Genomic DNA, 42,631 nt, shown 5'->3' with positions numbered 1-42,631 from the left:
AATCGTTGGCGGAGCGGACGGGGCTCGAACCCGCGACCCCCGGCGTGACAGGCCGATATATGAACCTAGCAAATACGCGGGTTTCGAGGCGTTTTCAATTCCAAAACCACGCATTTATGCCGCCAGTTTATGCGGGTTTCCACGTTTCAATTCCAAAAAAATGATGTAAATTAGCAGCAGCTAATTAGCATGAGCTATTGACTTATCATTAGTCATGGCTAACAATCCTCTCGAAGCGTTGCCTAATTTCAGGCCGCCCAACACGAGAGGAACCTATGTCAATCATCGGCATCGCCACCGGCAAGCACTACGACAAGAAATGGAAACGCGTCGACGAAGACGGCAATGTCCTGTCCCCGTCGACGTCCTTTTTTGACGAACACCCGATTTTTTCGGGCATCGCCGAAGAAGAGATCAACGGCCAGGCCATGGTCCGTATCCCCGCGTTCTACTACCGCAACGGCGTCATCACGGATGGCCCCCTGGAGGGCAAGAAGGCGCTGTGGATCAGTCCGACCCCCGCCAACGGATTCGACCGCCATCCGGCATTCATGCACCACGGCGCGCCCATCGATCAGATCTGGATCGGGAAATATCAGGCGACGCCCGATGGCGATCTGATGGGGTCCCGCGCCGGCATGAAGCCCCTGGCGAACATCGACTTCCCGACCATGAAGGAGCGCGCCAGTCGACGCGGCGACGACTGGATGCTCTGGAGCGTCTACCAGCTCGCCGCCGTCCAGATCCTGGCCCTTGTCGAACATGGCACACCTGACTTGGCCTCCATTGTCGGAGCCGGTTACGTCGACGGTGACGGCGTCCGTCCGGTCGACGATGAGTTGGTCGCCCAGGCGGCATATCGCGGGATTGTCGGCCTGTGGGGCAATGTGTGGCAAATGCTGCAGGGCCTGCAAACGACCGGCGACCGCGAGTGGCGGATCTGGGACAAAGCGGGCCGCCAGGAGTTGATCGACACCGGCATCCATGCTCCCGAGAACGGCTGGCTTCATCGTCGGCAGCGCAAGTCAGGCGCGGACTTCGACCTGGGCGCACTGTTCCTGCCCAAGAAAACCCGCGACGCCCAGGGCGACTCCGGTTTCGGCGATCACGTCTGGGCCTGGTCGGATGGCGAGGTCGCCTACCACGGCGGGGGTTGGAACAGCGGCGCGATCTGCGGGCTGTTCTGCTTGTACGTCGACAACGCCGCGTCGGGCTCCGGCACGGCCTTCGGCGGCCGCCTCGCAAAGGTGTAACGGGTCACGTCCCAGGTGTCATGCAACCGAGCGGCCCGCCGAGCGGGCTGCTCACGAAAAGGAGCCGCCATGTCCGCCACCCCCATCATCCCCGGCCGCCTGTACCGCGTGCGCGCCAGAGGCTTGGACGTCGCCGTAATCGCCCGCGACGCTTTCGCGGCGATCATCATCATGCTGCCGAGGGTTATGCCATGCGAAGCCTGATGACCCGCGCCCGGGTGACGCTCAATCTTCGCCGCGACCGCGCCCTGCGCCTGTCCTGGCGGGCCAGTTGGCGCATCGCGGGAGAAATGCTGTGAGCCCGGCGCACAGCATGGCCCATGTCGAGCTTTTCCTCGGCGACGATGAGTTGATCGCATTCAATGCGCTGCTGGAAAAACTGATCGTGGCGAACTACGGCGGCCGGCCCGACCTCTTTCTGACCATGGCCGACGGCGATCAGACGCTGGCGTCGGACATGCTCTCGGGTGCATGCCTGTTCCACATGGCCGCCAGGCGCGTCATGCGTGCCCGCAACATGCCGGAGGCGGCATGAAGAAAGCCGCCGCCCAACCCATCACCGACGCGCAGCTAGAGCAAGCCCTGTCCGCCGCAGGCCTGGACATCCCATTGGGCGACGCCATGCGCTCCCCGGCCCTTGCCCGGTGCCTGGAGATCACGGCGGAGGCGCTGCTGGTTGAGCGGGATCACGATGGCAGCAACCCGCAGCCCTCGCGTGGCCCCCGGCGACTCGTCGGACCCCATGAATCGCTACCGCCTCGCGTCGACGTGAAGCGCGCGGCGGCTGGCGACAGGGACGAATGATGAAAGCAAAACGCCGGACACCTCGCGCGGTGCGCATCCCCGTCACACGCGTTCTGCGAGACGAATTCGCCATGCTGCTCTACACGTCCCTGCGGAGCCTGGAGCACGCTCCCGGCGCCGGCCCGTTCGACAACCTCGCCGGGGTTTTCAACGTGCTGCAGCTCGCCCTCGAGCATGACGCGAAGCACAGCCATGAGGCGCGCCTCATCACAGGCGGCGCCACCGCTTTGAATCAGGCGATGCACAGGATCGTCGCCGGCACGCCGCCGGCCGACCACGAAATGGCGCCCATCCGCGTGGGCGTCGAAACCATAGACACGCTGCTCGGCCGCCTGGACGTCTCCGTCCTGCATGCCGCCATGCTGCGGCTGCGCTCGCTGCGCGCATCAACCGAAAAAACAGAACCATGACGAATCACAGCCAGATGGCCCTGCCGTTCCCGGGAGAGCTGATCATCGACAATTTCGCGGGCGGCGGCGGCACGTCCACCGGCCTGGAGGCCGCTTTCGGGCGGCCAGTGGACATCGCCATCAACCATGATCCCGAGGCGCTGGCGATGCACGCCCTCAACCACCCTTACACGAAACACCTCTGCGAGAGCGTCTGGGACATCGACCCCATCGAGGTGACGGCGAACCGCCCGGTCGGCCTGGTGTGGCTGTCGCCGGATTGCAAGCACTTCAGCAAGGCCAAGGGCGGCACGCCGGTTTCCAAACATATCCGTGGTCTGGCATGGGTGGGAATGCGCTGGGTGGCGCTCACGAAGCCGCGCGTGCTCATGCTTGAGAACGTCGAAGAATTCCAGACCTGGGGGCCGGTCATCGCCGGCGCCGATGGTAGTCTCTACCCCGATCCGAAGCGCAAAGGAAAGACCTTTGAGAGCTTCGTCAGGCAGTTGCGCCAGCACGGCTACAAGGTGGACTGGCGTGAGCTGCGCGCGTGCGACAACGGCGCACCGACAATCCGCAAGCGCCTGTTCCTGGCCGCGCGCCGCGACGGGCTACCAGTCGTTTGGCCGGAGGCGACGCACGGCGACCCGGCCTCGCGCGAGGTGCTGGCCGGGATGCTGGCCCCCTACAGGACGGCGGCCGAGTGCATCGATTTCGACCTGCCGGCCGTCAGCATCTTCGACCGCCACAAGCCGCTCGCGGCGAACACCCAGCGGCGTGTTGCCAAAGGCCTGTGGCGCCACGTCTTGAGCAGCGCGAAACCCTACATCGTGACGAACACCACCGGCCACCCTGGCGTCGCCATTGACCAGCCCATGCCGACCGTCACCACCGGCAACCATCACATGCTGGGCCAGCCCGTGATGACGCCGTTCCTGACCGAACACGCGAACGCCAGCAACCAGCGCACCATGCCGGCGGATGCACCGCTGCGCACCCTCTGCGCCCAGGTGAAGGGCGGACACTTCAGTGTCGTGGCACCGACCCTGGCCCCGCTGCGCGGCACCAGTCACGGACACATGGGCGGCCACAGCATCAAGAAGCCGCTTTCCACCGTATCCGCTGGCGGGACACATCACGCGCTTGTTGGCGCCGAGATAGTGGCGGCCCATATTCAGCGAGACATGAGCCAAAGCGTCGGACATGCAGCCGATGTCCCATTGGGAACCGTGACAGCCGGCGGCGGCGGGAAGTCGTCCCTTATCTGTACCCACCTTATCACCGTCGGCTACGGCGAACGAGAGGGCCAGCAGCCGCGCGTGCATGACATCGCGGCGCCGCTGGGCACTGTCGTCGCCGGCGGCGTTAAGCAGGCCCTGGTGACGGCCTACCTCGTCCAGTATTACAGCGAGGGCGGCCAGGATTCGGGCTGCGCCAAGCCAATGCCCACGGTGACAACCAAGGCTCGCATGGGCCTGGTGGAATCGGTTCAGGTTCCCGCCGACTCGCTTTCTCCCGCGCTTCGCGCAAAGGCTCGAGCGTGCGCAGCCCTGCTGCACGAGTATCTGCCAGACCTGTTCCCGGCGCCGGCCGAGCTGGTGCTGATGAACTACGGCAGCACATGGTGGACGCTGGCCGACATCACGCTGCGAATGCTCAAGGCGCGCGAACTGTACCGCGCCCAGTCGTTTCCCGACGACTACATCATCCACGAAATCCCTGACCCAAAGCTGCTGTTCAAGGACGGCATCCAGGTGCCAGGCGACCCGCGCCTGATTCCCCGCATTCCGCTGACGATCACGGCCCAGGTCCGCATGTGCGGAAATAGTGTCTCGCCGGCCCAGGCCGAAGCCCTGGTGCGCGCTAATTTTCGCCACGAATCCCTTTTCATGGACCGCGTTGCTTGACGCCCGCTACCGCGATCCGTTTTATTGCAGGAGAAATCACCATGTCGCTCGAAGACCTCATTGATACAGGCCGCGCGCCGCGCCAGACCCTCATTCCGGAAATGTCGCGCATGATCGGCAGCGCCGACCGCCTGGCGCGCGCCGCCACCCGCATGGTCGCCACACTGGACGACCTGATCGCAGAGCACGGTGACATGCCCATCCGCCGCGACCTGGCGGATCGCCTCGTCGAGAGCATCAACACATTGGAGTCTGCGGCCAGCGAAGTGTCGGCTACCACCCAGGGGGTCACGCGCCATGCCTGAAACCGGAATTTTGCTGACCCGCACCCAGCTCGAAGAGTTGACGGGCACGAAACAACCTGCCCGCATGGCCGCATGGCTGGACCAGCGGCATTGGGTGTATGAGCCTCCAGCCAGGCGCGGCGAGATCCCCAGGGTATCGCGGCAGCACTTCGAGGCCCGCATGTCTGGCAAGTCCACCGCGCCGCGCCGCAACGGCCCGCGCCTTGACTTTCTCGCAGCCCGATGAGCCGCCAGCGCGCCCGCCAGGACGGCCTGCCGTATCGCGTCTACGAGCGCAAGGGCAAGCTCACCTATTCCATCGGCTACAAGCTACCGAACGGCCGCTGGGCGTTCCGCTTGAAGTGTCCCGTAGCCGACCGTGCCAAAGTGGCGGAGACCCGCGCGGAGGCGATCCGCCGCGCCGGCGAGATCGGCCTGGGCCGTCCCGCCGACGACTCCGTCGATGCGCTGATCACGGCATGGCTGGACTGGCAGGAGGCCCTACCCGTTGCCAGCCCGCTGCGCCGCGCCGATTCCACCCTCGCAGAGAACAAGAACGAGATCGTCAAGCTGCGCAAAGCGTTCGGACACATGGCCGTGCGCGATCTGACGAAGACGGACGCCTATGCCTACCTGGATGCATGCGTCAAGGCCAGCCGCGCCGCCAAGGGGAACAAGGAGGTGTCCCTCATGAGGGTCATCCTGGAGTACGGGGTGCGACTGGGCCTGATCACGGCCAATCCGTTCGACGGCGTCAAGAAAAACAAGACTGCCGAGTACGACCGCCTGGTGACCAGCGAGGAAATCGCCCTGGCCGAACGGGTGGGCCGTGAAATGGGCGGCCCGCAGTTGATCGTCGCCCTGGCCCTGAAGACAGCCTGGCTGTGCCTGAAGCGATCAGTCGAGGTGCGCGCGCTCACCCGGCCACAGATCACGGATGCCGGCATTGAATGGGTGGCAGCGAAGCGCCGACGCGGAGCGGTGCCCAGGGTGGGCATCATCGAATGGAGCCCCGAGTTGCGCGCCACGATTGACGATGCACTGGAGATCAAGCGCTACGACCTCGCGGGCGAGTGGTATGTGTTCGGAAACCTAAGCGGCGAGCGGTATACGAAGGGTGGATGGAAGGCCACGCTGGCGCGCCTCATGGGCCGGTGCGTCGAGGTGGCCACGAAAGAAGGGATCCAGTTCGAGCCATTCAGCCTTCAGGACTGCCGCCCGAAGGGCGTGTCAGACAAGCTGGCGCGGGGCGACGCGGACGTCATGGAGGCCACACTGCACACCTCGGAGAGGATGATCCGCAAGACTTACGACCGCCGCCGTGTGCGCCGGGCCAAGCCTGCAGAGTAATGGCTACGCGCCGTGGCCCATGCCGACAATGAAGCCCGAGACCACCTTGTCGAGGGCTTTTTTCTCGGCCGTCGACAGCTTGCAGTATGCCTCGTAGGGGGCAGAGAAAGGCCATCCCTGCGCACGCTCCTGGATGTGCGGCTGGTGGCCATCCACCTCACCATCCTTCAGGTATTTCGGCCCCTCGCCGGTCGCCAGCCACCACGTGTGGACACCGAAAAACGCGGCGGCCCGGATGGCGTTCGACGCCTCCATCTGTCTGGTTTTTCCGGTCAGCCAGCCGCTCACCGACGGCGGTTTCACGCCACAGACACGCGCGAGATCGACGGGCCGGGCTTCCGGCCGGTCCGCAAAGAGTTCGGCAAATCGTTCTGTGAGCGTAGACATATTAGCTAATCCTAAATGTTTTATTGATAGGCATGGCTTGTTTTTTATCGTTAGTTGTGGCTAAATATGCACTGCTAAGGATTTGGAGCCAGCCGTGAAACGCATCGCTGAACACCCCGACGCCGCCGTCATAGAACGCCTCGATGGCACCGTAGCCGTCGCCCGACTCTGCAAAATCTCCGCCGCATCTGTTTCGCGGTGGAAGAAAAAAGGCATCCCGCAAGCGCGCGAGATGTACCTGCGCTTGCTGCGTCCGGATGTGTTCCAGTCGCCCTCTGATCGCAGCAGCGCGAGCGACTCGCAGCCGTCGGGGAAGTGATGATGATCGCCTCATATCCCGCCTCCCTTTCTTTGGTGTGGCCCCATTGTGCAAGTCAAGAGGGGGCCAGTCATGCGTAGCCTGTCGCAGACCCTGATCGGCATCCTCCGCGAGGAGATCGACGACCATCGCCGAATCCATCGGCTGTCCCGCGAGACCGTGACCAGGTCTATCGTCGAGGCCCATGAGGCCCTGGGCGCTGATGCGTCGACCGGAATCCGGTTCGAGCCCAAGACGCTCGACACCTTTGAGCGCACAAAGGTCAACGCCGACCGCGTCTTTCGCTGGCTGGACGACAGCACCAAGGACAACAACCTGCTGCCGGCCAACTTCCTGGTGTCGCTGCTGGCCGGCCTGCCCGACGAAGTTCGTCGCCGGATCCTGGACCGCATCCTGCTGCCGCTCGGGTTCGCGGCGCGCGCGCTGGGCGGTGCGGCACCTGGCGCGCCGATCTCTCCCGCCGAGGTCGCCGATCTGGTCCGAGAGCAAGGCGAGGCCAGCGCCGCATTCACCGGCCTGCTGGATGGGTATGACCGCCCGGAACTGCTCAACACCAGGCAGCAGATGGCCGAAGCCGTCGAAGTGGCGCAGCGGGCCTTGGCCCGCATCGATGCCAAGATCGCCGAGGGCCAGGAAGCATGAAGACCCCAGCACCGACCACCCGCCGCCCGACCTCTGGTCAGGGCAGTATGCAGCAGCCCATCAAGGCTGCACCCAAACCAGCACAGCACAAGCCCAGCCAGGATCCGTACCGCATGCCGTGCGGCCGCCTCGCTGTTGGCCCGGGGGACATCTGATGGCAGACGAATTCGACCGCGCCAGCGAGCGTGAACAGCAGGCCCGCGATGCCGCGCTGGCCGCCACCCGCCGCGCCGCTGCTGCAATGCCGAAGGGTGAACCGGGCGAATGCGACCGCTGTGGTGAGTACTTCGTCCGCTTGGTCGGCGGCCTGTGCGGCTTCTGCCGCGACGGTAGGGCGCGCCCATGATGCGGCAGCCGGATTCCCGCCTGCTTTTTTTCACGCTCGCACGTTCGGGCGTGATCCCCGTTCCCCCAGGAAGGGCAGCAGGCCGCGTGGTTGCGTTGCGGCTGGGGTTGCGCTCCGACCTGGGCTGTTGTTTTTCAGCAACCAAGGCGGGGACCCTGGCGGATTCCTGGTCTTGCGGGGGCGCGCACCCGCGAAAAACCGCTAGGGTGCGGCTCTGCAACATAGGCAACCCCCTGGGGGGCGCCGTATGAGCTGGAAGAACTACGACGACGTGCTTTCGCAGCTTCGGGCCGCAGGCCTGGATGTGGATATGCGAAAGTTCGACGTCGACACGCCCAAGCCGATCCGCTGCCGCGAACTGAACGGCGATCTTGAAAAGCGCGGGTGGTACTGGCTGAACGAGATCCTGCTCGACGAGTATGACGACGAAGGCAAGCCCACGAAGGGCTGCTACATCGTCGGCAGTTACGGGATATATCGCGGCAAGGAATCGGGCAAGCAGAAGATCCGGCTGTCGCGTAACGGCGCTGCCTTGAGCGCCCAGCAGGCCGCCGCCATGAAGGCCCGGCACGCCGAGAACGTGCGCCGCGCCAAGGCCATACGCGCCGCCGAACAGGAGCGCGCCGCCCAGGCCGCTGCCGCAGGCTGGGCCAAGTATCAGCCCGTCAGCGCCACACCCTCGGATTACCTCGCCCGCAAGGGCGTCGGCGGTCACGGCGTGCGCTACTCACCCTCGGGTAACGGCACCATCGCCATCCCGATCTGCGACGACACCGGCAAGGTCTGGGGCCTGCAGATCGTGCGCGGGCGCAATCGCGGCGGCAAGCTGGAGAAACAGTACTGGCCGGCAGGCATTCTCAAGGCCGGCCACTACCACATGCTGGGCGCGCCTGGCGCCGTGGTCCTGCTGGCCGAGGGCTACGCCACCGCCGCGTCGCTGTTCGAGGCGACGGGCTTATGCACGGTCGTGGCGTTCGACGCCAACAACCTGATGCCGGTCGCGCTGGCGCTGCACAAGTCGTACCCTCGGACGCATATCCTGGTGTGCGCCGATGACGACTACCTGACGAAGGACGGGTCCGGCAACGCCTGGAACCCTGGCGTCGAGGCCGCGCAGAACGCGGCGACCGCCGTGCGCGGGTCGTGGGTCAAGCCGGAATTTCCCGGCGACCGCGAAGGCAAGAAGCTGACCGACTTCAATGACCTGCAGCACTTCCCGCACGGCGGCCAGGCCCTGGTCCGCGCCCAGATCGAGATGGCCCTCACTGCCGCCGGGCATGATCTGGCCGCCGCCGCGCGCCCCGGCCTTCGGCTGGTGGCCTCGGCCAGCCTGGAACCCAACCAGGGGGAAGGGGAAAGAGGCAAGCGCCGCGCCGAAGCCGTCATGCAGCTCGATGACCTGGTCGAGCGTTTCGTGCCGGTTGACGACGGCACGGGCGACACCGTGTTCGACCTCTGGACCAACCGCATCGCGCGCAAGGCGCAGATGATCGCGCTGCTGCCCGCCGGCGTGCGCGCCGACGACATCAAGCGCCACCCGCTGTGGGTCGAGCGCGGCGCCTACTTCATCGATCAGATCGGGTTCGATCCGGCCGGCACAGACAAGGATGTTGCGCTCAACACCTGGCGCGGCTGGCCGATGGAGCCGCGCGACGGCTCATGCCGCGAGCTGCTCGACCTGCTGCGCTATCTGTGCAGCGGCGAGAGCAATGCCGACGACGTGTACGAGTGGATGCTGCGCTGGATGGCATACCCGCTGCAGAACCCGGGCGCCAAGATGGGCAGCGCGATCATCATGCACGGCCCCCAAGGCACCGGCAAATCCACTGTGTTCCAGACCCTGGCGAAGATCTACGGCGACTATGCCACGGTGCTGAACCAGCGCGGGCTGGAGGATCGGTTCAACGCCGATTGGGTGGACAGCAAGCTGTTCCTGCTGGCCGAGGAAGTCGTCACCCGCGCCGAAATGTGGCACATCAAGAACGAGTTGAAGGAGCTTGTCACCGGCGAGTGGATCCGCGTCAACCCGAAAAACGTGGCGGCCTACCGTCAGCGCAACCACGTCAACATCGTGTACCTGTCGAACGAGGGCCAGCCGCTGCCCATCGACAACGATGACCGACGGCACCTGGTGGTCTACACGCCGCCGGCCCTGGCTGAGTCGGTCTATGACGCCGTCCAGATTGAACTCGAGCGCGGCGGCGTCGAGGCGTTCTATCACTACCTGATGGCCCTGGATCTGGACGATTTCCACCCGAAGAAGCGCCCGCCCATGACCGAGTCGAAGCAGAAGCTGATCGACTTGTCGCTGCCGTCGGAGGCCGTGTTCGTGCGCGAGTGGCAGGCCGGGCAGCTCGAGATCGACGAGAGCAAGGGTCCGATGCCGTTCTGCCCATGCCTGGGCCGGCACCTGTATACCGCCTACAAGAAATGGTGCGGCCTGACGGGCGTGGTGCGCCCGCGCGACGAAACGCAGTTCATCGGATACGTGGGCCGCCTGCCCGACTGGCAGGCCGGAAAGCCCGTGTCCACGCTGGAGAACCTGAACAGCACGGCCTACAAGAGCCGCAAGATGGTCATCCCCAGCCCGGCGGCCGTCGCCGACGCGCAGGCCGCCGGCGCGAAGACCATCGGTGACGGCGATGGGGCGAAGACACGCGGGCGCTGGCTGACTGAATGTTTTTTCGCGTTCAGCAACGCGATGGGAGGCGGCCTGTGATAGTACGCCTTGTTACCCGTTATTACCCCATCAAAATCGCGGCAGGCGGGGATATGACTATTAGTACGCCTATGACCCCGTTTGCGCGCACGCGTAACGTGGAAAAAGAATGCGGCGCGTACATGATCGCCCCGCATGAGGCGCGAAACCCCGTAATAGGCGTAACAATAGTATTAGTCTCGCTTGAAAAGATTTTAGGAGTAATAAGGTCGGTAATAAGTGGGGTAATAAGGTTTGAGGCCGTCGATTTCGGCGAGGTTCTGTCATGACCCTGGAATCGAAAGCCGCCTTTGCCCGCCGCCTCGGCGTCAATAAATCCACGATCACCCGCGCCGCCCAGGCCGGTCGCCTGGTCATGGAAGGCGGCGAGGTAAACATCGAGGCCAGCCTCTCGCGCTGGCACGCCACCGCCGGCGGACGCGCCGACGTCGCTGAACGCCACGCCGCCCAGCGCGGTCAGGCCATCCCGGATGCATCCACCCCCTACCGCGCCGAAGAAAACGCCACGGCGGGCGATTCTGGCCCGTTGCATGGCGGGTTGCATGAGCAACCCCAGGCGCAACCCGGCGCAACGACCGACGCCGGCAGCGCCGACCGCACCCATTACAAGGCCCTGACGCTGCGTTTCGAGAACGAGACGATCAAGCTGGAGATGGCCCTGCGCCGGCACATGCGCTATCCGCTGCCGTCCGTGCGCCGCGAGGCCTACGGCCTGGGCCTGGCCCTGCGGGCGTCGGTCGAGCGCATGGTCGACCAGACCGCACCGCGCCTGGCCGCCGCCCAGACGCCGGAGCGCCGGGCGCTGCTGGTGGCCGAGTGCCACGCGCTGGCCCGCGCCATGCACACTGAATTCGTGCGCGCCCTACGGCGCCTGCGCCAGTCGGAGAAAAAATTGTGACGCCGCGCGGACTTCTGATTTCCACCCTCCGGGCCTATAATGGCCGTGCGCTGGTAGACAGCCAGCGCACGGGTTTGGAAGCCCGGAATCCGAAGGCGCGCAGCCGCCTGGAAACCGTTCACGCGGCTTTTTCATCCTCTGCGCGCAGCATGGCACCCCTATGGGCGGGCCATGCAGGAGGGCTTCGGCCCTGCCGGTTCCTTCGGTCCGGTCTTCCAACCTGCATGTGTCCGCCCACCCCGTTTGGAAGCGGGGCGGCGGTTCGTAACCGTACCGAAGGAGTCATGCCATGACTGGTAAGCCTATGAGCGCGCCCGCGCCCGCCATCGGCCATATATCGGCCACCACCACCCAAGACACCCCATTCTGCCTGGCGGACGCCAGCGGCCAGCCCCTGTTCGCGGTGCGCCCCGGCGTTCGCGCCGATACAGCGCTGTCCCAGGCGGCCAGCATGCTGCACACGGCACACGGCCTGCTGGTCAATTCCAGCGAGCTGGGCGACGACGATCAATACGCCGCCGGCCTGTTCCTGCTGGAAACCGCCGCAGCCCTGGTGGACGCCATCAACGGGGGCCAGCCATGAACAGCCTGATCCCCTTCGATTTCGATCAGCATCCCGTCCGCGCCTTCGCCGATGAGGATGGCAGCGCCTGGTTCGTGGGCCGCGACGTGGCCGAGGCCCTGGGCTATGAACGCCCGAGCGATGCGCTGCAGCAGCATTGCAAGGGGGCGGTGAAACGCCGCCCCCTTCCGACCGCCGGCGGCATCCAGGACGTCCGCCTGATCTCCGAGCCGGATCTGTACCGCCTGGTGGTGAGCAGTCGCCTGCCCGCCGCTGAACGCTTCGAGCGTTGGGTGTTCGAGGAAGTCCTGCCCACCATCCGGCGCACCGGCAGCTACTTCGCCCAGCCTGCCGCCGCCGACATGCGCGGCGTGAACACCGCGTTCTGGCTGATCCCGCCCGCCGTGCGCGCGGGCCGCGCCCTGGGCCTGCCGCGTGAAGCCGCCATCGTCGCAGCGAACCGCACGGTCGCCAGCCTCACGGGCGTGGACGCCATGCAGTTGCTGGGCATCGAGGCCCCGGCGCCCGAGGCGCTGGCCGCGCCCAGGCCCGAGGCCGAGTTCCTGCTGGCGTGGCAGCACGGCGCCGTGGCGCTGGCCGACGACGCCGAGCCGCTGCCCTTCGTGCCCTGCACTGGGCGGCAGTTGCACACCGCGTACACGCTGTGGTGGCGCCGTGAAGGTCGCCTGGGCCAGCCCCAGGGCGTCACGCAGTTTGTCGGCTTCGTTGGGCGCCAGCCCGGCTGGGTGGCGGGCCGCCCGCAGACAACCTACCGCGCCCGCGCGGGCGCCGAATGGATGTCTCGCAAGATGGTCATCCCGGCCACCGCTGTGCAGCCCATGAGCCAGACCCGCGCGGAATGGCTCACCGAAGGCTATTTCAACTTCCAGGCCGCGCTCGACGCGGCGCAATCCCAGAAGGCCTGACCCATGATCACCATCCGCACCTATGAATGCTGGATCCCCGAATACGGGGAGACCCGAGACGACGCCGTCCAGTTCGAGGCGGTCGACCATGAGGACGCCGCGTGCCAGTGCGTGTCCCGCCGCGAGCAGCGAGCGGTGGAATATCCCGTCGCCTCCGGTGAGTCCAGCCTGGTCGTGGCGGTGGCCTTTCCCGGCCAGGCGCCCGTGCCGCACACGGTCATGGGCCACGTCATGCCGCACTACTACGCGACCCCCGTTCGGGATCTCGATGGAGACCAGAAATGAACCACGACGAACTCACATATGCCCTGGCAAAGCAGTTGTCCAGCGCCCACACCCTCGAAGGCAGCTACGGCGCCATCGACCTCGACGAAGAGCTGCGCGCCGCCGTGGATGCCGCCGTGCGTCCGATTCTGGAGCGGCGCCTGGGCATTTCCACCCACACCAGCTCGCGGGCAGACCATGTTCGTGGCGCCACGCAAATGGTCCCCGTCGAGCTGCTGAATCGCATTGACGATGCCCTTGGCCGCTTCTGCGGCGACGAGGGCTGGACGGCAGATGATATGCAGACGCTCGACGACCTGGCCGCCACCATGCTTTCCGCCACACCCATCGGAGACAGCGCGCATGCAGATTGAAAGCCTGCCGCTCGACCGGCTTGTCCCGTATGCCCGCAACAGCCGCACGCACAGCGACGCCCAGGTGTCGCAGATCATGGCGTCGATCCGGGAGTTCGGCTTCACGAATCCGATCCTGATCGACGCCGACGGCGGCGTCATCGCGGGCCATGGCCGCATCCTGGCCGCGACCCGCTTGGGCATGAAAGAAGTTCCGTGCCTGCGCCTGGGCCATCTGACTGAAGCCCAGAAGCGCGCCTATGTGATCGCCGACAACAAGCTGGCCCTGAACGCCGGCTGGGACGAGACGATGCTCGCCGCCGAGTTGCGGGATCTGGCGGACATGGACTACGACCTGGGCCTGACCGGCTTCGCCGACGATGAGATCAAGGTGCTGCTGGCCGAACTGGACGCCGCGCCCACGGGCGCCACCGATCCCAACGCCGTGCCGCCCGTGCCCGATGTGCCGGTGAGCCGCCCGGGCGACGTCTGGGTGCTGGGGCGCCACCGCGTCATGTGCGGTTCGAGCACCGACCCGGCGGCCTGGGCCAGGCTCATGCGCGATGACCGCGCCGACATTTGCGTCACCGACCCGCCGTACAACGTGGCCTACGAGGGCAAGACCAAGGATCGCCTGACGATCCAGAACGACTCCATGTCGGCGGGCGACTTCCGCCAGTTCCTGCTCGAGTTCTACCGGGCCGTGTTCGACGTCATGAAGCCGGGCGCCCCGATCTATGTCTACCACGCCGATACGGAGGGCCTGAATTTCCGCAGCGCCTTCATCGAGGCAGGCTTCAAGCTATCCGGATGCCTGGTCTGGCGCAAGAACACCATGGTGCTGGGCCGCTCCGATTACCAGTGGATGCATGAGCCCATTCTGTACGGCTGGAAGCCCGGCGCCGCGCACCGCTGGTATGGCGGACGCAAGCTCACCACGATCATCGAGCACGGCGAAGGCGGCGCAGTCCGCCGCCTGGACGATGGTCGCTGGGCCGTCCAGGCGGGCGATGACCTGCTGATCGTCGACGCCAGCGCCACCCTCGAGCAACACCTGGGATCGGTCATCTACCACGACAAACCGGCGCGCAACGGGGAACACCCGACCATGAAGCCAGTCAGCCTGATCGAGCGCAACCTGCGCGCATCGTCGCGGGCCGGCGACATCGCCATCGACGGCTTCGGCGGGTCCGGCAGCACGCTGATGGCAGCGGATCGCCTGGGCCAGTCAGCCCGGCTGATGGAGCTTGATGGCGGGTACGTCGACGTGATCGTGCGCCGTTGGCAGGACTATAGCGGGGGGGGGGCGCACCTGGAGGGGGATGGGGCCTCTTTCGACGAGGTGGCGGAACGTCGCGGTGCGGACGCCGCTGTGGAACGCCTCGGCCGGAATGTTCCAGCGCGTTCCACCACCGTTCCACCTTCGGCGGCAGTGTGAGGGCGGGATAGATGGCGACCTTATCCGACCTGCAGACCGAACGCGAAAAGCTGCGCGCCCTGGACGCCAAGGCGACCTATGACGCGGCGCTGGCCGATACGACGAGCCACAAGGACGTGGTGGCCGCCGCCACCGCCATGCGCACCGCCCTGGATGCCGCCATGCGAGGCCTGCCGCGTGTGCTCGCCATGGCTATCGACGGCGAGACCGACGAAACCCGCGTCCATTACCTGCTGTCGGACGCCATCCACACCGCGCTCACGGGCATCGGCGCCGACGTCAGCCAGGCCTGCACGGCCCTGCCACCTGCCGGCGACCAGTTCAAACGCGGAGCGCAGCCGCGCGACCTGCTGACCGTCAGCCAGTGGGCGGACCGCCACCGCTGGCTGCGCTCCGGCACGAACGCGCCCGGGCGCTGGAACACCGCGCTGACGCCGTACCTGCGCGAGATCATGGACGCGCTCTCGGAGCACAGCCCCGTGCAGTCCGTGACGTTCAAGAAATCGTCCGGCGTGGGCGGCTCCGAGGTCATGATGAACTGGGTGGGCTATGTGATGCACCACCTGCAGAACAAAGACATGCTGATCGTCATGCCGACCCTGGAGTTGCGCGACCGATCCTTCAACCCCCGCATGTCCAAGATGATCGAGGAAACCGAGGTTCTGGCGGGCCTGGTGTCGCGCTCGAGCCGCGACAAGGCCAACCGCGCCGACGTCGTCGAATACGGTGCGCACGCCCGCATCATCCGCAGCGGCGCGAACAGCCCCGATTCCCTGCGGTCCGATCACCTACCCTACGTCATCACCGACGAAGTCAGCGCGTTCCCATGGGACGTCGGCGGCGAGGGGGACCCGATGACGCTGATCGAGAACCGGCAGCGCACCTACAGCCGCCGGAAGTCGTACTTCATCAGCACCCCGACCATCGCGGGCCGCTGCCGCATCAGCCTGCAGTATTCGCGCAGCGACCAGCGCCGCTACCATGTACCCTGCCCGTCCTGCGGCACCTTCCAGCATCTGGAATTCGACCGCAGTGGTGTGGCCGACCACGGGCTGAAATGGCGTACAGCGCCGCCCGTCGATGAAGAGACTGGTGAAGTGCTGCGCCCCCGTGTGCTGTCGGCCTGGTACGTCTGCAAGAGCTGCCATGCCGAGATCCCCGAGGCCAGCAAGACCGCCATGCTGGCCCACGGCAAATGGATTGCCGGGCGGCCCAGCATCAAGCGCCATCGCGGCTATCACATCAACGCCCTGTACGCGCCGGTGGGCCTGGGCCTGTCCTGGCGCGACATCGCCCAGAAATGGCTGGACTGCCAGGGCGACACTTCGGAAATGAAGGCGTTCGTCAACACCTATCTGGGCGAAGCATGGACCGAACAGGGCGACAGCATCGAGGACATCTCGCTGATCTCCCGCCTGGAGAATTACGACCCGCTGGCGCTGCCGTACCGCCTGATCACCGCCGGCGTCGACGTCCAGAAAAACCGCCTCGAAGTCAGCTATGTCGGCTGGGGTGAGCAAGAGGAAGCCTGGCTGATCGATCATGTGATCCTGCCGGGCGACACGGCGCAGCCGGAAGTGTGGGCCGCCCTGGGCGATTCCCTGGTCGAGCACAAGGTGCGCCAGGCCGTGGTGGACTCTGGCTACAACACCAGCATGGTGTACCAGTTCTGCGCCACCCGGCGCTGGGCCGTGCCCGGCAAGGGCCTGGCAGGCACGGCCCGTCCGCTGGTCGAGGATGAAAAGCGACGCATCGCGCGCCTGCGCCGCCGCGTCAAGCATCAGCACGCCGTCGAGCCCATCGGCGTCGACCAGGGCAAGGCCCTAATCTACGCCCGCCTCAAGATGGAAAAGGTCGGCCCCGGCTACATCCATTTCCCGCGCGAGGCAGCGTTCGACGATGAGTACTTCGCGCAGCTCGGCGCGGAGAAGCTCGTCACGAAGGTGCGCGGAACCCGCCCGTTTTCAGAATGGGTACAGACCCGCGCCCGTAATGAAGCCCTGGACTGCCTTGTGTACGCCACCGCCGCGATGCGGCTGTCGCGCGTGAACCTGGACCAGCCGCCACCTCCGCCACCAGACCCCCACCCGCAGGCCGCACCAGCGCCTGCCCGCCGCCGGCGCGCCGTCAGCCGCGCCCTGTCACGATAATCAGACCAGAAGGACATAGCCATGAACAACAAGATCGCCGCCAGCCAGAGAAACACCGTCCTGGACGACATCGCCGCCGAGATCGGTCTGCGAGCCACCATCCTGCTGGCCGCCTGGTGGGGCGGCAGCAACATCGTCGTGCCGGACACCCGGCCCGAGCGCAGCGTCATTGCCAAGGTGATCGGCGAGGACGCCGCCTGCCGGTTGAGCGCGGTCTGGCCCGGCGCCCAGATCTTCGTGCCGCGCCTGACCTGGTTCGAGGAAATCCGCAAGGCCCGGCAGGTGCACAACCTGCGCGCGCGTGGCCTGGACTGGGATGACATTGCGAAGGTCATGGTGATGACCCGCCGCGAAGTCGAGGACATGGGTGAAATCGGCCGGTTCGCTGCCGAGGCGGTCGCCCAGGAAAAGACCGGCCGCATCGCGTCGCCGCTGTTCGAGCTGGAGCGCCCGCAGGTGCGCGGCGGTCGGGGCGGTCAGGCGGCCAAGAAGAGCACTCGCATCAGGGAATCCAACCAGCAGAACGCCCAAAAAACAGGAGAATCGCAATGACCCCCACGACGGAAGACGTACTGTCCACGCACGAGGTGCAGACCATCATCGAGACCGCAGCCATGCGTCTCTCTACCTATGAGGCGTTCGCGCGCGATGTCGAGTCGGCGGTGCTGCAGAAGCTGCAGCGTCACGACATCGAGGGCCTGATCGACCGCGCCTACATCGAGTTCGACGCCATGCGCAGCGGCACGGGCGAGTTCCAGGGGCAGGCCTGGGACGAGTGCGATGCCTTCAAGGCCCACATGCGCCGTTTCGCCTATGCGCGTTACCATGAGTTGATCGGGCAAGTTCTGAAAGCCAACCGAGGGACATCGTCATGAGCGCCTTTCCGCCTGTGCCGAAGGGGCACGCTTTCTTCGCCTGCGAACTGCACCCCACAGAAGGGCTCCGCTACCTGGCCGCCGTGCCCGCCACGCCCGTCCGCCGCAAGGTGAAGATGCGTGCCAAGGTGCAGCCGCTGCGTCGCACGCGCGGCGCTTGGCGCCTTGTCATCTATTGCCTGCCGTGCCCGGACTCGCGGCCATCCACGCTGCGTTCGCTGGGCGCCGAGATCCTGGCCCACCACGCGGCATTGTGTGCCAGCCCGACTGTCGGCGGCAGCGCGTGGTATGAACCAAGCCCGCGCAGCGCGGTGGATTTGATCCCTCATTTCGTCGTGACATACCAGCCGACCACCCTGCGCGTCACTGGGGACTCTTGAGCAAGATCCCGGGAAATGCGGCAGGCTTCCTTGTAGGTAACATATACAAGGATATAGATAATGAATGTTTCAAATACTCGTGAAGTTTCTTTCCACGGCTGCGGCCTTTCTGATCATCTGCTGGCCGTGCGGCCGGGCGTCCCTCGGGACGAGGCCCTGCACTGCGCCGCCGACTTCCTGGCAACCACGCACGACTTGCTGCTGGTAGCGGAAGAGGTCGACAGCGCGGCGGCGCGCGCCGCCGCGATCCTGCTCGTCGAGGCGGCGACGGCGGTCATCAATGCCGCCGGCGGTGCCGATTGACCGCTGGCATCTGATGCTATCATCGGTCGGTGAGTTTTTGTAACTGCCACCGACTGATGGTCAGAAAAGGGAATCAACGATGGGCATGGCACTTTTATTTTTCATACTGGCTTTTATCTGTTTGGTCTTGTGGATTTTTGGCGCAATCAAGCCCACAAAGGTTTTTCTTGGCGCTAACAGCACACGCAAGAAGGTGACCCAGGTTTATGGGTTTGGGCTTGTCGCATCACTTTTTGCTTTTACTTTTTTTGCTGTATCCAACTCGCCCGCCCCCGGTCCGACCTATCCAGAAGGCGCGACACAAGAGCAGAAAGCGACGATATTGCGCCTCTGGAATATACAGAAAATTGATAAGGACTTTGTCTCGACGGAGGAAGAGTGGGACGATCAGCGTCTAGTCGTCAAGTATCAGCCGAAGGCCGTTTTGACGGAGTCGAGCTGGATGCGGCAGTCTTTCTCTGCGGCCAAGAGCACGATGCAGACCCTTAGTAAGACAGCGCCTGATCATGCTTACAAGCAGGTGGTGTTCGACGTCTGGATGCCGACGACGGACAAGCTGGGTAAAGATGGGTTTTCCAGGGGCATGATCCTCCAGTGGAACTGGGACGAGATCAAAGGAGCGAATTGGGATAACCTGTCTGCCGCCGCTGTTGGCGGCTTGGCGGAAAAGGCTTCATTCCAGCGCCTGGGCCGCCACGCGGCTATCGAGTATTGCGGCGATGAGGACAATCTGCGCTTCGCGCGGGATTTCTGCCTTAAGCTGCTGGAGTAGGCGCCAGAGCCTGCCACCCCCTTCGCCACGGCAATAACCGCGCCGCAGGAAGCCTTCCACCGTAGCATTCAGACTGGGCAGCATCCATATCAGGACGCTGCCCAGCATGGCCTACACACCGCAAGACCTCGCCGCCATCGATAGCGCCATCGTCGCGCTGCTCGCCGGCGAGCGTGTCACCGAAATCCGTTTCACTGATCGCCTGGTCAAGTACCAGGAAGTCACCGCCAACGAGCTACGCACCCTGCGCGGAGAGATTGCCCGCCAGCTTGGCCCGCAGCGCGTTCCGCTGTCCGGCCGCACCTGGGCCTGCGCCCAGGTCGGGAAGGGTCTATGAGACCCGCCAGAACCGCTACCCGCAAGCCGCTGGGCCTGCTCAATTTCATTTTCGGGCGCACCAGCAAGCCCCTGGCGAGCACACACGAAGCCGCCGGCACAGGCCGCCGCCTGCGCGCCTGGTTGCCGTGGGACAGTTCCCCCCGCCGTGAGCACATGCGCCTCGCGCTGCTGCGCGCCCGCGCGCGGGACGCCTACCGCAACAACGCCATCGCTCGCGCCGCGATCGATCGCATGACCTCGGACTTTATCGGCACTGGCGTTTCGCCGAAGCCGATGGCGAAATCCGAGGACGTGCGGATGCGCCTGATCGATTCCTGGGAGGCCTGGTCTCTGGAGTGCGACGCCGACGGGCAGACAGATTTCTACGGCCTGCAGACTCTGGCGCTGCACGCCATGTTCGAATCGGGCGAGGTGTTGGCCTTGCTGGAGCCGGACGACGCCACCGGCATTCCGCTGAAAATCCGGCTCATCGAGTCCGACCATTTGCCGTTCAAGAACGAGACCTTGTCGAACGGCCACCGCATTATCGACGGGATCGAACTGGACAAACGCGGCCGGCGTGTAGCGTACTGGCTGCACCCGAACCACCCGGGCGACCTCAACCTGACGAATAACGATCCAGTGCGCGTCGAGGCGCACCGAGTTCTGCATCTTTTCGAGGCCACGCGCCCGGGACAATTGCGCGGTGTTCCAGTGCTTGCGCCAGTGCTGGTGCGCCTGAAGGACCTGGACGAGTTCGATGATGCGCAGCTCATCCGCCAGAAAATCGCTAATCTTTTCGTCGGGTTCATCACCCGACCGGCGCCCGATCCGCTGTCTCAACCTCTCGGCCCCGATAATCAGCCGCTGCCGGCGGAGCCATCTGAACAGCCGGCACTGGAGTTCGAGCCGGGTCTGCTGCAGGAACTGAATGATGGTGAGGATGTCACGTTCTCCGAACCGCCCGGCGCGCCATCCGGTTATCGGGAGTTCACCCGAGCCCAACTGCATATCGTGTCCGCCGCGCTGGGCCTGCCGTATCCGTTCCTGACGGGCGATTACAGCGACATCAATGATCGAGTGGTGCGCGTCGCAATCAACGAATACAAGCGCCGCGCGATGGCCCTGATCCGCAATGTCCTGGTGCCGAAATTCTGCGAGCCGATCCGCCGCGCCTGGGTGGATGCGGCTGTGCTGGCGGGCGAGCTGCCCACGAACCAGCGCGATCTGAAACTGACGCGCTGGACGCCGCACGGCTGGGCGTACATCCAGCCGGTGCAGGACATCCAGGCGGACGTCCTGGCGATCAACAACAAGCTGAAGAGCCGCAGCGAGGCGCTGCTCGAGCGTGGCTACGACGCCGAACTGATTGACCGCGAGATCGCCGCCGACCTCGCACGCGAGCAGGCGCTCGGCCTGCCGCCGTCTCCGGCAGCGACATCGGCCGTCCCGCCGCAAGAAACCGCGCCGCAGGAACCGAAAGAGTGACCGGCGCACTATGACCGCAGCTTCCCATCGGACAGCAAAGGAACCCAGGTTATGAAGAAGAAATGGTATGAGATCAAGGCGCTGGCAGCCAATGGCAAGCCGGTCGCCGAGGGTCAGGCCGCCGCGAAGTATGAAATTTCGATACACGGCGACATCGGCTTCTGGGGCGTCACGGCCAGCGAGTTCATCGCCGAGTTCAACGCCATCCCCGCCGATGCTCAAATTCTGCTTTCCGTCCACTCGGACGGCGGCGAGGTTCTGGAGTCCCTGGCGATCTACCACGTCATGGCCCGTGCCCGCGACCGGATCACGGCCCGCGTGGAAGGCCTGGCCGCGTCAGCGGCCAGCGCTGTCATCATGGCGGCCGGTCGCATCGAGATGCCCGCCAATGCGTACCTCATGATCCACAGCCCGTTTACCGTGGCCGTCGGCGACTTCAGCGAGTTGCGCGCGAGCGCCGACCTGATGGAGAAGCTGAACAACAGCTACGCGGCGATCTACTCGGAACGCTCGGGCAAGGACTTGGCCGAAGTCGAGGCCATCATGGCCGCCGAGACATGGCTCAACGGCGAGGAAGCGGTCGCCGCCGGCTTTGCTGACGTCGTGCTGGATGCGCTGCCCGCCCAGGCCCATCTGTCCGAGCAAGCCAGCGCCACGTTCCGCAACGCGCCGAAGGCTCTGGCCGCTGATTCCGCCCCGAATCCGACGCCCTCCGACCCGGAACCCACCCCTACGCCTGAACCGCCACCCGCGCCCGAACCTGCGCCCACCATCGATCCGATGCCCCCAGCCGAGGTGGCCACCGCATGCGTCGATGGCGGCTTCGCCGCTCTCGCCGCGCCGCTGATCCGCGCGTCCGCTCGTCCCGATGACGTCACCGCTCGCCTGACTGAAGCCAGGGAAATACTTGCCCTGGCGAAGGCGGCGGGCCGCCCGGAAGACGCCGAACTGCTGGTGCTGGCAGGGGTCTCGGTCGAGACTGCCCGCGCACGCCTGACCGCCGCCCGCGCCGATAACGTGCCGGCCATCAGCCCGCATGCCCCCTCGGACACGCCAGCAGACCCTCAAGGTGACAAGCCTGTCGCCAAAAAGCTCGATTTCCGCAACATCTACGCCGCCCGCCAGGCGGCCCACACAGCCGCTTGACCCAAGGAGCAAAAACATGAATCTCGGCATTTTCGATTCCGACAAGTTCTCCCTGCAGGAACTGACCGCCGCCATCAACGAACAGCCGGCGCTGCCGTCTCGGCTCGCCACGCTGGGCCTGTTCCAGGAAGACGGCATTACCACCACGAGCCTGGGCATCGAGAAGGATGTGGACACGCTCACCCTCGTCCCCAACCAGTCGCGCGACAGTGACACGCCGAACCCGACGGGCGGCAGCACTCGCGGCCTCGTCCTGTTTCCCACGACGCACCTGCCCACTCAAGACACCATTAAGCCCGACGACGTGCAGAACTTGCGCGCGTTCGGCAAGGCCTCGGACGAAGAAACCATGGTGTCCTTCGTCAACAAGCGCCTTCGGAAAATGCGCCGACGGCTCGATGCCACCATCGAATATCAGCGTGTCGGCGCCATCAAGGGCACCATCGTCGATGCGGATGGCATCACGGTCATCAGCAATCTGTTCACACAATTCGGCCTGACGCAGCAGACGCATGAGCTGTCGCTCAACGTCGCCGGCGCGGACCTGCGCGGTGAAATTCTCGGGGCGAAGGACAAAATGGAATCCGCCCTGATGAACGAGGTCAGTACCGGCTGCCGGATGATCTGCGGAAAGACGTTTTTCCGCACCTTCATCGCGCATGACAAGATCCAGAAAGCCTATGAGCGGTGGGAAACCGGACAGTTCGCCCGCAATGACCCGCGTGCGGGCTTCGACTTCGCCGGCGTGACGATTGAAGAGTTCAAGGGCGGCATCGGCGCCTCGCCGTTTATCGCCGACGGAGAGGCGTACCTGTTCCCCGAGGGCGTCGAAGACATGTTTATCACGCGCTTCGCCCCGGCGAACTACAACGAAACCGCCAACACCATCGGCCTGCCGTACTACTCGAAGCAGGAGCCCAAGCCCCTGGGCAAGGGCATCCTGGTCGAGGCGCAATCCAACCCGATCAGCATCTGCACCCGCCCCCGCGCGGTCATCAAGCTGACGATCAAGGCGTAAGCATGGCCGACGATCACGACAGCCTGCGCGTCGAGATCGGTGTCATCCGCCGCAACCTGGAAGAGGTGCATGGCACCATGACCAAGGTTGCGGCGGCGCTGGAGCGCCTGACGCGCCTGGAAGAGCGTCATGCGCACACGGCCACCGCGCTCGAGCGTGCATTCAGTGCAATCTCCAAGCTGGAGAACAGGCTATCTGCGCTGGAGCGACAGCAGCCCATGCAGAAGCTGGCCTCCCACTGGGTGATCAATGGCGTATGGGCGGCCGCCGGCGTCGTCGGCGCCATGATCGTCAACAAGATTCTGACGGGAACGCCGTGATGAATTTCGATATCGCATTCGACCGGCTGATCGGACACGAGGGCGGGTATGTCAACCACCCGGACGATCCCGGCGGCGAGACCAACTGGGGCATCACGCTACGCACGGCGCGCGGCGCCGGGTATACCGGCAGCATGCGCGACCTCACCCGCGCCAAGGCCAAGGAAATTTACCGGACGGCCTACTGGGGCCGCGCGAAAGCCGATCAGTACGACGGCGCCATCGCCTTCCAGCTTTTCGACGCGGGCGTGAACCACGGCCCCGGTCAGGCCATCCGGTTCCTTCAGCGCGCCGTAGGCGTCGCTGATGACGGCGTTGTCGGCCCCATGACGCTGGCGGCAGTGCATGCCATGTCCGTGACCGACGTGCTGTCGCGCTTCAATGCCGAGCGCTTGGACTTTTACACCAAGCTGTCCACCTGGCCGTCATTCGGTAAGGGCTGGGCGCGCCGCGTGGCCGGCAATCTCAAATATGCAGCGGAGGACTCCTGATGGACTGGAAAGATATCGCCGGCGTCGTCGGCAAGGCCGCTCCGATCCTGGGCGGGATTCTGGGCGGCCCGGCCGGTGCGGCAGTCGGCGGGCTGATTTCCACGGCCCTGGGCACTGCTGCGACACCCGATGCGGTGTCCGAGGCTATCCTGCGCGATCCGAACGCCGCGCTGAAGCTGAAGGAGCTGGAGACGAATTCCAAGGTTGAACTGCAGAAGCTGGCTGTGACGGCAGAACAGAATCGCATCCAGGCCGCCGCCGCGCAGTTCGCCGCCGAGGCGGCTGACCGCGACAGCGCCCGCAAACTCGCCGCCGCGCAGCCCGGCGACTGGGTACGCCCGACGATCACGGTGCTGCTGCTGGCCGGCGCCATCGCCATCGTCTGGTTCGTTTTCTCGGGCATGGCCGAAGGCCTGCTGCGCGACGCCACGGCCAGCCTGACGGTGGGCACGGTCATCGGCTATTGGTTCAATGAGTTGAAGCAAACTCTGGCGTTCTGGTTTGGAACCACGGGCGCGGCACAAAGCTCCGATGCCGACATCCGCCGCTTCGCAATCTCCCCCGGCACCGTGACGCTGGATGGCGATGCCAAACCCTCACCGCCGAGCCGCCCCAATGCCTGACTTCAGCGCCCTGGCCGCCCGCATGGATGCGGCCATTATCGTCCACCTGTCCGACCCCGCCATCCTGGACGGCGCGCCGGTGCGCGGAATGTTCGCCGCGCCGTGGATCCAGCCTGCGATGGGGTCCATGCGTACCGACGTAGTCGAGCCGACCTTTACGGTGCGCGACGCGACAGCCGCCGAAGCCGTCGAGGGCAGTATTGTCCTGGCCCCGGAAGGCAGCGCCATTGCACCCAGTGGCGCAACATTCGCGGTCGTCAGTGTCGAACCAGATGGGACGGGCTTCACCGCCCTGGTATTACGCGAGGCCCAACCATGATCGACTTGTCCGCCGGGATCCCCAGGGGTGAGCTGGAGCGCCTGATGGGTATGTTTCAGCTCTCGAAGGAAGCATGCCGCCGCGCCGCCCGCCGCGCCGTGCGAAAAACAGCCAAGTGGACGGAGGGTCAGGCGGCCCGCACGATGTCGGCCCAACTGCGGATCCAGCAGAAGATCATCCGGCAGCGCCTGCGAACATACACCAAGGGCAGCGGCCTTGATCAGAAGGTCTGGCTCGGCTTGAACTCCCTGGCCGCCCGTCGCCTTGGCATGCCCAAGCGGCGCAGCAGCGGCACCCAGGTGGGTCGCCATTTTTTCGAGGGCGCATTTCCCATCAACCGTTACGGCGGCGGCGTGTACAGGCGCACCGGAAAGAGCCGGTTTCCCCTGGAGTTGGCAAAGATGGAGATCGACGATGTCGGCGCCGCTGCGCTCCGGGCAGCGGCGATAAAAACCGAGGCCAGGCTGATGGAGATCATGCGCCAGGAACTGCGTTACGAATTCAGCAAAGTTTTGAAAAAGGCAGTCTGATGACCACCATCGCAGATTTTGCGGACGCTCTGATAGATCGCCTGCGCCCAGCCCTCGATGACATTCCGACGATCAGCGCCGATCCGCCGCCCCGCAAGCATAGCAGCCTGCGCGTGCCCGCCATCTATGTCGAGATCGACGATTTTGAATCGCTGAGCGAAGCGGGCGACACCCGGTTGCTGACGGATGTGCGCTGGATGGCGCACTGCATCGTCGACCCGACGCTGCCTCGCGCCGACCTTGCGCTGCGCTCCATGGCCGCCCGCGTCGCCGTCGCCCTGCACGAGATCCGGCGGCCCGTCCCGGGCCACGGGCATATTCGCTTGGCGCGCGCCGGCGAAGACGCATTCCGACCCGCCCTGGATGGATACCTGTGCTGGGTCGTGGAATTCAACATCGAGATCGCGTTGGGCGAGCTGGAGCCGGTGGGCATCACACCGTCGGAGATATACATCAGCCAAAGCCCGGCCATCGGCACCGACCATTCCGACGATTATGAGCGCCTCGCATGAGCGATCTGGTCGACCTTGAGCGCCGCCTGGCGGATCTCGAGCGCCGTCTGGCGAACATCGTGCGCGTGGGCACCATCGTCGAAGCCGATTATCGGCGCGGCAAGGTGCGAGTGTTCTGCGATGATTTCACGACCGATTGGCTCCCCTGGAAAACCCGCCGCGCCGGCGGCGACATCGACTGGTGGGCGCCCGAGGTCGGCGAGCAGGTCGAGGTCATAGCACCGTCCGGTCTGATGGAGGGCGCGTCAGTCGGCCCTTCGTTTTATTCGGACGAAAATCCGGAGCCCGAGAGCAGTCCTGACTTGCACACGATCCGGTACAAAAACGGCGACAAAATCACCCACGACCGTGCCGCTGGCTCGCTGACTATCAAGGTTGCAGGCGAGGTCAATGTCGACGCCGGCGGCCCGGCCACGGTCAAAACGCCCAGCGCGAAGGTTGACGCACCGGAGACGCTCATCACAGGCAACGCGACCATCGAAAAGAAGCTGACGGTCAAGGGCGGCCTGGCCGTTTCTGGTGGATCTGGCGGCGCCGCTGCCGAAATCGAGGGCGGCGTCAAGGTCAAGAACGGAGATGTCCAGGCTGACGATATCAGTCTCAAGGGGCATACACATACGGAACAGGGCGACGGCGCGGACGTCAGCAAGCCGCACCCGTAATCCTCAACCCCACCGCAGGAAGTCGGCGCGTTTGAAATTCAACATGTGCGTATCTCCAACCGAAGGAGCATCCACATGCCCGAACAGTTCCTGCACGGCGTCGAGGTTATCGAACTCGACTACGGCGCCCGACCCATTTCCACCGTCCGATCCAGCGTTATCGGCCTGATCGGCACCGCGCCCGACGCCCAGCCGCAGGCGACTGCCTCGATCACCCTGGGCACCGTGAGCGCCAATACCGCACTGACGTACACCGCCGCGACCCCCGGCTCCGTCGGCAACAAAACGTCGATCAAATACCGAAACTCGGGGGAGCCTGATGCAGATCTGCAGGTGGCCGTTTCGGGCGCCGCGATTACCGTGTCCCTCAAGACCGACGCCACCGGCGCGGTCGTATCGACCGCCGCGGATGTCGCAGCAGCAATCGCCGCCAGCACCGCCGCCAGCACCCTGGTCGCCGCTGACAACGCGGATGGTTCCACGGGTGCCGGCGTGGTGTCGCCCAGCGCCGCACGGTTCCTGGCCGGCGGCGTCGACGAGGCATTCCCCTTGAATGTGCCCGTGCTGATCGCCGGCAGCCGCCTGGAAGCCGCACCACTGGGCGCGTCCGGGACGCTGCCCGACGCCATCGACGCGATTTTCGATCAGGCCGGCTCGATGGTGGTTGTGGTGCGCGTCGACGATGGCGGCGACCTCGAGCAGACCAAGAGCAATATCATCGGCGGCGTCAGCCCCGTCGGCCAATATCTGGGCGTACAGGCGTTCCTGGGCGCCGAGAGCATCGTCAAGGTGCAGCCCAAGATTCTCATTGCTCCCGGCTGGTCGCACGATCAGGCCGTGGTCACCGAAATGGTCAGCATTGCCGAGCGGCTGCGCGCCGTGATCCTGGCCGACGGCCCCAATACGACCGACCAGGACGCGATCAGCTACCGCGAGAAATTCGGGTCCGCCCGGGTCTACATCGTCGATCCCTGGGTGAAGGTGTGGGATACCGAGGCCAATGCCGACGCACTGCAGCCCGCCTCGGCCCGCGTCGCGGGCATGATTTCCCGCTCGGACAATACGCGCGGCTTCTGGTGGTCGCCGTCGAACACCGAGATGAACGGCATCACCGGCACCGCCCGCGCCGTCGATTTCGTGCTGGGAGACCCCAACTCGCGGGCCAACTACCTGAACGAAAACGAGGTGGCCACGATCATCCAGAAGGACGGGTTCCGCCTCTGGGGCAATCGGACGTGTTCGTCCGATCCGAAGTGGGCATTCTTGTCCGTGCGCCGCACCGCCGACATGATCAACGAAAGCCTGCTGCGCGCTCATATGTGGGCGGTGGACCGCAATATCACGAAGACCTACGTCGAGGACGTCACGAACGGCGTGAATGCTTATCTGCGGCACCTGGAGACCGTCGGGGCGATTCTTGGCGGCAGTGCCTGGGCCGATCCCGCCCTGAATACGCCCGACCAGATCGAGCAGGGCATCGTGTACTTCGATTTCGATTTCACGCCGCCCTATCCGGCGGAGCACATCGTGTTCCGTTCGCGCCTGGTCAACGGCTACATCGAGACCGTGTTCGGTTCCGCCGCTTGAGCCTTTGCGGCACAAGACAGTAGAAAAAGGATCTCATCATGATTGCAGACATTCTTTACGACGTGAATCTCTTTGTCGATGGGCGCGGCTACGCTGGTCGCATCAAGGAATTCATCCCCCCGGTCATCGAGGCCAAAACCATCGAGTACCAGGCGGGCGGCATGGCCGCCGCCGTCGACGTGCCGATGGGCCGGATCAACAAGCTGACGGCGGAAGCGACGATGTATTCGTTCGACCGCGACGTGATGCAAACCTTCCGCATCCTGCCTGGCGAGCAGTTCGCGTTCGTCGGCCGCGCATCCATGGTGTCGGACGACGGCACCAAGAAGCCCGTGGTGGTGACGATGCGCGGCATCACCCCCAAGGTTGACCCGGGCACCTGGGCGCCCGGCGAGGAGATGCCGCTCAAGATCAGCATGAGCCTGCGCTATTACAAGCTCGAGATCGATGGCGCCGTCATCTACGAAATCGACCCCGTGAACTACAAGTTCATCGTCAACGGCGTCGATCAGCTCGAAGTTACCCGCCAGCATTTGGCAATTTAAGGAGCATCACGCATGAAAACCTATCGTGCCCTGAAGGCATTTCCGCACGGCAACAGCCATGTCGCCGCCGGCGCCATCGTGAACCTGACCGAAAAACAGGCCACCTTTCTGAACGGCTATATCGAGCCGGCCCAGGCCCTGGATGATGCGCCGACCCTGGCCGAAGCACCCGAAGCCAAGCCGACCACGAAAGCCTCCGCGAAATCCACCCCGCCGGCCGACTCCGGCAACAAGAAGGAAGACAAGAAATGAGCGACCGCACCATCGTCGAACTGAAGTATCCGGTCGAAATCGACGGCGCCCAGGTGTCCGTGTTGAAGCTGCGACGCCCGAAGGTCCGCGACAACCTGGCCGCCGAGAAGATGGGCGCCACCAACGCCGACCGCGAAATCGCGCTGATCGCCCTATTGGCCGACGTGGCCCCGTCCGCCCTGCATGAGCTGGACATGGGCGATTACGCGGCCCTGCAGAAGGCCGTCGCCGGTTTTTTTTAATCAGCACCAGGGAAACGTGGCGACTGTGCGCCTATCTCGCAACGGCGACCGGGTTCTCGGTCGAGTCGATCCGAGACATGGATCTCGACGACTTGGTGCAGTGGGCCACCCAGATCTCGGATCTCCGTAAATCCTAGCAGCGGGCCGCGAAGAAGTAGGTATCGCGGCCCGCTGCGTTTCCCCCGAGTAATGCCCGGATGGGCCTCAAAACATAGCGCGGCGGCATACTTATGGACAATCTAAATCTTGGCGTCATCATCGGCGCGACGCTGTCCAACTCGTTCAACAATGTCACTGCATCTGCCCCGAAAAAACTGGCGAAAATCGGCGACGCGCTGGAGTCCATCAAGCGCAGCGACACTCGGCTGAAGTTCCTGCAAGGCGCGGAGTCCGACCTGGAAAAGAGCCGCGCCAAACTCGCGGCCGTCAGCGGTGAACTGATGAAGGTCAAGAGCGCCATGCGCTCTGCCGACGGCAAAGAACTGGAAACGCTGCGAACCCGGGCAGCAGCTCTGGAACGTCAACAAGGCACGCTGGCGACCCGCGTCGAGCGGGCGCGAGACAAGGTGCGCGAGGCGTCTATCGCACACAAGGACGCGGCCGCTGCAGCAGACCAGCAAACCGGAAGCCTCGGCCGCCTCGGGAAATCACTGGAAACCATCCGCGCCCGCGAGGCGTCGCTGCAGCGCGCCATGGCGGCCAGCGAAAACGCCCAGCAGAAGCTGAACTCCGCCCGCGCCGGCCTTTTCGATGCGGTCGCCATTGGCGCGGGCCTGAAAGCGGCTTTTCAGGGCGCCGGAGAACTGCAGGCCAAGCTCACGGACATCGGGATCACCGCAGACATTCCGGCCGCAAAAATGAGGGAGATAGGCGCCGCACTCACCACCGTATCCCGAGAATCAGGCCAGACCCGGGAATCGCTGGCGTCCGGCCTGCAGGTCCTGGTCGCCGCCGGCCTTGATAGTGATCGAGCCGTGGCGTCTCTGGGCGCTATCGGCAAGACCGCCACGGCGTCAGGCGCGTCCGTTGAGGACGTGTCCCGCACCGTGTTCTCCCTGCTGGACAACCTGAAAGTTGCGCCGGGCGACGCCATCAAGGCCATGGACATGCTGGTCGCCGCCGGTAAAGCCGGTCGGTTTGAACTGGCAGACATGGCAAAGTATTTCCCGGCCATGACCGCCGACGCCGCAAAGCTCGGCCTGACCGGCACAAACGCCGTCGCGGCGCTCGGGTCGTCGCTCCAGATTGCGCTCAAGGGCGCGGCGGACCCCAGCGAAGCGGCCAACAACATGAAGAATTACATGGCAAAGCTCACGGCGCCGCTGACCGTGAAGAACTTTGCCAAGTTCGGGGTTAATCTCGAAAAGGAGTTCAAGGGCTGGGCCAAGAAGGGCCTGAACCCTATCGAGGAATCACTCAAACTGGTGCAAAAGCTGACCAAGGGCGACGCCTTCAAGATGGGCGCACTCTTCAACGACATGCAGGTCAAGTCGTTCGTCACGCCGATGCTGCAGAATATCGATGAATACAAGCGCATCAAAGCAGAGGTCGAGTCGTCAGCCGGTCAGGTCGAGTCCGACGCCGCCCGTCGGCGCAATGAGGACCCGACCCAAAAATGGACAGAGCTGGGCGAGGCCCTGACATCCTTGCGCGATAGCGCCATCGTGCCGCTGCTGCCGCCGCTCACCAAGCTGATCAATCAGTTCATCGCCGCATCGGCGCCAGTGGTGACATGGATGAGCGAGAACGAGACCCTGGTGGCCGTGCTCGGGTCAACGTTTGCCACGCTGCTGGCCGGGAAGGTGGCATTTTCCGCCGCAGCCTATGGAATCGGCCTGGTGCGCGTCGCGTGGACAGCCATGAACCTGGCGATGACAGCCAATCCCATAGGCCTGGCCCTGAAAGGGATCGCACTGATGGCCGGCATTGTATGGGCGAACTGGGACAAGATCAGTCCGTACTGGAACGCATTCTGGTCTATCGCCACCAACGTGGTGAGCGGCGCTTGGACAAAAATCCAGGGTCTGTGGTCCAGCGCCACATCGTTTTTTTCTGACTTGTGGACGCAGGTCCAGGCCGCGTTCGATGGGGGCGTCAGCGGTGTCGTCGCGCTGCTGGTCAATTGGTCGCCGATGGGGCTGATCTATCAGGGCATCACCGCCGCGCTCGGATCCCTCGGCGTCGAACTGCCGGGCAAGTTCAGCGAGCTGGGCAGCATGCTCATCAGCGGCCTTGTGAGCGGAATCAGCAGCATGGGCAGCGCAGTGAAGGGCGCCATCGGCAACGTGGCCGACGACACGATTGGATGGTTCAAGGAAAAGCTGGGGATCAAGTCGCCATCCCGCGTGTTTCTGGGCCTGGGGCAGATGGTGGGCGCCGGCGCGGCCGACGGCATCAGCAGCACCGCCGGCGCAGTGGGTCGCGCGACAGCGGGACTTGGGCTTGCTGCCAGCATGGCGTTCCAGCCCGCCCTCGCTACCAACCTGCAGGGCGTCGACCTGGCGCCGGCCGGATCGTTCGATCTCGCCGTTGCGCCCGGCGCCCCCCTCGCGGGCGGACAGCCACAGGCTGCAGGTGCCGCACCGACAGTCACGCAGACGTTCGAGTTCCACATCACGCAGCAGGCCGGAGAAAACGCCGAGGCCATGGCCCGCCGCGTCGCCGAGCTTGTGCGCAGGCAGGACCAGGGCGCCCGCCGCGCCGCATTGGGAGACTGGGCATGATCGGATTCGACATCGATGTCAGCGGGCTTGCCGACAAAGCAAGGGACGCCCTTTCTGGCAGCAGCCTCTCCAAGGTGGCCGCTACGATCACAGACAAGTCCGCTGACAAGCTGGGCGACATCGTCACCGGCATGGGGTTTCCCGCCGCTGGGAAGGCCCTGCAAACGGGTCGCATCGACGACCTGGTCAATGCCGTAGGATCAGACGCCATCGGGATCCTCGCAAAGGAAGGCGAGGCGCAGATAAACAGATTGATCAACATGGGCATCTCCAGCCTGGTCAGCGCGCTGAAGTTCAGCGACGGTAACGACCCGCCGCCTTCCGGCGATGTGATGCTGATCCTGGGGTTCTTTCCGTTCATGGTCGGCACCATCGCACACCAGTCCCTGAAGCGGTCCACTGATTACCGCTGGGCGAAACTGGACCGGATCGGGCGCGCGCCAGCACGGCAGTTTATCGGTCAGGGCGACGACAGGATCGATCTGGATGGCTATTTGCTGCCGCACTGGACCGGCGGCGCCGATGGAATCCCGCTGCTGCGTCGCTTGGCTGCCAATGGCAAGCCCATGGAACTGATCGACCACTTCGGCGCAATCTACGGGCAGTTCGTCGTCGAAAGCATCGAGGAAACAGGCACGGAATTGGATCCAGCGGGCCAGCCTCGGCGGGTGGATTTCCAGATTTCCATGTCGGCTTATGGCGATGACGCTTTACCAGACGCCGTTTCTTCAGCCGCTACCGCAATCGCCTCGGCCGGGGATGTGCCGCTCGCCCCTGATGGCGGCCCGGCAGTGGCCAGCTCTACGGACATCGGCTATGGGACATTCAAGGATTCCAGCGGTGTAGAGCGGCCCCTGGGGCCGAATGGCGCCGATGCGCGGATTGATAATGGATGGACCATCTGATGGCATCACGCACATACCTGACCAGAGATGGCGAAGTCCTGGACGCTATCGCCCGCCGCGTCTACGGCACAGAGAAAGCTGTGCACGCGATGATCACCGCGAACCCGCAGATTGCCCACCTGCCGCCGGAACTCCCTGGCGGCCTCACCTTGGTGCTGCCGGATCTGCCCCCCGCCGCGCCGCAAGCGCAGACCGTGCGTCTATGGTGATGGAGAGCAGTACATGACACCGACATTTGTCATCCGCCACGAAACCGAAGGCAATATCACCGCGCTGCTGGCCGACAGGCTGCTGTCGCTGCGCATCACCGATCAGGCTGGGGTAACGTCAGACCAGTTCAATATCGCCCTGGACAACCGCGACAAGGCCATCGTGATCCCGAACACGGGCGCTGTGTTGGCCGTCGCCCTGGGCTACGAGGGCCAGCCACTATGCGACATGGGCCGCTACACGATTGACGAGGTCGAGTCGGCGGGCATGCCGCGCACGATTTCTCTTACTGGCAAGGCGGCCGACATGAAGGCGAGCCTCAAGAGCCAGAAAAAGCGGTCGTGGGACAAGTCCACCCTGGGGAAAATCGTCGAAACCATCGCCGCCGAGCATGGCCTGAAGGCGAAGATCGCGGATAAATTCAGAGACATCGCCACAGACCACGTCGACCAGGCATACGAGTCCGATCTGAATATCCTGACCCGCCTCGCCGAACAGTACGGCGCCGTCATGAAGCCAGCCGGGGGCTTCCTGCTGTTTGTCGAGCGCGGCGCGGGCGTCACAGCGGATGGCAAGCCCCTGCCCACCATGCCGATCACCCCAGACGATTTGGCTGGAAGCGATGCATGGCGGACGTCGATTCATGAGCGCCAATATTACGCCCGCGTGGGGGCCCACTGGGGCAACCGTCGCGCCGCCAAAACGCAATATGTGTACGCAGGCAGCGGTGATCCGGTCACATACATCCGGCACCCATACAAGTCGGCGCGTGATGCACTGGCAGCGGCCGAGGCAAAGCTGCGCCAGCTCCAGCGCGGGCGCACCAGCCTTTCCCTGTCCCTGCTCGGGCGCCCTGCGCTGTGCGCTGAAATGCCGCTGATGCTGACCGGCTTCGACGTGCTGACCGACGGCGAGTGGATCACCACCCGCGCCGAGCATGCGCTGGACAGCAGCGGCCTGCTTACCCGCGTAGAGGCCCAGCGCCGCGATGATTTCGATGCCGAGGCCGCAGACCGCACCGGACAGGAATCCGCGACCAGCGAATAACCCCGCCGCAGGAACCGCCCGCCGCCCTGGCCCAACATTGCGCCATGAGCGGAACACACGCAATCACCGGAAAATCGCTCGACGGCCTGGCGCATCTCAAGCAGTCGATCCGCGACATCCTCACGACTCCCATCGGGAGTCGTGTGATGCGCCGTCAGTACGGATCGCAACTGTTCGACCTGATCGACGCTCCGACGAATCGCCGCGCCATGGCTGCTATCTACGCGGCCACGGCGGGAGCGCTGCGCACATGGGAGCCCCGATTCAAGCTGCAGCAGGTCAACGTCGACGCGGTCACGCCCGGCAGCATCAAGCTGACGGCTGATGGTCTGTACGTCTACGGCGACCAGCCGACTCCGCTGTCTGTGACCGTCGAGGTGACCGCGTGAGCATCGATCTTTCCCTGCTGCCCCCCCCGTCTGTCGTCGAGCCTCTTGATTTCGAGACCATCCTGGCGACGATCAAGGCCGACGCCCTCGCGTTCGCGCCGGAGCTGTCCGACGTCCTGTCGCTGGAGTCGGAGCCGGCCACGAAGCTGTGCGAGGTATTTGCGTACCGAGAACTGCTGCTGCGCGCCCGCATCAACAACGCCGCGAAGTCCACGATGCTGGCTCATGCCACCGATACCGACCTGGACAATCTCGCTGCCCTGTTCGACGTCCAGCGTCTGCCCGATGAAAAAGACGACCGGCTGCGCCGCCGGGCGCAGTTGTCGCTCGAGAGCCTTTCGACCGCCGGCCCGACCAAGTCCTACCTTTACCACGCCCTGTCCGCATCCAATGATGTCCTCGACGCCTACGTCGACAGTCCAGAGCCGGGCGTGGTGCGTATCGCTGTGCTGGCCGCCCCGTCCGACGCGAACCCCGACGGCGTGCCGAGCCAGGCGCTACTGGATACGGTCTATGCGGCGGTCAGCGCCGAGGACGTGCGCCCATTGACCGACAGGCCCGTGGTGGTCGGCGCGGAAGTCATCCGCTATTCCATCGCAGCGGTCCTGGCGTGCTTCCCGGGCATCGGGCAGGCCGCTGTCATCCAGGCGGCGACGGATGCGGTCGCCGCGTATGTCGCCGAACAGTTTCGCCTCGGCTATGACATCACCGTATCAGGCCTGAAACGGGCACTGCGTCAGCCCGGCGTGTCTCGCGTCAGCCTGATGTCCCCAGGGTTGCCGAACCCGGCGGCGGACAATGACCAGGACGTCCTGATCTCGGTTACAGGCCTGCAGGCCGCCCTCTGCATGTCCATCACATTGTCGCCAGGAGGAACGAGCGCATGAGCCTGCTGCCATACAACGCCACCACGCTCGAGCGCGCCCTGGACGCCGCCACGCCGCTGGCGCTGCCGACCCCCATCGCCGACCTCTGGAACCCCGATACATGCCCGCGCGACGCGCTGCCATGGCTGGCCTGGGCGCTGCACGTCGACAACTGGGAGGATGCCGCGACTGAGTCGCAGCAGCGCGACGCGATCCGCATGTCGGTGCTGCTGCATCGCAAGAAGGGCACGCCGTGGGCCGTCAAGCGCGCGCTGTCCACGCTCGGCCTCGACGTCGATCTGATCGACCAGCAGGAACAGCAGGCCATCTACGCGCAATACAACCCGCCGAAACTGGACGGCACCTGGAAGCTGGACGGCTCGGTAAAAATTATGCCGCTAGGCGCCATTACCGGCATCCCGCAGATTCAGCACTGGGCGCAGTTCATCGTGCGCCTGAACCTGGCCGACGTCACGAACGCCGCCGTCATGGCGAAGCTGCGGGCGCTGATCGACGAATGGAAGCCGCAGCGTGCTTGGCCGCTGTTCGTCTACTGGCTGCGCTTCTACTTCACCGTCACCATCGGCGTGGAATCGCGCTTTGTCATGCAGAAGCAGATTTTCTCGCCGATCTGGGGCGGCCTGCTCATCACCACGCGCCCCGGCTACATCTGGAAGTTGGGCCGCGACGGCGAATACGCCAAGCTGGACGGCACCTGGAAGCTGGACGGCTCGGTAAAGATCGGCAAGAAATACGGCTACATCCCCGGACCAAAGCTGAAGTCGGCGCGGATCGCCAGCCATTCCACGCTGACCAAGCGTGTCCCGGTGGCAATGCGGCCCCGCCAGCGGCTTGTCCCGTTGCGAACCATCACCACGCCCGCGCCGATCAAGCTGGGCCGCACCATTCGCAAGCTCGACGGATCCTGGAAGATCGGTGTGCCGTTGAAGCTGGACGGCACCTGGAAGCTGGACGGCTCGCGCCGCATCAAGCCGCATCGCATGTACACAGCGCCGAAGATCGGCGCTTTCAAGGTACGCCCCCCGTCGCAGACCATCCCCGACCCAGCCCAAGCGGGCCGCCTGACGCTGGACGGCTCCTGGAAGATCGGCGGCCCTGCGCAGCCTGAATCGCGCATCGTTTCTACAAGGATTACCTGACATGGCATCGACCGTCATCGCAAACGCATACCGCACCCGGATGGCTGACTTTCACACCGATCCCGCCAACGCGGCGCTGCTGGCGCCGTTCGGATTCATGGCCTTTGGTGATGGCGGCCATAACCCGGATGACACCCCGAAGATTGCCGATCCGGACGCGCCTGGCCTGTTTCACGAAGTGCTGCGGAAAGAACTGCACGCAGTCACGCGTCCCGGCCCCTATACGGTCGAGTGCGAGGGCCGCATTGAACCCGGCGAATTGGTCGGCGTGAAGGTGTCCGAGGCCGCGCTGCTCGACACCGAAGGCCGCCCCGTGGCCTTCAAGACCTTCGCGCCGAAGGTGCGCGAAGCCGACGAACTCTACCAGGTGTTCATCGAACCCCTCTTTTAATCACAGGTGACAACCATGACTACGCCTACCATTCCGCCCCTGCCGCATCCGGTCATCACGAAGTTTCCCAACACCGAGGTGGACGCCGTCCCCGATGCCTGGAACGGCAAGTATGCAGAAATCGACGAGAACTTCGAGGCGCTGCGCCAGCGCGCCGGCGGCGCGGTCGCGGAACTCGAGGCCGCGAAGGGCGACGCCCCGACATTCGCTGAAAAAATGAACCAGGTCACCCAGGCCGTCCAGGATCTGGGCGGAGACCTGGGGAGCCTGCAGGGCATGACCGCCCCGATGCTGGCGCGCGCGGTGCGTCTGGACTGGGACTACTCGGGCAACAATATTTCGATGGAAATGTGGGCGGGCGACTACACGCTGATGGACACCCAGCCCGTTTCCGTGATCTCGGCCGTCGCCGGCGACGATTCCATCGACGTCGAGGATTCCAGCACCTTCAAGGCCGGCCAACGGTATGTCGTCTACGACGGCGCCCATCGTGAACAAGTGCTGGTCGAGGCCGTGCTGACCGGCACGCGCGTGCGCGTGGCCGATGCGCTCACATGGGCCTACGGCACGGGGGCTTTCCTGGCTCGCACGTCGTTCGCCGTGGCCGACGGTACGTCCCAGGCGCAGGCGGGCGACGTCTATTTCTCGAAGCCCATCAATCTCGGGTTCGACGCGGCGAAGCGCTCTGTCGTGATTCGGCGCCAGCCCACCGACGCGATCATCAACGTCGATTACCTGACGCCCACGAATCAATGGAAATCGGCGCCGCTCGCGTGGACGCGCGCCGACGGCAAGGTGCCCGCAGGATACATCGACTGCGAATACGAGTTCGCCATCGCGGGCGACACCGCGCTGCGGGTCACGGTCTCCGGCGGCACGGGCGCAACCGAGGTGCAGCACATCATCGGCCTGGGCACGATCACTGGCCTGCGCGGTCAGCACACGCCGCCGCTGAAGCCCGCGATGGCAAACCCGCTCGACGGTGCGGAAGGGCTGACGGATCGGCCCACGCTCGCGCTGACCAACTATGTGTCGCTGACCGACACCAGCGTGGATGCCGTACAGTTCCAGGTCTCCACGACCGCCGATTTTGCCGAGATCATGATCGACTCTGGCGCGCAGGTGGGCGGCCTCTCCTGGCGCGAGGTGGGCCTGCGCCTGGAGGTGTCCTCGACCTACTATGTGCGCGGCCGTGCCCGCGATGCCGAGGGCGCCTGGTCGCCCTGGTCTGATGCCGTCTCGTTCTCGACCGCCGACTCGTTCGTCTACATCCAGGCACCCACGAACGTCAGCCCTGCGGACAAGCTCGAGAACGTGGGCGACACACCCACGCTCACCAGCAGCAGCTTTGCCGTGTATGCCGGCGGCGACACCCAGGAAGCCGCGCAGTGGCAGATCCGCGAGGCGGGCCAGTCCTACGACGCGGCAGTTCTGGACACGGGCGACGACACGGAAAACTTCACGTCCTTTGCGGTGCCTGCTGACCTGCTGAAGTCCTCCAAAACCGAGTATTTCTGGCGCGTCCGTCACAAGGGCCAGAACATCGGCTGGGGCGAGTGGTCGGTGGAAACCAAATTCACCACCAAGAAGACCTTCGGGACCGTCATCGGCATCGCCCTGGTAACCACGGGCGGCACGTCGGGACAGTGGTCGCGCATCGACGAAGACGGAGGCGCCAAGCCCACAGACGCCGCGTTTTTCAATGCGCACCCCACCTATTCCGGGATCGTCGATCAGACCATTGACGGCCAGCAGATGGTGAAAATCCCCGCGTTCTACATCAAGGAAGGCATTGTGCCCTCGGGCACGTTCGCGGGGAAAACCGCGATCTGGGTGTCCGACAAGAAAGAGTCCGGATTCCAGCTTCACCCGGCGTTCATGGATGCCGGACAGCCCCTGCAGCAGTTCTGGATCGGGAAATACAAGGCCTCGAACGGAACCGGCAACGTGATGCAGTCCGTGCCCGGCGTCTCGCCGTTGGTATCGATCAACTTCCCAACGATGGCAGCACGCGCCACGGCACGCAACACTGGCGGCGTCACGGGCTTCCAGCTCTGGCACGTCTACATGCGCGCCGCCATCCAGACCTTGGCCCTGATCGAGTTGGGCAACCCCGATGCGCAAACGCTCATCGCCCAGGGACACGTCAACAGCAGCGCCGCCCAGGCCGTAGATGCCGCCGCGACCCTGGCCGCCTCCTGGCGCGGGATTATCGGTTTGTGGGGCAATGTCTGGGAAATGTTCGATGGCCTGCAGACCGACGCCGCTCGCAAATACAAGGTCTGGGACAAGAACGGCAACAAAACATACGTCACCACGAATCAGATCGCACCGGCGTCCAGCGGCAGCTACATCGTCACGATGTCCGCCGACGAAGGCGCGGACTACGACCTGGGGCCGCTGTTCATGCCGGCGACGGTCGATGGATCGATCAGCAACGGGACGTATGCCGACGGCATGTGGTCGGCAGCGAATTGCGTGGCCTACCACGGCGGGAATTGGCTCTACGGCGCGCTCTGCGGGCTGTTCTGCTTGGGCGTCGGCAGCGCCGCGTCGTACTCCGGCACGCACCTCGGCGGCCGCCTCGCAAAGGTGTGATGCATCAGGTTTTTTGAGTCATGTTTTCAAGGGTCCGCGCCAAGCGCGGCGCCCGACCAACCATCACAGGAGCAATCCATGAAAATCGAAGACGGCAAACTGGTGGTCGAGATCGACGGCACCACGATGCAAGTACCCATGCCTGCCGTCGCGGGCGCCAGCCGCGTAAAGGCCTGGAAGGTGCCGGAAGCCTATCGTCCCGGCCGGCTGTTTGTTGCGATCACCCCGCCTGGGCAGGCCGAAGAGGTGCCGGCGTGCTCGCCCGCCGCCGCGCAGTTCCTGGGGGAGCTGGTCCTCGAGCCCGCCGGCGCGGCGGCCCTGCAGGCATCCAGGGCGGCGAAGCTGGCCGAGATCAACGCCGCATGCGACGCCGCCGGCAGGGCGCTGATCAAAGGCTATCCGGACGTCGAGGTCAAGACGTGGCCACAGCAGGCCGCCGAGGCCGCCGCACTCCAGGCCGATCCCGAGGCGGCAGCACCACTGCTCACGAAGATCGCCGCCGACCGTGGCCTGACGGTCGCCGACCTGGCGGCCCGCGTCCAAGCCAAAGAAGCGGCATTCAAGGACGCCGCCGGAGGCTTGCTCGGCATGCGCCAGGCGCTGGAAGATCGGATTGACGCGGCTGCGTCCGCCGAGGATCTGTCGGACATCGTGTTTGACGCGCAGGCTGCTCTGGCATGACGACCCGTTGGCGCTATGTGCTGCATCGCCGGGTGGCGGCCCATCACAGGGCGCTGGCCGGCATTATCTTCAGCAACCAATGGCTGCAGATCCACTGCGGTCTGGTGCGCGTACAGGCCGGTTATGCCTGGGACGGGTGCAGCCCAGCATTCCACATCCCCGGCACCCGCATCTGGCTCGGTATTCCCGACGGCCCGCTCATGGATGACGGCCGGCCCGCAGCTTGGCGCGCATCGCTTCTGCATGACGCGCTGTGCCAGTTTCGTCATGAGATTCCCGGCCTCACACAGCAGGCCGCCACGGCCGTGCTCGCCGGCGAATTGCATGATGCGCAGGCGCCCACCTGGATGCAGCGCTTGTATCCTGCGGGCGTGCGGTTATTCGGTCCGCAGGATTTCCCTGGCGATGGGCCGCGCATCGCATGAAAGACCCACACCTGACACTGCTCACCAAACTCGAGGAACTGGACGCCTATACCCACCAGGTGTTGCACCAGTTTCCTCGCCTGGAGCGGCATTTGCTGTGCGCCGAGATGCGCACCAGCACAAACCGCTTCCTGCGCCTTGCCACTGTCGCGTGGAAACGCCGACAGAAGGCCGCTGCACTGTTCGATCTCGATGTCGAGATCGAGGTGTTCCGCCTGCTGATTCGCAAGGCTCACCGTCTGGGCTACATCAATGACCACCGGCTGATGGTCTGGATGAAACACACCAACGAAATCGGGCAGATCGTGGGCGGATGGATCAAGCACGAAACCGCGAAGCGAAAGGGGGAAGCCATGCAGTAGCGCCCGCAAGTTGTATTTGAATGGGCAATGGCTTATTACGGCGGGAATTGGAACAACGGCGCGATCTGCGGGCTGTTCTGCTTGTACGTCGACAACGCCGCGTCGAACTCCGGCACGAACATCGGCGGCCGCCTCGCAAACGATCATCGCCAGACGACGGCAGGCTCACGGGCCTCCGTCCAGTGCGCGTCCTTTGGGGCCATTGTCCTGACCGTGCTGTCGAAGATAAACAGGGCGCTGCGGCCAGTATCTACGGAGACCGTGGCAGCGCCCACCCATCACCAGGACACTCATGCCTCGCACCGTCAACGGCCTGTGGGCCGAACTCACCAGTTTCGAGAATCTCTACGCGGCCTTCCAGGGCGCCCGTCACGGCAAGCGCTACCGCCTCGAGGTGATGCGCTATGCAGCCAACCTCGAAGAGAACCTCATCAACCTGCAGAACCACCTGCTCTGGAGGTCCTGGACGCCCGGGCGCCAGCGCGAGTTCACCGTGCGTGAGCCGAAGCTGCGCGCCATCCAGGCGCCACCCTTCGAGGATCGCGTCCTGCATCACGCCCTGGTGCAGGTGGTCGAGCCTCTGTTCGAGCGCCGCTTCATCCATGACAGCTATGCCTGCCGCCGTGACAAGGGTGTGCAGCGCGCCGTCAAGCGCGTTCAGGATTTTCTGCGGATCGCTCGGCGAAATTGGGGCGATGACGTGTACGTCCTCAAGGCTGATATCAGCCGGTACTTCGCCAGCATCCTGCATCCTGTGCTCATGCGCGAGGTCGAGCAGGTCATCTCCGATCAGGACGTACTGTGGATCTGGCGCCAGATCCTGACCGGCTACGGTCATGAGAACGGCCTGGGCCTGCCCGTCGGCGCGCTCACCAGCCAGCTTGGGGCCAACATCGTGCTGAACCGGCTGGATCACATCGCCAAGGATCACATGGGCATCAGGTTCTATGCTCGGTACATGGACGACTTTATCGCCGTCCTCCCCGACAAAGCCACCGCCCAGAGTGTTCTGCGCGAACTGCGGGCCACTGTCCACAGCCTGGGCCTGGAGCTGAACCCGAAAACCGCCATTCATCCATGGCAGCGCGGCGTGGACTTCTGCGGCTATCGCACCTGGCCGACCCATATCCTGCCCAGGAAGCGAAACATCAAGCGCGCCCGCCGTGACTTCCGACGGCTGATGTGCCAGTACTTCGTGGGCGAGGTGGATCTGCCGCATGTGCGCCAGCGCGTCGCGTCATTCGTTGCGTATGCGAAACACTGCGACGCCCGCGAAACCGTCGAGCGCACGCTGGGCGATCTGGTACTTGTGCCTGGCCTGCGCAGCAACCACGGCGCGGCACCCGAAACGGGAAATTTGGATGCGGACGCCTAAAACATATTCCAAAATTGGAATTTGGAATAGAAAAAGGGGCTACGCAAAACGGCGTAACCCCTTGAATTTATTGGCGGAGCGGACGGGGCTCGAACCCGCGACCCCCGGCGTGACAGGCCGGTATT

At 64.7% G+C, this 42,631-nt stretch carries 54 protein-coding genes; 53 read left to right on the top strand and 1 reads right to left on the bottom strand.

Features of this window, described 5'->3' with window-relative positions; translation table 11 throughout:
• The first annotated feature begins 275 nt into the window (after positions 1–275).
• From VDP74_RS12645 to VDP74_RS12605, 9 genes are all read left to right on the top strand, one after another.
• Positions 276–1,253 carry a hypothetical protein gene (locus VDP74_RS12645; RefSeq protein WP_322999997.1) on the top strand — a complete coding sequence of 326 codons (978 nt, stop codon included), beginning with the start codon at positions 276–278 and terminating at the stop codon, positions 1,251–1,253.
• A gap of 69 nt (positions 1,254–1,322) precedes the next feature.
• Entirely contained in the window at positions 1,323–1,457 is a 135-nt protein-coding gene (locus VDP74_RS12640; protein ID WP_322999996.1) for a hypothetical protein, read from the top strand.
• Positions 1,458–1,566: 109 nt separating this feature from the next.
• Positions 1,567–1,788 carry a hypothetical protein gene (locus tag VDP74_RS12635; RefSeq protein ID WP_322999995.1) on the top strand — a complete coding sequence of 74 codons (222 nt, stop codon included), beginning with the start codon at positions 1,567–1,569 and terminating at the stop codon, positions 1,786–1,788.
• On the top strand, positions 1,785–2,057 hold the full coding sequence (locus VDP74_RS12630) for a hypothetical protein (RefSeq protein WP_322999994.1): 273 nt from the start codon (positions 1,785–1,787) through the stop codon (positions 2,055–2,057). The genes VDP74_RS12635 and VDP74_RS12630 overlap by 4 nt, the downstream gene beginning before the upstream one ends.
• 71 nt (positions 2,058–2,128) lie before the next feature.
• On the top strand, positions 2,129–2,467 hold the full coding sequence (locus VDP74_RS12625; protein WP_322999993.1) for a hypothetical protein: 339 nt from the start codon (positions 2,129–2,131) through the stop codon (positions 2,465–2,467).
• Entirely contained in the window at positions 2,464–4,353 is a 1,890-nt protein-coding gene (locus VDP74_RS12620; RefSeq protein ID WP_322999992.1) for a DNA cytosine methyltransferase, read from the top strand. Before VDP74_RS12625 ends, VDP74_RS12620 begins: the two co-directional genes overlap by 4 nt.
• 41 nt (positions 4,354–4,394) lie before the next feature.
• Positions 4,395–4,658: a hypothetical protein gene (locus VDP74_RS12615; RefSeq protein WP_322999991.1), complete on the top strand. Its 264-nt coding sequence runs from the start codon at positions 4,395–4,397 to the stop codon at positions 4,656–4,658.
• Positions 4,651–4,884: a DUF4224 domain-containing protein gene (locus VDP74_RS12610; RefSeq protein WP_322999990.1), complete on the top strand. Its 234-nt coding sequence runs from the start codon at positions 4,651–4,653 to the stop codon at positions 4,882–4,884. Before VDP74_RS12615 ends, VDP74_RS12610 begins: the two co-directional genes overlap by 8 nt.
• A complete protein-coding gene (locus tag VDP74_RS12605; RefSeq protein ID WP_322999989.1) occupies positions 4,881–5,987 on the top strand; it encodes a hypothetical protein in 1,107 nt (368 codons plus the stop codon). The genes VDP74_RS12610 and VDP74_RS12605 overlap by 4 nt, the downstream gene beginning before the upstream one ends.
• 3 nt (positions 5,988–5,990) lie before the next feature.
• Here VDP74_RS12605 and VDP74_RS12600 read toward each other — a convergent pair whose 3' ends face one another.
• Entirely contained in the window at positions 5,991–6,374 is a 384-nt protein-coding gene (locus VDP74_RS12600) for a hypothetical protein (RefSeq protein ID WP_322999988.1), read from the bottom strand.
• 94 nt (positions 6,375–6,468) lie between these two features.
• On the opposite strand from VDP74_RS12600, the gene VDP74_RS12595 reads away from it, so the two are divergent.
• The 44 genes from VDP74_RS12595 (at position 6,469) to VDP74_RS12380 (ending at position 42,506) form a co-directional block, all read left to right on the top strand.
• The gene (locus VDP74_RS12595) at positions 6,469–6,693 is read left to right on the top strand and encodes a hypothetical protein (RefSeq protein ID WP_322999987.1); all 225 of its coding nucleotides are present in this window, start codon (positions 6,469–6,471) and stop codon (positions 6,691–6,693) included.
• A gap of 72 nt (positions 6,694–6,765) precedes the next feature.
• Positions 6,766–7,335: a hypothetical protein gene (locus VDP74_RS12590; RefSeq protein ID WP_322999986.1), complete on the top strand. Its 570-nt coding sequence runs from the start codon at positions 6,766–6,768 to the stop codon at positions 7,333–7,335.
• 154 nt (positions 7,336–7,489) lie between these two features.
• The gene (locus VDP74_RS12585; protein ID WP_322999985.1) at positions 7,490–7,681 is read left to right on the top strand and encodes a conjugal transfer protein TraR; all 192 of its coding nucleotides are present in this window, start codon (positions 7,490–7,492) and stop codon (positions 7,679–7,681) included.
• Positions 7,682–7,928: 247 nt separating this feature from the next.
• Complete coding sequence (locus tag VDP74_RS12580) at positions 7,929–10,400, top strand: DUF5906 domain-containing protein (protein ID WP_322999984.1); 2,472 nt, start codon at positions 7,929–7,931, stop codon at positions 10,398–10,400.
• Positions 10,401–10,665: 265 nt separating this feature from the next.
• Complete coding sequence (locus VDP74_RS12575; RefSeq protein WP_322999983.1) at positions 10,666–11,298, top strand: hypothetical protein; 633 nt, start codon at positions 10,666–10,668, stop codon at positions 11,296–11,298.
• 289 nt (positions 11,299–11,587) lie between these two features.
• The gene (locus VDP74_RS12570; protein WP_322999982.1) at positions 11,588–11,881 is read left to right on the top strand and encodes a DUF3077 domain-containing protein; all 294 of its coding nucleotides are present in this window, start codon (positions 11,588–11,590) and stop codon (positions 11,879–11,881) included.
• Complete coding sequence (locus VDP74_RS12565; RefSeq protein ID WP_322999981.1) at positions 11,878–12,786, top strand: Bro-N domain-containing protein; 909 nt, start codon at positions 11,878–11,880, stop codon at positions 12,784–12,786. The genes VDP74_RS12570 and VDP74_RS12565 overlap by 4 nt, the downstream gene beginning before the upstream one ends.
• Before the next feature lie 3 nt (positions 12,787–12,789).
• The gene (locus VDP74_RS12560; protein ID WP_322999980.1) at positions 12,790–13,071 is read left to right on the top strand and encodes a hypothetical protein; all 282 of its coding nucleotides are present in this window, start codon (positions 12,790–12,792) and stop codon (positions 13,069–13,071) included.
• Positions 13,068–13,424, top strand: a complete 357-nt coding sequence (locus tag VDP74_RS12555; RefSeq protein WP_322999979.1) for a hypothetical protein — start codon at positions 13,068–13,070, stop codon at positions 13,422–13,424. Before VDP74_RS12560 ends, VDP74_RS12555 begins: the two co-directional genes overlap by 4 nt.
• The gene (locus VDP74_RS12550) at positions 13,414–14,841 is read left to right on the top strand and encodes a site-specific DNA-methyltransferase (RefSeq protein WP_322999978.1); all 1,428 of its coding nucleotides are present in this window, start codon (positions 13,414–13,416) and stop codon (positions 14,839–14,841) included. The genes VDP74_RS12555 and VDP74_RS12550 overlap by 11 nt, the downstream gene beginning before the upstream one ends.
• An 11-nt stretch (positions 14,842–14,852) precedes the next feature.
• Entirely contained in the window at positions 14,853–16,991 is a 2,139-nt protein-coding gene (locus tag VDP74_RS12545; RefSeq protein WP_322999977.1) for a phage terminase large subunit family protein, read from the top strand.
• A 21-nt stretch (positions 16,992–17,012) separates the two neighbouring features.
• Positions 17,013–17,543, top strand: a complete 531-nt coding sequence (locus tag VDP74_RS12540) for a hypothetical protein (RefSeq protein ID WP_322999976.1) — start codon at positions 17,013–17,015, stop codon at positions 17,541–17,543.
• Complete coding sequence (locus tag VDP74_RS12535) at positions 17,540–17,866, top strand: hypothetical protein (RefSeq protein ID WP_322999975.1); 327 nt, start codon at positions 17,540–17,542, stop codon at positions 17,864–17,866. Before VDP74_RS12540 ends, VDP74_RS12535 begins: the two co-directional genes overlap by 4 nt.
• Positions 17,863–18,246: a hypothetical protein gene (locus VDP74_RS12530; protein WP_322999974.1), complete on the top strand. Its 384-nt coding sequence runs from the start codon at positions 17,863–17,865 to the stop codon at positions 18,244–18,246. Before VDP74_RS12535 ends, VDP74_RS12530 begins: the two co-directional genes overlap by 4 nt.
• Positions 18,247–18,306: 60 nt before the next feature.
• Positions 18,307–18,549, top strand: coding sequence for a DUF3077 domain-containing protein (locus VDP74_RS12525; protein WP_322999973.1), 243 nt, complete (start codon positions 18,307–18,309; stop codon positions 18,547–18,549).
• Positions 18,550–18,628: 79 nt separating this feature from the next.
• Entirely contained in the window at positions 18,629–19,321 is a 693-nt protein-coding gene (locus VDP74_RS12520; protein ID WP_322999972.1) for a hypothetical protein, read from the top strand.
• Between the two features lie 106 nt (positions 19,322–19,427).
• A complete protein-coding gene (locus VDP74_RS12515) occupies positions 19,428–19,658 on the top strand; it encodes a hypothetical protein (RefSeq protein WP_322999971.1) in 231 nt (76 codons plus the stop codon).
• Entirely contained in the window at positions 19,655–21,127 is a 1,473-nt protein-coding gene (locus VDP74_RS12510) for a phage portal protein (RefSeq protein WP_322999970.1), read from the top strand. Before VDP74_RS12515 ends, VDP74_RS12510 begins: the two co-directional genes overlap by 4 nt.
• A 51-nt stretch (positions 21,128–21,178) precedes the next feature.
• Positions 21,179–22,273, top strand: a complete 1,095-nt coding sequence (locus VDP74_RS12505; RefSeq protein ID WP_322999969.1) for a head maturation protease, ClpP-related — start codon at positions 21,179–21,181, stop codon at positions 22,271–22,273.
• A 16-nt stretch (positions 22,274–22,289) separates the two neighbouring features.
• On the top strand, positions 22,290–23,291 hold the full coding sequence (locus tag VDP74_RS12500; RefSeq protein ID WP_322999968.1) for a major capsid protein: 1,002 nt from the start codon (positions 22,290–22,292) through the stop codon (positions 23,289–23,291).
• 2 nt (positions 23,292–23,293) lie between these two features.
• Positions 23,294–23,611, top strand: a complete 318-nt coding sequence (locus VDP74_RS12495; RefSeq protein WP_322999967.1) for a hypothetical protein — start codon at positions 23,294–23,296, stop codon at positions 23,609–23,611.
• A complete protein-coding gene (locus tag VDP74_RS12490; RefSeq protein WP_322999966.1) occupies positions 23,611–24,102 on the top strand; it encodes a glycoside hydrolase family 108 protein in 492 nt (163 codons plus the stop codon). Before VDP74_RS12495 ends, VDP74_RS12490 begins: the two co-directional genes overlap by 1 nt.
• Positions 24,102–24,725 (top strand): hypothetical protein, encoded by a 624-nt coding sequence (locus VDP74_RS12485; protein WP_322999965.1) that lies wholly within the window; start codon positions 24,102–24,104, stop codon positions 24,723–24,725. Before VDP74_RS12490 ends, VDP74_RS12485 begins: the two co-directional genes overlap by 1 nt.
• Positions 24,718–25,044: a hypothetical protein gene (locus tag VDP74_RS12480; RefSeq protein WP_322999964.1), complete on the top strand. Its 327-nt coding sequence runs from the start codon at positions 24,718–24,720 to the stop codon at positions 25,042–25,044. Before VDP74_RS12485 ends, VDP74_RS12480 begins: the two co-directional genes overlap by 8 nt.
• A complete protein-coding gene (locus tag VDP74_RS12475) occupies positions 25,041–25,574 on the top strand; it encodes a phage tail protein (RefSeq protein ID WP_322999963.1) in 534 nt (177 codons plus the stop codon). Before VDP74_RS12480 ends, VDP74_RS12475 begins: the two co-directional genes overlap by 4 nt.
• Entirely contained in the window at positions 25,574–26,086 is a 513-nt protein-coding gene (locus VDP74_RS12470; RefSeq protein WP_322999962.1) for a hypothetical protein, read from the top strand. The genes VDP74_RS12475 and VDP74_RS12470 overlap by 1 nt, the downstream gene beginning before the upstream one ends.
• Complete coding sequence (locus tag VDP74_RS12465) at positions 26,083–26,748, top strand: phage baseplate assembly protein V (RefSeq protein ID WP_322999961.1); 666 nt, start codon at positions 26,083–26,085, stop codon at positions 26,746–26,748. The genes VDP74_RS12470 and VDP74_RS12465 overlap by 4 nt, the downstream gene beginning before the upstream one ends.
• 75 nt (positions 26,749–26,823) lie before the next feature.
• Entirely contained in the window at positions 26,824–28,335 is a 1,512-nt protein-coding gene (locus VDP74_RS12460; protein WP_322999960.1) for a phage tail sheath subtilisin-like domain-containing protein, read from the top strand.
• Between the two features lie 38 nt (positions 28,336–28,373).
• Positions 28,374–28,880: a phage major tail tube protein gene (locus VDP74_RS12455; RefSeq protein WP_322999959.1), complete on the top strand. Its 507-nt coding sequence runs from the start codon at positions 28,374–28,376 to the stop codon at positions 28,878–28,880.
• Between the two features lie 12 nt (positions 28,881–28,892).
• A complete protein-coding gene (locus VDP74_RS12450; RefSeq protein WP_322999958.1) occupies positions 28,893–29,132 on the top strand; it encodes a hypothetical protein in 240 nt (79 codons plus the stop codon).
• A complete protein-coding gene (locus tag VDP74_RS12445) occupies positions 29,129–29,374 on the top strand; it encodes a phage tail assembly protein (protein ID WP_322999957.1) in 246 nt (81 codons plus the stop codon). Before VDP74_RS12450 ends, VDP74_RS12445 begins: the two co-directional genes overlap by 4 nt.
• A gap of 230 nt (positions 29,375–29,604) precedes the next feature.
• Positions 29,605–32,097, top strand: a complete 2,493-nt coding sequence (locus tag VDP74_RS12440; protein WP_322999956.1) for a phage tail tape measure protein — start codon at positions 29,605–29,607, stop codon at positions 32,095–32,097.
• Positions 32,094–33,002: a phage tail protein gene (locus tag VDP74_RS12435; protein WP_322999955.1), complete on the top strand. Its 909-nt coding sequence runs from the start codon at positions 32,094–32,096 to the stop codon at positions 33,000–33,002. Before VDP74_RS12440 ends, VDP74_RS12435 begins: the two co-directional genes overlap by 4 nt.
• On the top strand, positions 33,002–33,211 hold the full coding sequence (locus VDP74_RS12430) for a tail protein X (protein ID WP_322999954.1): 210 nt from the start codon (positions 33,002–33,004) through the stop codon (positions 33,209–33,211). Before VDP74_RS12435 ends, VDP74_RS12430 begins: the two co-directional genes overlap by 1 nt.
• A 13-nt stretch (positions 33,212–33,224) precedes the next feature.
• Positions 33,225–34,259 (top strand): contractile injection system protein, VgrG/Pvc8 family, encoded by a 1,035-nt coding sequence (locus VDP74_RS12425; RefSeq protein ID WP_322999953.1) that lies wholly within the window; start codon positions 33,225–33,227, stop codon positions 34,257–34,259.
• Between the two features lie 44 nt (positions 34,260–34,303).
• Entirely contained in the window at positions 34,304–34,648 is a 345-nt protein-coding gene (locus VDP74_RS12420) for a GPW/gp25 family protein (protein WP_322999952.1), read from the top strand.
• Positions 34,645–35,535, top strand: coding sequence for a baseplate assembly protein (locus VDP74_RS12415; RefSeq protein ID WP_322999951.1), 891 nt, complete (start codon positions 34,645–34,647; stop codon positions 35,533–35,535). Before VDP74_RS12420 ends, VDP74_RS12415 begins: the two co-directional genes overlap by 4 nt.
• Positions 35,532–36,674 (top strand): phage tail protein I, encoded by a 1,143-nt coding sequence (locus tag VDP74_RS12410; RefSeq protein ID WP_322999950.1) that lies wholly within the window; start codon positions 35,532–35,534, stop codon positions 36,672–36,674. Before VDP74_RS12415 ends, VDP74_RS12410 begins: the two co-directional genes overlap by 4 nt.
• 1 nt (position 36,675) lies before the next feature.
• Positions 36,676–37,065, top strand: a complete 390-nt coding sequence (locus VDP74_RS12405) for a hypothetical protein (protein ID WP_322999949.1) — start codon at positions 36,676–36,678, stop codon at positions 37,063–37,065.
• A 15-nt stretch (positions 37,066–37,080) separates the two neighbouring features.
• Positions 37,081–39,663, top strand: a complete 2,583-nt coding sequence (locus VDP74_RS12400) for a hypothetical protein (RefSeq protein WP_322999948.1) — start codon at positions 37,081–37,083, stop codon at positions 39,661–39,663.
• 78 nt (positions 39,664–39,741) lie between these two features.
• The gene (locus VDP74_RS12395; RefSeq protein ID WP_322999947.1) at positions 39,742–40,344 is read left to right on the top strand and encodes a hypothetical protein; all 603 of its coding nucleotides are present in this window, start codon (positions 39,742–39,744) and stop codon (positions 40,342–40,344) included.
• Positions 40,341–40,769 (top strand): hypothetical protein, encoded by a 429-nt coding sequence (locus VDP74_RS12390; protein ID WP_322999946.1) that lies wholly within the window; start codon positions 40,341–40,343, stop codon positions 40,767–40,769. The genes VDP74_RS12395 and VDP74_RS12390 overlap by 4 nt, the downstream gene beginning before the upstream one ends.
• Entirely contained in the window at positions 40,766–41,131 is a 366-nt protein-coding gene (avd, locus tag VDP74_RS12385; protein WP_322999945.1) for a diversity-generating retroelement protein Avd, read from the top strand. The genes VDP74_RS12390 and avd overlap by 4 nt, the downstream gene beginning before the upstream one ends.
• Positions 41,132–41,423: 292 nt before the next feature.
• Complete coding sequence (locus VDP74_RS12380) at positions 41,424–42,506, top strand: reverse transcriptase/maturase family protein (protein WP_322999944.1); 1,083 nt, start codon at positions 41,424–41,426, stop codon at positions 42,504–42,506.
• Positions 42,507–42,631 lie beyond the last annotated feature (125 nt).

Source organism: Castellaniella sp., from assembly GCF_034674885.1.
In the GTDB taxonomy this organism is placed as follows: domain Bacteria; phylum Pseudomonadota; class Gammaproteobacteria; order Burkholderiales; family Burkholderiaceae_B; genus Castellaniella.
The sequence above is the reverse complement of the archived record's forward strand: the minus strand, read 5'-3'. Positions and strand labels throughout refer to the sequence as shown.

What these genes read in the sequence shown, in the direction of transcription:
- VDP74_RS12645 (WP_322999997.1), top strand. Translation starts at nt 276, where the DNA reads ATGTCAATCATCGGCATCGCCACCGGCAAGCACTACGACAAGAAATGG.
- VDP74_RS12640 (WP_322999996.1), top strand. Translation starts at nt 1,323, where the DNA reads ATGTCCGCCACCCCCATCATCCCCGGCCGCCTGTACCGCGTGCGCGCC.
- VDP74_RS12635 (WP_322999995.1), top strand. Translation starts at nt 1,567, where the DNA reads ATGGCCCATGTCGAGCTTTTCCTCGGCGACGATGAGTTGATCGCATTC.
- VDP74_RS12630 (WP_322999994.1), top strand. Translation starts at nt 1,785, where the DNA reads ATGAAGAAAGCCGCCGCCCAACCCATCACCGACGCGCAGCTAGAGCAA.
- VDP74_RS12625 (WP_322999993.1), top strand. Translation starts at nt 2,129, where the DNA reads ATGCTGCTCTACACGTCCCTGCGGAGCCTGGAGCACGCTCCCGGCGCC.
- VDP74_RS12620 (WP_322999992.1), top strand. Translation starts at nt 2,464, where the DNA reads ATGACGAATCACAGCCAGATGGCCCTGCCGTTCCCGGGAGAGCTGATC.
- VDP74_RS12615 (WP_322999991.1), top strand. Translation starts at nt 4,395, where the DNA reads ATGTCGCTCGAAGACCTCATTGATACAGGCCGCGCGCCGCGCCAGACC.
- VDP74_RS12610 (WP_322999990.1), top strand. Translation starts at nt 4,651, where the DNA reads ATGCCTGAAACCGGAATTTTGCTGACCCGCACCCAGCTCGAAGAGTTG.
- VDP74_RS12605 (WP_322999989.1), top strand. Translation starts at nt 4,881, where the DNA reads ATGAGCCGCCAGCGCGCCCGCCAGGACGGCCTGCCGTATCGCGTCTAC.
- VDP74_RS12600 (WP_322999988.1), bottom strand. Translation starts at nt 6,374, where the DNA reads ATGTCTACGCTCACAGAACGATTTGCCGAACTCTTTGCGGACCGGCCG.
- VDP74_RS12590 (WP_322999986.1), top strand. Translation starts at nt 6,766, where the DNA reads ATGCGTAGCCTGTCGCAGACCCTGATCGGCATCCTCCGCGAGGAGATC.
- VDP74_RS12585 (WP_322999985.1), top strand. Translation starts at nt 7,490, where the DNA reads ATGGCAGACGAATTCGACCGCGCCAGCGAGCGTGAACAGCAGGCCCGC.
- VDP74_RS12580 (WP_322999984.1), top strand. Translation starts at nt 7,929, where the DNA reads ATGAGCTGGAAGAACTACGACGACGTGCTTTCGCAGCTTCGGGCCGCA.
- VDP74_RS12575 (WP_322999983.1), top strand. Translation starts at nt 10,666, where the DNA reads ATGACCCTGGAATCGAAAGCCGCCTTTGCCCGCCGCCTCGGCGTCAAT.
- VDP74_RS12570 (WP_322999982.1), top strand. Translation starts at nt 11,588, where the DNA reads ATGACTGGTAAGCCTATGAGCGCGCCCGCGCCCGCCATCGGCCATATA.
- VDP74_RS12565 (WP_322999981.1), top strand. Translation starts at nt 11,878, where the DNA reads ATGAACAGCCTGATCCCCTTCGATTTCGATCAGCATCCCGTCCGCGCC.
- VDP74_RS12560 (WP_322999980.1), top strand. Translation starts at nt 12,790, where the DNA reads ATGATCACCATCCGCACCTATGAATGCTGGATCCCCGAATACGGGGAG.
- VDP74_RS12555 (WP_322999979.1), top strand. Translation starts at nt 13,068, where the DNA reads ATGAACCACGACGAACTCACATATGCCCTGGCAAAGCAGTTGTCCAGC.
- VDP74_RS12550 (WP_322999978.1), top strand. Translation starts at nt 13,414, where the DNA reads ATGCAGATTGAAAGCCTGCCGCTCGACCGGCTTGTCCCGTATGCCCGC.
- VDP74_RS12545 (WP_322999977.1), top strand. Translation starts at nt 14,853, where the DNA reads ATGGCGACCTTATCCGACCTGCAGACCGAACGCGAAAAGCTGCGCGCC.
- VDP74_RS12540 (WP_322999976.1), top strand. Translation starts at nt 17,013, where the DNA reads ATGAACAACAAGATCGCCGCCAGCCAGAGAAACACCGTCCTGGACGAC.
- VDP74_RS12535 (WP_322999975.1), top strand. Translation starts at nt 17,540, where the DNA reads ATGACCCCCACGACGGAAGACGTACTGTCCACGCACGAGGTGCAGACC.
- VDP74_RS12530 (WP_322999974.1), top strand. Translation starts at nt 17,863, where the DNA reads ATGAGCGCCTTTCCGCCTGTGCCGAAGGGGCACGCTTTCTTCGCCTGC.
- VDP74_RS12525 (WP_322999973.1), top strand. Translation starts at nt 18,307, where the DNA reads ATGAATGTTTCAAATACTCGTGAAGTTTCTTTCCACGGCTGCGGCCTT.
- VDP74_RS12520 (WP_322999972.1), top strand. Translation starts at nt 18,629, where the DNA reads ATGGGCATGGCACTTTTATTTTTCATACTGGCTTTTATCTGTTTGGTC.
- VDP74_RS12515 (WP_322999971.1), top strand. Translation starts at nt 19,428, where the DNA reads ATGGCCTACACACCGCAAGACCTCGCCGCCATCGATAGCGCCATCGTC.
- VDP74_RS12510 (WP_322999970.1), top strand. Translation starts at nt 19,655, where the DNA reads ATGAGACCCGCCAGAACCGCTACCCGCAAGCCGCTGGGCCTGCTCAAT.
- VDP74_RS12505 (WP_322999969.1), top strand. Translation starts at nt 21,179, where the DNA reads ATGAAGAAGAAATGGTATGAGATCAAGGCGCTGGCAGCCAATGGCAAG.
- VDP74_RS12500 (WP_322999968.1), top strand. Translation starts at nt 22,290, where the DNA reads ATGAATCTCGGCATTTTCGATTCCGACAAGTTCTCCCTGCAGGAACTG.
- VDP74_RS12495 (WP_322999967.1), top strand. Translation starts at nt 23,294, where the DNA reads ATGGCCGACGATCACGACAGCCTGCGCGTCGAGATCGGTGTCATCCGC.
- VDP74_RS12490 (WP_322999966.1), top strand. Translation starts at nt 23,611, where the DNA reads ATGAATTTCGATATCGCATTCGACCGGCTGATCGGACACGAGGGCGGG.
- VDP74_RS12485 (WP_322999965.1), top strand. Translation starts at nt 24,102, where the DNA reads ATGGACTGGAAAGATATCGCCGGCGTCGTCGGCAAGGCCGCTCCGATC.
- VDP74_RS12480 (WP_322999964.1), top strand. Translation starts at nt 24,718, where the DNA reads ATGCCTGACTTCAGCGCCCTGGCCGCCCGCATGGATGCGGCCATTATC.
- VDP74_RS12475 (WP_322999963.1), top strand. Translation starts at nt 25,041, where the DNA reads ATGATCGACTTGTCCGCCGGGATCCCCAGGGGTGAGCTGGAGCGCCTG.
- VDP74_RS12470 (WP_322999962.1), top strand. Translation starts at nt 25,574, where the DNA reads ATGACCACCATCGCAGATTTTGCGGACGCTCTGATAGATCGCCTGCGC.
- VDP74_RS12465 (WP_322999961.1), top strand. Translation starts at nt 26,083, where the DNA reads ATGAGCGATCTGGTCGACCTTGAGCGCCGCCTGGCGGATCTCGAGCGC.
- VDP74_RS12460 (WP_322999960.1), top strand. Translation starts at nt 26,824, where the DNA reads ATGCCCGAACAGTTCCTGCACGGCGTCGAGGTTATCGAACTCGACTAC.
- VDP74_RS12455 (WP_322999959.1), top strand. Translation starts at nt 28,374, where the DNA reads ATGATTGCAGACATTCTTTACGACGTGAATCTCTTTGTCGATGGGCGC.
- VDP74_RS12450 (WP_322999958.1), top strand. Translation starts at nt 28,893, where the DNA reads ATGAAAACCTATCGTGCCCTGAAGGCATTTCCGCACGGCAACAGCCAT.
- VDP74_RS12445 (WP_322999957.1), top strand. Translation starts at nt 29,129, where the DNA reads ATGAGCGACCGCACCATCGTCGAACTGAAGTATCCGGTCGAAATCGAC.
- VDP74_RS12440 (WP_322999956.1), top strand. Translation starts at nt 29,605, where the DNA reads ATGGACAATCTAAATCTTGGCGTCATCATCGGCGCGACGCTGTCCAAC.
- VDP74_RS12435 (WP_322999955.1), top strand. Translation starts at nt 32,094, where the DNA reads ATGATCGGATTCGACATCGATGTCAGCGGGCTTGCCGACAAAGCAAGG.
- VDP74_RS12430 (WP_322999954.1), top strand. Translation starts at nt 33,002, where the DNA reads ATGGCATCACGCACATACCTGACCAGAGATGGCGAAGTCCTGGACGCT.
- VDP74_RS12425 (WP_322999953.1), top strand. Translation starts at nt 33,225, where the DNA reads ATGACACCGACATTTGTCATCCGCCACGAAACCGAAGGCAATATCACC.
- VDP74_RS12420 (WP_322999952.1), top strand. Translation starts at nt 34,304, where the DNA reads ATGAGCGGAACACACGCAATCACCGGAAAATCGCTCGACGGCCTGGCG.
- VDP74_RS12410 (WP_322999950.1), top strand. Translation starts at nt 35,532, where the DNA reads ATGAGCCTGCTGCCATACAACGCCACCACGCTCGAGCGCGCCCTGGAC.
- VDP74_RS12405 (WP_322999949.1), top strand. Translation starts at nt 36,676, where the DNA reads ATGGCATCGACCGTCATCGCAAACGCATACCGCACCCGGATGGCTGAC.
- VDP74_RS12400 (WP_322999948.1), top strand. Translation starts at nt 37,081, where the DNA reads ATGACTACGCCTACCATTCCGCCCCTGCCGCATCCGGTCATCACGAAG.
- VDP74_RS12395 (WP_322999947.1), top strand. Translation starts at nt 39,742, where the DNA reads ATGAAAATCGAAGACGGCAAACTGGTGGTCGAGATCGACGGCACCACG.
- VDP74_RS12390 (WP_322999946.1), top strand. Translation starts at nt 40,341, where the DNA reads ATGACGACCCGTTGGCGCTATGTGCTGCATCGCCGGGTGGCGGCCCAT.
- avd (WP_322999945.1), top strand. Translation starts at nt 40,766, where the DNA reads ATGAAAGACCCACACCTGACACTGCTCACCAAACTCGAGGAACTGGAC.
- VDP74_RS12380 (WP_322999944.1), top strand. Translation starts at nt 41,424, where the DNA reads ATGCCTCGCACCGTCAACGGCCTGTGGGCCGAACTCACCAGTTTCGAG.